General features: G+C 64.1%; 55 protein-coding genes and 1 tRNA gene (1 of these 56 running past the window's edge). 29 read left to right on the top strand and 27 right to left on the bottom strand.

The window, feature by feature from the left end; genetic code table 11:
* From AC0L2D_RS23220 to AC0L2D_RS23210, 3 genes are all read left to right on the top strand, one after another.
* A protein-coding gene (locus AC0L2D_RS23220; protein WP_164753495.1) for an ABC transporter permease crosses the window boundary here: on the top strand, positions 1 to 679 show its 3' portion. Its footprint begins 302 nt before the window's first position; 679 of the gene's 981 nt are visible here — the last part of the coding sequence; its start codon lies off the left edge, out of view; it ends in the stop codon at positions 677 to 679.
* A 3-nt stretch (positions 680 to 682) separates the two neighbouring features.
* Positions 683 to 1,630 (top strand): ABC transporter permease, encoded by a 948-nt coding sequence (locus AC0L2D_RS23215; RefSeq protein WP_013528929.1) that lies wholly within the window; start codon positions 683 to 685, stop codon positions 1,628 to 1,630.
* A gap of 137 nt (positions 1,631 to 1,767) precedes the next feature.
* The gene (locus tag AC0L2D_RS23210; protein WP_473542571.1) at positions 1,768 to 3,834 is read left to right on the top strand and encodes a 3-hydroxyacyl-CoA dehydrogenase NAD-binding domain-containing protein; all 2,067 of its coding nucleotides are present in this window, start codon (positions 1,768 to 1,770) and stop codon (positions 3,832 to 3,834) included.
* Positions 3,835 to 3,839: 5 nt separating this feature from the next.
* Here the strand turns inward: AC0L2D_RS23210 and AC0L2D_RS23205 are convergent, their stop codons facing one another.
* The gene (locus tag AC0L2D_RS23205) at positions 3,840 to 4,646 is read right to left on the bottom strand and encodes a response regulator transcription factor (RefSeq protein ID WP_473542569.1); all 807 of its coding nucleotides are present in this window, start codon (positions 4,644 to 4,646) and stop codon (positions 3,840 to 3,842) included.
* Positions 4,647 to 4,759: 113 nt separating this feature from the next.
* Here AC0L2D_RS23205 and AC0L2D_RS23200 point away from each other — a divergent pair, with 113 nt between their 5' ends.
* From AC0L2D_RS23200 to AC0L2D_RS23175, 6 genes are all read left to right on the top strand, one after another.
* A complete protein-coding gene (locus AC0L2D_RS23200; RefSeq protein ID WP_127367392.1) occupies positions 4,760 to 5,896 on the top strand; it encodes an ABC transporter ATP-binding protein in 1,137 nt (378 codons plus the stop codon).
* Positions 5,877 to 7,040: an ABC transporter substrate-binding protein gene (locus AC0L2D_RS23195; RefSeq protein WP_024504752.1), complete on the top strand. Its 1,164-nt coding sequence runs from the start codon at positions 5,877 to 5,879 to the stop codon at positions 7,038 to 7,040. Before AC0L2D_RS23200 ends, AC0L2D_RS23195 begins: the two co-directional genes overlap by 20 nt.
* Before the next feature lie 75 nt (positions 7,041 to 7,115).
* Positions 7,116 to 7,979: an ABC transporter permease gene (locus AC0L2D_RS23190; RefSeq protein ID WP_064992592.1), complete on the top strand. Its 864-nt coding sequence runs from the start codon at positions 7,116 to 7,118 to the stop codon at positions 7,977 to 7,979.
* Entirely contained in the window at positions 7,979 to 8,791 is an 813-nt protein-coding gene (locus AC0L2D_RS23185; RefSeq protein ID WP_024504751.1) for an ABC transporter permease, read from the top strand. Before AC0L2D_RS23190 ends, AC0L2D_RS23185 begins: the two co-directional genes overlap by 1 nt.
* 10 nt (positions 8,792 to 8,801) lie before the next feature.
* Complete coding sequence (locus AC0L2D_RS23180; protein WP_064992591.1) at positions 8,802 to 9,563, top strand: SDR family NAD(P)-dependent oxidoreductase; 762 nt, start codon at positions 8,802 to 8,804, stop codon at positions 9,561 to 9,563.
* Positions 9,564 to 9,864: 301 nt separating this feature from the next.
* Entirely contained in the window at positions 9,865 to 10,572 is a 708-nt protein-coding gene (locus AC0L2D_RS23175) for a hypothetical protein (protein ID WP_013528937.1), read from the top strand.
* Positions 10,573 to 10,718: 146 nt separating this feature from the next.
* Here AC0L2D_RS23175 and AC0L2D_RS23170 read toward each other — a convergent pair whose 3' ends face one another.
* The 9 genes from AC0L2D_RS23170 to AC0L2D_RS23130 all read right to left on the bottom strand — a co-directional run bounded on the left by AC0L2D_RS23170 (position 10,719) and on the right by AC0L2D_RS23130 (position 18,752).
* The gene (locus AC0L2D_RS23170; RefSeq protein WP_473542565.1) at positions 10,719 to 12,227 is read right to left on the bottom strand and encodes an aldehyde dehydrogenase family protein; all 1,509 of its coding nucleotides are present in this window, start codon (positions 12,225 to 12,227) and stop codon (positions 10,719 to 10,721) included.
* A 160-nt stretch (positions 12,228 to 12,387) separates the two neighbouring features.
* Positions 12,388 to 12,732 carry a cupin domain-containing protein gene (locus AC0L2D_RS23165; protein WP_013528939.1) on the bottom strand — a complete coding sequence of 115 codons (345 nt, stop codon included), beginning with the start codon at positions 12,730 to 12,732 and terminating at the stop codon, positions 12,388 to 12,390.
* A 23-nt stretch (positions 12,733 to 12,755) separates the two neighbouring features.
* Positions 12,756 to 13,097, bottom strand: a complete 342-nt coding sequence (locus AC0L2D_RS23160; RefSeq protein ID WP_127367073.1) for a cupin domain-containing protein — start codon at positions 13,095 to 13,097, stop codon at positions 12,756 to 12,758.
* 17 nt (positions 13,098 to 13,114) lie between these two features.
* Positions 13,115 to 13,465, bottom strand: a complete 351-nt coding sequence (locus tag AC0L2D_RS23155) for a cupin domain-containing protein (protein WP_473542563.1) — start codon at positions 13,463 to 13,465, stop codon at positions 13,115 to 13,117.
* Positions 13,462 to 14,736, bottom strand: coding sequence for a glycosyltransferase (locus AC0L2D_RS23150; protein ID WP_473542561.1), 1,275 nt, complete (start codon positions 14,734 to 14,736; stop codon positions 13,462 to 13,464). Before AC0L2D_RS23150 ends, AC0L2D_RS23155 begins: the two co-directional genes overlap by 4 nt.
* A gap of 13 nt (positions 14,737 to 14,749) precedes the next feature.
* The gene (locus AC0L2D_RS23145; protein ID WP_473542559.1) at positions 14,750 to 15,823 is read right to left on the bottom strand and encodes an ABC transporter ATP-binding protein; all 1,074 of its coding nucleotides are present in this window, start codon (positions 15,821 to 15,823) and stop codon (positions 14,750 to 14,752) included.
* A complete protein-coding gene (locus AC0L2D_RS23140; RefSeq protein WP_063169496.1) occupies positions 15,820 to 16,614 on the bottom strand; it encodes an ABC transporter permease in 795 nt (264 codons plus the stop codon). The genes AC0L2D_RS23145 and AC0L2D_RS23140 overlap by 4 nt, the downstream gene beginning before the upstream one ends.
* Positions 16,607 to 17,449 (bottom strand): ABC transporter permease, encoded by an 843-nt coding sequence (locus AC0L2D_RS23135; protein ID WP_473542652.1) that lies wholly within the window; start codon positions 17,447 to 17,449, stop codon positions 16,607 to 16,609. Before AC0L2D_RS23135 ends, AC0L2D_RS23140 begins: the two co-directional genes overlap by 8 nt.
* Before the next feature lie 238 nt (positions 17,450 to 17,687).
* Complete coding sequence (locus AC0L2D_RS23130) at positions 17,688 to 18,752, bottom strand: polyamine ABC transporter substrate-binding protein (protein ID WP_063169495.1); 1,065 nt, start codon at positions 18,750 to 18,752, stop codon at positions 17,688 to 17,690.
* A 237-nt stretch (positions 18,753 to 18,989) separates the two neighbouring features.
* Between AC0L2D_RS23130 and AC0L2D_RS23125 the strand changes: the two genes are divergently transcribed.
* From AC0L2D_RS23125 to AC0L2D_RS23110, 4 genes are read left to right on the top strand one after another with little or no spacing between them, the layout of a single operon-like run.
* The gene (locus AC0L2D_RS23125; RefSeq protein ID WP_473542556.1) at positions 18,990 to 19,928 is read left to right on the top strand and encodes a GntR family transcriptional regulator; all 939 of its coding nucleotides are present in this window, start codon (positions 18,990 to 18,992) and stop codon (positions 19,926 to 19,928) included.
* A gap of 10 nt (positions 19,929 to 19,938) precedes the next feature.
* Positions 19,939 to 21,222 carry a nucleotide disphospho-sugar-binding domain-containing protein gene (locus tag AC0L2D_RS23120; protein WP_473542554.1) on the top strand — a complete coding sequence of 428 codons (1,284 nt, stop codon included), beginning with the start codon at positions 19,939 to 19,941 and terminating at the stop codon, positions 21,220 to 21,222.
* Positions 21,223 to 21,228: 6 nt separating this feature from the next.
* Entirely contained in the window at positions 21,229 to 22,608 is a 1,380-nt protein-coding gene (locus AC0L2D_RS23115) for a glutamine synthetase family protein (RefSeq protein ID WP_473542552.1), read from the top strand.
* Positions 22,609 to 22,610: 2 nt separating this feature from the next.
* Positions 22,611 to 23,912, top strand: coding sequence for an NAD(P)/FAD-dependent oxidoreductase (locus AC0L2D_RS23110; RefSeq protein ID WP_473542550.1), 1,302 nt, complete (start codon positions 22,611 to 22,613; stop codon positions 23,910 to 23,912).
* 241 nt (positions 23,913 to 24,153) lie between these two features.
* Here the strand turns inward: AC0L2D_RS23110 and AC0L2D_RS23105 are convergent, their stop codons facing one another.
* Positions 24,154 to 24,924: an IclR family transcriptional regulator domain-containing protein gene (locus AC0L2D_RS23105; RefSeq protein WP_473542548.1), complete on the bottom strand. Its 771-nt coding sequence runs from the start codon at positions 24,922 to 24,924 to the stop codon at positions 24,154 to 24,156.
* A gap of 120 nt (positions 24,925 to 25,044) precedes the next feature.
* On the opposite strand from AC0L2D_RS23105, the gene AC0L2D_RS23100 reads away from it, so the two are divergent.
* From AC0L2D_RS23100 to AC0L2D_RS23070, 7 genes are all read left to right on the top strand, one after another.
* Entirely contained in the window at positions 25,045 to 25,902 is an 858-nt protein-coding gene (locus AC0L2D_RS23100) for a CoA transferase subunit A (RefSeq protein ID WP_473542546.1), read from the top strand.
* Positions 25,899 to 26,699 carry a CoA-transferase subunit beta gene (locus AC0L2D_RS23095; protein WP_473542544.1) on the top strand — a complete coding sequence of 267 codons (801 nt, stop codon included), beginning with the start codon at positions 25,899 to 25,901 and terminating at the stop codon, positions 26,697 to 26,699. Before AC0L2D_RS23100 ends, AC0L2D_RS23095 begins: the two co-directional genes overlap by 4 nt.
* 1 nt (position 26,700) lies before the next feature.
* Positions 26,701 to 27,906 carry a 3-oxoadipyl-CoA thiolase gene (gene pcaF / locus AC0L2D_RS23090; protein ID WP_473542542.1) on the top strand — a complete coding sequence of 402 codons (1,206 nt, stop codon included), beginning with the start codon at positions 26,701 to 26,703 and terminating at the stop codon, positions 27,904 to 27,906.
* A 143-nt stretch (positions 27,907 to 28,049) separates the two neighbouring features.
* Positions 28,050 to 29,081 (top strand): BMP family protein, encoded by a 1,032-nt coding sequence (locus tag AC0L2D_RS23085; protein WP_275953468.1) that lies wholly within the window; start codon positions 28,050 to 28,052, stop codon positions 29,079 to 29,081.
* Between the two features lie 237 nt (positions 29,082 to 29,318).
* A complete protein-coding gene (locus AC0L2D_RS23080; protein WP_473542540.1) occupies positions 29,319 to 30,830 on the top strand; it encodes an ABC transporter ATP-binding protein in 1,512 nt (503 codons plus the stop codon).
* Positions 30,830 to 31,885 (top strand): ABC transporter permease, encoded by a 1,056-nt coding sequence (locus tag AC0L2D_RS23075; RefSeq protein ID WP_063169488.1) that lies wholly within the window; start codon positions 30,830 to 30,832, stop codon positions 31,883 to 31,885. The genes AC0L2D_RS23080 and AC0L2D_RS23075 overlap by 1 nt, the downstream gene beginning before the upstream one ends.
* Positions 31,882 to 32,826 (top strand): ABC transporter permease, encoded by a 945-nt coding sequence (locus AC0L2D_RS23070; protein ID WP_473542537.1) that lies wholly within the window; start codon positions 31,882 to 31,884, stop codon positions 32,824 to 32,826. Before AC0L2D_RS23075 ends, AC0L2D_RS23070 begins: the two co-directional genes overlap by 4 nt.
* Positions 32,827 to 32,894: 68 nt before the next feature.
* On the opposite strand, the gene AC0L2D_RS23065 is transcribed toward AC0L2D_RS23070, so the two are convergent.
* Complete coding sequence (locus AC0L2D_RS23065; RefSeq protein WP_024504731.1) at positions 32,895 to 33,662, bottom strand: SDR family NAD(P)-dependent oxidoreductase; 768 nt, start codon at positions 33,660 to 33,662, stop codon at positions 32,895 to 32,897.
* A gap of 289 nt (positions 33,663 to 33,951) precedes the next feature.
* Here AC0L2D_RS23065 and AC0L2D_RS23060 point away from each other — a divergent pair, with 289 nt between their 5' ends.
* Both AC0L2D_RS23060 and AC0L2D_RS23055 read left to right on the top strand, forming a co-directional pair.
* Positions 33,952 to 34,107: a hypothetical protein gene (locus tag AC0L2D_RS23060; RefSeq protein WP_013528960.1), complete on the top strand. Its 156-nt coding sequence runs from the start codon at positions 33,952 to 33,954 to the stop codon at positions 34,105 to 34,107.
* 110 nt (positions 34,108 to 34,217) lie between these two features.
* Positions 34,218 to 35,159 carry an LLM class flavin-dependent oxidoreductase gene (locus AC0L2D_RS23055; RefSeq protein WP_013528961.1) on the top strand — a complete coding sequence of 314 codons (942 nt, stop codon included), beginning with the start codon at positions 34,218 to 34,220 and terminating at the stop codon, positions 35,157 to 35,159.
* 6 nt (positions 35,160 to 35,165) lie between these two features.
* On the opposite strand, the gene AC0L2D_RS23050 is transcribed toward AC0L2D_RS23055, so the two are convergent.
* The 6 genes from AC0L2D_RS23050 to AC0L2D_RS23025 form a co-directional block, all read right to left on the bottom strand.
* Positions 35,166 to 35,852: a cysteine hydrolase family protein gene (locus tag AC0L2D_RS23050; protein ID WP_013528962.1), complete on the bottom strand. Its 687-nt coding sequence runs from the start codon at positions 35,850 to 35,852 to the stop codon at positions 35,166 to 35,168.
* A 35-nt stretch (positions 35,853 to 35,887) separates the two neighbouring features.
* The gene (locus tag AC0L2D_RS23045; protein WP_473542534.1) at positions 35,888 to 37,612 is read right to left on the bottom strand and encodes an ABC transporter ATP-binding protein; all 1,725 of its coding nucleotides are present in this window, start codon (positions 37,610 to 37,612) and stop codon (positions 35,888 to 35,890) included.
* Positions 37,613 to 37,721: 109 nt separating this feature from the next.
* A complete protein-coding gene (gene fhuB / locus AC0L2D_RS23040; RefSeq protein ID WP_473542532.1) occupies positions 37,722 to 39,725 on the bottom strand; it encodes a Fe(3+)-hydroxamate ABC transporter permease FhuB in 2,004 nt (667 codons plus the stop codon).
* Complete coding sequence (locus AC0L2D_RS23035) at positions 39,722 to 40,582, bottom strand: ABC transporter substrate-binding protein (protein WP_473542530.1); 861 nt, start codon at positions 40,580 to 40,582, stop codon at positions 39,722 to 39,724. The genes fhuB and AC0L2D_RS23035 overlap by 4 nt, the downstream gene beginning before the upstream one ends.
* 25 nt (positions 40,583 to 40,607) lie before the next feature.
* Complete coding sequence (locus tag AC0L2D_RS23030) at positions 40,608 to 42,335, bottom strand: TonB-dependent siderophore receptor (protein WP_473542529.1); 1,728 nt, start codon at positions 42,333 to 42,335, stop codon at positions 40,608 to 40,610.
* Positions 42,295 to 42,813, bottom strand: coding sequence for a TonB-dependent receptor plug domain-containing protein (locus AC0L2D_RS23025; RefSeq protein WP_473542527.1), 519 nt, complete (start codon positions 42,811 to 42,813; stop codon positions 42,295 to 42,297). The genes AC0L2D_RS23030 and AC0L2D_RS23025 overlap by 41 nt, the downstream gene beginning before the upstream one ends.
* Positions 42,814 to 43,025: 212 nt before the next feature.
* Between AC0L2D_RS23025 and AC0L2D_RS23020 the strand changes: the two genes are divergently transcribed.
* The 4 genes from AC0L2D_RS23020 to AC0L2D_RS23005 all read left to right on the top strand — a co-directional run bounded on the left by AC0L2D_RS23020 (position 43,026) and on the right by AC0L2D_RS23005 (position 46,267).
* The gene (locus AC0L2D_RS23020) at positions 43,026 to 43,817 is read left to right on the top strand and encodes an ATP-binding cassette domain-containing protein (protein ID WP_164753497.1); all 792 of its coding nucleotides are present in this window, start codon (positions 43,026 to 43,028) and stop codon (positions 43,815 to 43,817) included.
* Positions 43,818 to 43,882: 65 nt separating this feature from the next.
* Positions 43,883 to 44,854, top strand: a complete 972-nt coding sequence (gene exbB / locus AC0L2D_RS23015) for a tonB-system energizer ExbB (RefSeq protein WP_027163014.1) — start codon at positions 43,883 to 43,885, stop codon at positions 44,852 to 44,854.
* 4 nt (positions 44,855 to 44,858) lie between these two features.
* Positions 44,859 to 45,326, top strand: a complete 468-nt coding sequence (gene exbD / locus AC0L2D_RS23010; RefSeq protein ID WP_473542525.1) for a TonB system transport protein ExbD — start codon at positions 44,859 to 44,861, stop codon at positions 45,324 to 45,326.
* Positions 45,323 to 46,267 (top strand): TonB family protein, encoded by a 945-nt coding sequence (locus tag AC0L2D_RS23005; RefSeq protein WP_473542523.1) that lies wholly within the window; start codon positions 45,323 to 45,325, stop codon positions 46,265 to 46,267. Before exbD ends, AC0L2D_RS23005 begins: the two co-directional genes overlap by 4 nt.
* A gap of 25 nt (positions 46,268 to 46,292) precedes the next feature.
* Here AC0L2D_RS23005 and AC0L2D_RS23000 read toward each other — a convergent pair whose 3' ends face one another.
* The 6 genes from AC0L2D_RS23000 to AC0L2D_RS22975 all read right to left on the bottom strand — a co-directional run bounded on the left by AC0L2D_RS23000 (position 46,293) and on the right by AC0L2D_RS22975 (position 49,967).
* Positions 46,293 to 46,613, bottom strand: coding sequence for a hypothetical protein (locus tag AC0L2D_RS23000; protein ID WP_473542521.1), 321 nt, complete (start codon positions 46,611 to 46,613; stop codon positions 46,293 to 46,295).
* Between the two features lie 121 nt (positions 46,614 to 46,734).
* A complete protein-coding gene (locus AC0L2D_RS22995) occupies positions 46,735 to 46,992 on the bottom strand; it encodes a LuxR family transcriptional regulator (protein WP_013528972.1) in 258 nt (85 codons plus the stop codon).
* A gap of 4 nt (positions 46,993 to 46,996) precedes the next feature.
* Complete coding sequence (locus AC0L2D_RS22990; RefSeq protein WP_013528973.1) at positions 46,997 to 47,251, bottom strand: hypothetical protein; 255 nt, start codon at positions 47,249 to 47,251, stop codon at positions 46,997 to 46,999.
* Between the two features lie 66 nt (positions 47,252 to 47,317).
* Entirely contained in the window at positions 47,318 to 48,280 is a 963-nt protein-coding gene (locus tag AC0L2D_RS22985; RefSeq protein WP_245267615.1) for a SagB/ThcOx family dehydrogenase, read from the bottom strand.
* 530 nt (positions 48,281 to 48,810) lie between these two features.
* Positions 48,811 to 49,560: a helix-turn-helix domain-containing protein gene (locus AC0L2D_RS22980; protein WP_013528976.1), complete on the bottom strand. Its 750-nt coding sequence runs from the start codon at positions 49,558 to 49,560 to the stop codon at positions 48,811 to 48,813.
* A 331-nt stretch (positions 49,561 to 49,891) separates the two neighbouring features.
* Positions 49,892 to 49,967: transfer RNA gene (locus AC0L2D_RS22975), tRNA-Ala, on the bottom strand.
* Positions 49,968 to 50,127: 160 nt separating this feature from the next.
* On the opposite strand from AC0L2D_RS22975, the gene AC0L2D_RS22970 reads away from it, so the two are divergent.
* Both AC0L2D_RS22970 and AC0L2D_RS22965 read left to right on the top strand, forming a co-directional pair.
* Positions 50,128 to 50,418 (top strand): YggT family protein, encoded by a 291-nt coding sequence (locus AC0L2D_RS22970; protein WP_013528977.1) that lies wholly within the window; start codon positions 50,128 to 50,130, stop codon positions 50,416 to 50,418.
* 13 nt (positions 50,419 to 50,431) lie between these two features.
* Positions 50,432 to 50,749, top strand: a complete 318-nt coding sequence (locus tag AC0L2D_RS22965; protein WP_473542517.1) for a DUF167 domain-containing protein — start codon at positions 50,432 to 50,434, stop codon at positions 50,747 to 50,749.
* 16 nt (positions 50,750 to 50,765) lie between these two features.
* On the opposite strand, the gene AC0L2D_RS22960 is transcribed toward AC0L2D_RS22965, so the two are convergent.
* From AC0L2D_RS22960 to AC0L2D_RS22950, 3 genes are read right to left on the bottom strand one after another with little or no spacing between them, the layout of a single operon-like run.
* The gene (locus AC0L2D_RS22960; protein ID WP_027163008.1) at positions 50,766 to 51,647 is read right to left on the bottom strand and encodes a MurR/RpiR family transcriptional regulator; all 882 of its coding nucleotides are present in this window, start codon (positions 51,645 to 51,647) and stop codon (positions 50,766 to 50,768) included.
* Positions 51,648 to 51,657: 10 nt separating this feature from the next.
* Entirely contained in the window at positions 51,658 to 52,725 is a 1,068-nt protein-coding gene (locus tag AC0L2D_RS22955; protein ID WP_013528980.1) for an ABC transporter ATP-binding protein, read from the bottom strand.
* A gap of 2 nt (positions 52,726 to 52,727) precedes the next feature.
* The gene (locus AC0L2D_RS22950) at positions 52,728 to 53,516 is read right to left on the bottom strand and encodes an SDR family oxidoreductase (RefSeq protein ID WP_013528981.1); all 789 of its coding nucleotides are present in this window, start codon (positions 53,514 to 53,516) and stop codon (positions 52,728 to 52,730) included.
* Positions 53,517 to 53,699: 183 nt separating this feature from the next.
* On the opposite strand from AC0L2D_RS22950, the gene AC0L2D_RS22945 reads away from it, so the two are divergent.
* Complete coding sequence (locus AC0L2D_RS22945; RefSeq protein ID WP_013528982.1) at positions 53,700 to 54,932, top strand: ABC transporter substrate-binding protein; 1,233 nt, start codon at positions 53,700 to 53,702, stop codon at positions 54,930 to 54,932.
* Positions 54,933 to 55,307: the final 375 nt, after the last annotated feature.

The raw sequence follows: 55,307 nt of genomic DNA, 5'->3' as shown, positions 1-55,307 counted from the left end.
CGCGCCGCTGCTCGGCGCCGCCATCCTGCTCGGATCGATCGGCGTCTATGCGCTGCTCGGCGCACTGATCCATCTGCGCAATTTGCCTTCGATCGTGGTGACGCTCGGCATGAGCTTCGTCTGGCAGGGGCTCGCGATTCTCGTCCTGCCCAAACCGGGCGGCAAGGCGCCGGACTGGCTGCTCGGGCTGATGGCGTTCAAGCCGCCTTTTGTGCCGTTCCCGATCATTGCGGCGCTGCTGATCGGCCTTATCGTCCATTTTGGCCTGATGCGCACCTCCTATGGCGTGATCCTGCGCGGCTCGGGCGGCAATCCGGCGGCACTCGGTCGCGCCGGCTGGTCGCTGCTCCGAACCAAGATCGTGCTGTTTGCGCTCGCCGGCCTGTTCGGCGTGCTGTCCGGCATGGCGCTGATCGGCATCACCACTTCGGCCGATGCCAATATCGGCAATGGCTACACGCTGCTGGCGATCGCCGGCGTCATCCTCGGCGGCGGCGAATTCGTCGGCGGCCGGGTGTCGCCGATCGGTGCGGTGATCGGCGCGCTGACGCTGGCGCTGGCCGCCTCGCCGCTGCTCACCTTCATGCACATCCCGCCGGACTGGCAGGTGGCCGCCAACGGCGCCATCCTGATCATCGTGCTGGCGGCGCGCGTGCTGATCAGCCGCAAGGAGAGGTGAGCGATGACATCGGTGAGATCGCTGCTTACCAAACCCTGGATCTGGTCGTTCATTGGCGCCTTGCTGGTGTGGCTGGCGACGATCGCCTTCACCGGCGGCTATGGCGGGGGTGGCATGGTGACGGCAGCCCTTTCGCTGGCGGTATTCACCGTCATTGTCGGCGTCGGCCAGATGTTCGTCATCACGCTGGGACCAGGCAATGTCGACCTGTCGCTGCCGGCCAATATCGGCCTTGCCAGCGCCGTCGCGATGAAGGTGATGGACGGCAACGATTCCATGATCGCGGTCGGGCTTTTGGCGGCACTTGCCTGCGGGGCGGCGATCGGCGCCGCCAACTACCTGCTGATCTGGGCGCTGCGCATCCCGCCGATCATCGCCACGCTATCGGCCAGCTTCATCATCCAGTCGATCGACATCAGCTATGGCCGCGGGTTGCAGATCAAGCCGCCGCCGGGCTTCGCCGATTTCGCCAACTGGCAGGTGCTGGGCATTCCGGTGCTGGCAATCCTCACGGTATTGTTCACCGTCGGCGCGGCCATCGCGCTGCAGCGTATGATCTATGGCCGCTCGGTGCTGGCGATCGGGCAGAACATCCGCGCCGCCTGGCTCGCCGGCGTCAATGTCGGACGCATTCGCTTCCTCACCTACACTCTGTCGGGCGCGCTCGGCGGCATCGACGGCGCGCTGCTCGCCGGCTATTTCCGCGGCGCCAATGTCGACATCGGCAACGAATACCTGCTGGCCTCGATCGCCGTCGTCGTCATTGGCGGCACGTCGGTCGCCGGCGGCAAGGCCAATGTCCCCGGCGTCTGGGGCGCGGCTTTGTTCCTGGTGCTGCTTTTGACCATGCTCAACACGTTTGGGGTGAGCGCCGGGGTGCGGTTGCTGCTGACGGGGCTGATCATTGTCGGGGTGATCACGGCGGCGGGCGGGCAGAAGGCGCTGCGGTAGTCTCCGCCTTCGTCGTCCCAGACACCTTCAAGGCCTGTAATCATTGTGCCAGGCCGACATCCGGTTCCCTTCGACGTTATGGCGCTGTAAATCCCGTTCGCGTGGCCACGGCCGCTGAATAATGCTGGGAGGTTTGCGTGTCCGATTTTGTGAAGGTCAGCCGCGACGGCGACGTTGCCGTCGTCACCATCGACAATCCGCCGGTCAACGCGCTGAGCTTCCATGTCCGCGAACCGCTGATGCAGGCGCTGGTCGAATTGCGCGACGATGCGTCGGTTGCCGCCATCGTCATTGCATGCGCCGGCCGGACCTTTGTCGCCGGCGCCGACATCACCGAGTTCGGCAAGCCGATGCAGCAGCCCGAACTGCGCGCCATCGTGGCGACGCTGGAAACCATCGCCAAGCCGACGGTCGCAGCCATCCACGGCACCGCGCTCGGCGGCGGGCTGGAGCTGGCGCTGGGCTGCCATTTCCGTGTTGCCGATGCCGGCGCCAAGCTCGGCCTGCCGGAAGTCAAACTCGGCCTGCTGCCCGGTGGCGGTGGCACGGTACGGTTGCCGCGCCTTGTCGGCGCGGTGAAGGCGTTGAAGATGATCGTCTCAGGTGCGCCGATCGGCGCGACCGAGGCGCACGCCGCCGGTCTCGTCGATGCCGTCTTCGAAGGCGATCTGACCACGCATGCCGTGAACTTCGCTGGGGAAATCGCCCGCAAGGGTGGTCCCTTCACGCCGGTGTGCGATCGCAATGATGGTCTCAAGCAGACCGATCTCGCGGCGTTCGACGCCGAGGCTGCGGATCTTGCCAAGAAAGCGCGCGGGCTCGAGGCGCCGATCGCTTGCGCGCAGTCGGTGCGCAATGCCGTCACGCTGCCCTTCGATGCGGCGCTGGCGGCAGAGCGTGCGCTGTTCGTCAAACTGGTCGCCAGCGACCAGTCGCGGGCGCAGCGGCATCTGTTCTTCGCCGAACGTGAGGCGGCAAAGCTTCCGAGCAAGGACATCGTCAAGCGGAGGATCGCCCGCGTCGGCGTCATCGGCGCCGGTACGATGGGGGGCGGCATTGCCATGGCCTTCGCCAATGGCGGCTATTCCGTGATTTTGCTGGAAACCAGCCACGAGGCCCTGCAACGCGGCTTGGCGACCATCGACAGGAACTACTCGGTGTCCGTCAGGCGCGGTTCGCTCGGCGAGGACGCCAAGCAACAGCGGCTCGCCCAGTTCAAGGGCTCCACCGACTATGCCGATCTCGCCGATTGCGACCTGATCGTCGAGGCGGTGTTCGAAGACATGGCGGTCAAGAAGGAGGTTTTCGGCAAGCTCGAAGCCGTGGCCAAGCCCGGCGCGATCCTCGCCACCAACACCTCCTATCTCGACATCAACGAAATCGCTGCCTCGACCTCGCGGCCGCAGGATGTGCTCGGCCTGCATTTCTTTTCGCCGGCCAATGTCATGAAGCTCTTGGAGATCGTGCGCGCCGAGAAGACCGCGCCCGATGCGCTGGCGACATCAGTCGACCTGGCGAGGCGGATCGGCAAGGTGGCCGTCGTGGTCGGCATCTGCCACGGCTTCGTCGGCAACCGCATGCTTGCCGCGCGGGGCTCGGAATCGGAAGCGCTTCTTCTGGAAGGCGCAACGCCCAGCCAGATCGACCAGGTGTTCACCGATTTCGGCTGGCCGATGGGGCCATTCCAGATGGGCGATCTCGCCGGCCTCGACATTGGCTGGCGCAACCGCAAGGCACGCGGCCAGAAAGCCGTGATCGCCGACACGCTGTGCGAACAAGGACGCTTCGGCCAGAAGACCGGCCGGGGTTTTTATCTCTATGAGGCTGGCGCGCGCACGCCAGTGCCGGATCCCGAGGTTGAAGCGCTGATCCGCGACAAGGCCGCCGAGAACGGTATCGCACCGCGTGCGATCAGTGCGGAGGAAATCGTAGAGCGCACGCTTTACCCCCTGATCAACGAGGGCGCCAAGATCCTGGAGGAAGGCATAGCGGCCCGTGCGTCCGACATCGATGTCGTCTGGGTCAATGGCTACGGCTTTCCCATCGGCAAGGGCGGACCGATGTTCTGGGTTGGCCTTGAAGGTCCGGCCAGGATCATCGAGCGGCTCGAATACTGGCATCAACGGACGGGCAAGGATGTGTTCAAGCCGGCGCCGTTGCTGAAGCGGATGGCCGAGACCGGGTCGTGGGAAGCCGGCGGTTAGAGAGCCTACCGGATCCGTGCATCGATGATCTCGACGAAGCGCGCGAACAGGCCGGCCTGCGAATTGATCTTGAGCTTGCGGTAGATGTTGCGGCGATGGACCTTCACGGTTCCCGGCACGATGCGCATGGCGCGGGCGATCGACTCCGTCGAATGCCCCTGCAACACCAGGTCGACGACATGCTTTTCGCGCGGCGTCAGCGACAGGCTCTGCCAGATATGGGCGCGGTCGAACTCGTTGACCATAGCGGCCGTCTCGTCCTGCTTCGCTTCCGCCGTTTCGTCGGCCGGAAGAGCAGGCCAGCGCAACCTGATGAAGCTGATCACCGCGGGAGCCATGTCGCGCAGCAATCTGGCATCGGCGGTGCCGAAAGGGCCTGAAGCGCGCAGCCGCATCAGCGACAACACCAGCGCATCCTTGCCCGGCAGCGGCACGAAGAAGCCGACCTCCTCGGCCAGCCTGGTCTGGCTGTAATAGGAGCGGAAATACTCGCTGGCATAGAAACGGTCCGGCGCCAGCTCGCGCATGCGCCAGAACCCTTCCTTGCGCTCGACCGCAGCGTGATGGAACGGATCGAGCAGATACGGCCCTTCCTGATAGAGCGCGACGAACACATGGCTCTCGGTGGGCGAGAAGGTCTCGAACAGCAGCGGCGGGCGCGAGGCGCCGCGATAGCCGAAGATCACGCAGTGATCGAATCTAACGTGCTGCCGCAGCCACTCGACCAGCGCCTGGCCAAAGAGATCGCCGCTGGTCTCCCGCGTCGTCGCGACGAGCGTGGCGAGCCGGCTGTATTCGTCGCTGCGGGACAATGCTACCCCCTTAAACGAGAAAATAGACCAGATATACCACCTGAGAGGTATATACTAGCCGCCATTGGCTCTGGTAGCGTTCCGATATTGCCCTGTTGCTGGAGCCATCAGCCTTGACCGCAGTGCCCGACATCGAGTTTCGCGGCGTCACCAAGCGCTATGGCGCGGTGACCGCGGTCAGCGGCATCGATCTCGCTGTCCCGCCCTCCGCCTTTGTCGCGCTGCTCGGTCCCTCCGGCTGCGGCAAGACCACCTGCCTGCGCATGATCGGCGGCTTCGAACAGCCGAGCGAAGGCCAGGTGTTCATTCGCGGCCAGGACATGGCCGGCACGCCGCCCTACCGGCGGCCGGTCAACATGGTGTTCCAGCAATACGCGCTGTTTCCGCATCTCGATGTCGAGGACAATGTCGCTTACGGGCTGCGCCAGGCGCGGCCAAGGCTGTCTTCGCGCGAGATCGCCTCAAGGGCGGGCGAGGCGCTCGAAATGGTGCGGCTCGCCGGCTATGGCCGCCGCAAGATCCACGAACTGTCGGGCGGCCAGCAGCAGCGTGTGGCGCTTGCCCGCGCCCTGGTCAACAAGCCGGCGGTGCTCTTGCTCGATGAGCCGCTGGCGGCGCTCGACAAGAAGCTGCGCACCGACATGCAGATCGAGCTGCAGAACCTGCAGCGCGAGATCGGCATCACCTTCGTGCTGGTCACGCACGACCAGGAGGAAGCGCTGTCGATGAGCGATTTCGTCTGCGTCATGAATGGCGGCCGCATCGTCCAGCTCGGGCAGCCGAGCGAGATCTATGACGAACCGGCCGACTTGTTTGTTGCCGATTTCGTCGGCAAGACCAATCTTTTGAGCGGTACCGTCGCCGGGCATACCGGCGATCTGGTGGAAGTGGCGCTTGCCGACGGCACCGTCATTGCGGCGCGCAAACGGACCGCCTTGCAGCAGGGCGAGGTCGTTTCGGTCAGCCTGCGTCCTGAATCGCTCAGTCTCGGCGCCCAGGCAAGCGGCCCATTCAAGGGCATCGTCCGCAACCGGATATTCCTGGGCTCGACGGCGGAATACGCGATCGAGGTCAAGGGCATCGGAACGCTGCTGGCCAAAGCCGATCACCTGATCGGTCACGGCAATCTCTTCAAGCCGGGTGAACCCGTCGCCATCGGCTTTGCCTCCGGAACGCCGCTGGCGTTTGCGGAGACCAAGAACAACGGGGCCAACCAGAGGGTAGATAAACATGTCGAAATCATATCGTGACGGACTGCCGATAAGCCCCGAGAATTTCGTCGACCAGCTGATGCGTTTGAAGCGCGGCTCGATCGGCCGCCGCGACTTTCTCGGTCTCACCGGCCTTGGCATTGCCACTGCGGTGATGGCGCGCGAGATCGGCATCATGCCGACACCGGCCTTTGCCGCGGAAAGCCTTGGCGATCGCATGTCGATCGCCACCTGGCCGAACTATCATGACCCGGCGACCTTCGAGAACTTCAAGAAGGACACCGGCGTCGCCGTCGAGGTCAACGTGTTCGGCTCCAATGAGGAGATGCTGGCCAAGCTGCAGGCCGGGGCCTCGGGCTGGAGCCTGTTCGTGCCGACCAATTACACGATCTCGACCTACAAGAAGCTCGGCATCATCGAGCCGCTGGAGATGGCGAAGCTGCCGAATTTCGACGGCTCGCAAGAGGATCCGCGCTTCACCTCGGAGGGCACGATCGATGGGACGATCTACGCCGTGCCGAAGAACTGGGGCACCACCGGCTTTGCCGTCAACACCAAGAAGCTGACCAAGCCGATGACCAGCTGGAAGGAGTTCTGGGACACCGCCATGGCGGAAGGCGACAGCCGTACCATGGTGCATGACTACCAGCTGACCACGATCGGCAATGCGCTGAAATATTACGGCTACTCGTTCAATTCGCTCAAGCAGGACGAACTGGCCAAGGCGGAGGAGCTGCTGCTGAAGGTCAAGCCGCATCTGTTCGCGGTCTCCTCCGACTACCAGCCGGGGATGCGCGCCGGCGACGCGTGGATGACCATGTGCTGGACGAATGACGGCGCGCAGCTGCATCGCGACATTCCCGAGATCGCCTATGTGCTGGGCAAGGAAGGCGGCGAGATCTGGACCGATTTCTATGCCATTCCGAAAGACGCGCCGAACAAGCCCGCCGGTTACGCGCTGCTCAACTACCTAATGAATCCGCAGGTGGCGGTGAAGGAGCATTTGGCCAATGGTGCGCCGTCGACCGATGCGCGCGTCAACAAGCTGCTGCCCAAGGAGGTGCTCGACAACCCGATCCTCTATCCGGCAGCCGACCTGTTGACGCCGCTGGAATTCGGCGCGGCGGCAACGTTGACCGACCCCGGCCGTGCCGAACTGATGGCGCGCTTCAAGTCGGCCTGAGCCAGGCGGCCTCAAATTCGACTCAGATAATTTGACCGGCGGGTTTATGCCCGCCGGCACCGGGGCAATCTTTCCATGCACGGCAGCCGTCTTCGTAGGAATTTTCTGACCGCCATGCTGCTCGGTCCGGCGACAGCGTGGCTGGTGGTGTTCCTGGTGCTGCCGTTCATCGCCATCGCCGTGTTCAGCGTCGGCGAACGCGCACCGGAAGGCGGCTATCAGGCCGCCTTTACGCTGGCGCAATATGCCAATCTTCCGGCGCGGGCGACCGCCTTCTGGAACACGATGGTGCTGGCGCCGGTGGGAGCGCTCGCCTGCCTTCTCGTCGCTTATCCCGTTGCCTACTATCTCGCCTTGCGCGCGCCGCAGCGCTGGCGGCTGATCCTGCTCGCGCTGGTCGTCATTCCGTTCTGGACCAGCCTGCTGATGCGGACCTATGCCTGGATGTACATTCTGGGCGGGCGCGGCATTCCGGCGCTGCTCGCCTTTGTCGGCATCGAGGATGTCAGGCTGATCAACACGCCGGGCGCGGTGCTGCTCGGCATCGTCTATGGCTACCTGCCGCTGATGATCCTGCCGGTCTATGTCAGCCTCGAACGGCTTGACCGCAGGCTGCTGGAGGCCTCCGCCGATCTCGGCGCGACACCGCTTTCGACCTTCCTCGGCGTGACACTGAAACTGTCGCTGCCGGGCGTCATGACCGGCTTCTCGCTGGTGATGATCCTGCTGCTCGGCGAATATCTGATCCCGACGCTGCTTGGCGGCGGCAAGGTGTTCTTCATCGGCAATGCGCTGGTCGATCTGTTCCTGCAATCGCGCAACTGGCCGTTCGGATCGGCCATCGCCATCACGCTGGTGCTGGTCTCGGTGGTGGTGCTGATTGCCGCAAACCGCATTTCGACCCGAGTTTCGGGCGCGCGCCGGGTGGATCTGATCTGATGCGGGCTTTCGTCATTGCGGTGTTCGCTTTCCTCTATCTGCCGATCGCGCTGGTGGTGCTGTTTTCTTTCAACGCCGGCCACCATGCCAGCGAGTTCACCGGCTTTTCGGTGCAATGGTACGGCAAGGCATTGGCGAACCCGTTCCTGGTCGAAGCGCTGAAGAACAGCCTGTTCATCGCCACCACCAGCGCCTTGCTGGCGGCGCTGTGCGGCACCGCGGCGGCACTCGGCCTGGCGCGCGTCGGCGTGCGGACCCGCGCGGTCTTCGACGCACTTCTGGGCGCCGCGATCGTCGTTCCGGGCGTCGTCATCGGCATTTCGACTCTGGTCGCGCTCGTCCAATTGTTCACCGTCGTCAATCCGTTCCTCGCCTCGATCTGGCCCGACGACCAGCCGCCGCGGCTGGCGCTCGGCTACGGTTCGATCATCGCGGCGCACGGGCTGTTCTCGATGGCGCTGGTGACGATGATCGTCGGCACGCGGCTCGGCAGCCTCGACCGCAATCTGGTCGAGGCGTCGAGCGATCTCTACGCGACGCCGTTGACGACGTTCCGCTCGATCGTGCTGCCGCAGATCATGCCGGCGGTCGTTGCCGGCTTCCTGCTCGCCTTCACCTTCTCCTTCGACGATTTCATCATCGCCTTCTTCGTCGCCGGCGCGCAGACGACGCTGCCGATCTATGTCTTCGCGTCGATCCGGCGCGGCGTGACGCCGGAGATCAACGCCATCGCGACGATCGTGCTCGTCGCTTCCGTGCTGCTTGTGGTGCTTGCCCAATGGCAGTTGCGCCAGCGCAAGCCGTCGAACTGAAAGCCGCATCATGATCCTCAAAGACCGCATCGCCGTGGTGACAGGCGCCGGCTCCGGCATCGGGCGCGCCGGCGCCATGATCATGGGCAGGGAAGGCGCGGTGGTCGTCATCGCCGACAGGGATCAGGCCGCCGGGGAAGCAACGGCTTCGGACATCCGCGCGATCGGTGGCCAAGCCGAGGCGATCACGACCGATGTCGCTGATGATGCGGCGGTCGAACAGCTCATTGCCGGCACGCTCGACAGGCATGGGCGCATCGACATCCTGCACAATCACGCCGGCATCCAGATCGGCGGCACGCTGACCGAAGTGGAGGTCGGCGGCATGGATGCCTCGTGGCGGGTCAATGTGCGGGCGCAGTTCCTGGCGGCGAGACAGGTCATGCCCTCGATGATCGCGCAGGGCGGCGGGGTCATCCTCAACACCGCCTCCAATTCGGGCGTGTTCTACGACCGCGAGATGATTGCCTACGCAACTTCCAAACATGCGGTGGTGGCAATGACACGGCAGATGTCGCTCGACTATGCCCGGCACAATGTGCGCGTCAACGCGCTCTGCCCGGGATGGGTCGACACGCCGTTCAACGAACCGTTCATCGCCCAGATGGGCGGACGCGGGGCGATCGAAACCTATGTCCGCACCAAGATCCCGATGGGCCGCTGGGCCAGCGCCGATGAGATCGCCGAAGCGATCCTGTTCCTTGTCTCCGACCGTTCATCCTTCATGACCGGCCAGGCGCTGGTAATCGACGGCGGTGAAAGTATCGGCTGAGCCTTTTGCTTTCGCTATCAACTCCCCTGTTTTCAAAGCTTGTCCGATATACCACGCAAAGACTTTCACCCATGCCGCTGCATGCCGGCAGGACTATAGTCCTGCCGGCATGGGACTTCAGTGCCATGGCCGTCCAAGAGCGTGAATTTGTGTTTGATATCAGTCGGTTAAGTTTCTGGCCGGGTGCCAGATCGCGTATTGAGACAGCATTTGTCTAAAGTTTACTCTGCACTATTAGCAATTCCTCATAGGACGGTCGCTTAGCGGTCGGGCCAGGGCGACGATTCCCGAGGAGATTACCATGACAAACCGGAAAACTCTGCTGGCGGCGCTTGCTGCATTGGCGCTCCTGGCATCTCCGGCGCTCGCCGGCAATGGGCACGGCGGTGGCGGTGGCAATGCCGGAGGCAACGGGCACGGCAACGGCGGTAGCAATGGCAACGGCGGCAATGGCAAGAGCGGCGCTTCGCACGGCAAGTCGTCGTCGGCCCCCGGCCAGGTGGCCAAAGCGGACGACACCACGGTCGACAAGACCACCAAGGTCTCGTCCGTGCCCAAAGGCAAGAACATCCACGCCAAGCTTGGCCGGGTGAGCTCGCTGAAGCGCAACATCAATGCCTATATGAACTCGAAGAGCAAGAAATTCGCCGCCCTTCAGGCATTCGTGACGCAGTCCGCCAAAGCCAAGGTCGCTCAGGCCGCCGCCGACGCAGCACAGGCTAAGCTGGATGCGCTGACGTCCCTGACACCCGATCAGATTGCCGCGATGTCGCCCGAAGATCAGGCGGCCCTGCCTGGGAAGATAGCTGCTCTGCAGGCCGAGGTCGCTGCCGACAACGCTGCTGCTGCTGCGGCCGCGGTCGGCACCGATGATGCATCGCTCGACGCGGCATTGGCGGATATGGCCAACAAGCCCGTCGACGCTGCGGTCACGTCCTGGGCTCAAGACGTCCTTGCCGGCAAGATCGACCAGACGGCTGCCGCGATGCAGACGGAAACGACGCCGTAACGAACCGCCGCCGAAACGGTAGTGGTCAGTCAAAGGCAATGCCGCGGGTTTCACTCGGCGGCATTGCCTTTTCCCGCTCATGGTCGGGCTGGCTATCCAGGGATAGCCACCGAGCTGGCGTCCAGGGATAGCCAGGCTCGAAACACTCAGACATGCTTGCGGCCGCCGGTCTCGCGAAACCAGCTGTCGGGGTAGGGGTACCACCAGTCCTGGATCGCAGGCTTGTGGTCAATGATCACCATCTTGGAGCGGCGGAAAGCGTCGAGGCCCTGGCGTCCGAGTTCGCGGCCGAGGCCGGAGGCCTTCCAGCCGCCGAACGGCAGGGCGTCATTGTCGATCAGCGGGTTGTTGACCCAGACCATGCCGGCTTCGAGCCGTTCCGCCGCCTCGTGGGCTTCGGCCAGATCCGATGTGAACACCGAAGCGCCGAGCCCGAACGGGCTGTCATTGGCAAGCCGGATCGCCTCGTCGAAATCCCTGACCCGGCAGATGGCGGCGACGGGTCCAAAACACTCTTCGCGCACGATCGCCATATCAGGGGTGACGCCGGTCAGGATCGTCGGTTCGTAGAACCAGCCGACATTGTACGCAGGCGGGATACGCCCGCCGGTGACTGCGACGGCGCCATGAGCGATCGCATCGTCGACAAGGCGCATGACTTTGGTCCGCGCGCTTTCGCTGACCAGCGGGCCGATCTCGGTCTTGTCCATGCCGTTGCCGATGCGCAGCGCCCGCGTCCTTTCGGCGAACAGCGCGACGAAGCGGTCATGCACGGAATCGACGACGAAGAAGCGCTCGGCCGAAGTGCAGACCTGGCCGGTGAGGTGGAAGGCGGCGGTGACGCTGCCGGCCGCCGCGATCTCGAGCGGCGCGTGCTCGCTGATGATCAGCGGGTCACTGCCGCCGGCCTCGATGACGCACGGCTTCATGCGTTCGGCGCAGGCCACCGCCACCGCCTTGCCTGCGGCGACCGAGCCGGTGAAGGCAACGGCATGGGTGCGGTCGGAGGCGATCAGCGCCTGTGCTGTGGCCGCTCCGCCGGGCAGGCAGGAGACCAGCCCCTCTGGCAGCGAGCGGAACACGGTCATGTAGTCCAGCGTCGAGAGCGTCGTCGCCTCGGCCGGCTTGATGATGCAGGCATTGCCGGCGGCGAGCGATGCGGCGACCGTCCAGCACATCAGCAGGATCGGGAAATTGTAGGGCATGATGTGTACGGAGACGCCGTAAGGTTCGTAGCGCACATACTGGAACGAACCGGCCTGCGTCGTGCCGGCGATCTTGCCGGCATCGTCGCGCGCCATCTCGGCATAGTAGCGGAAGATCGGCGCGCAATTGGCGATCTCGCCGATCGCTTCGGGGTAGGGTTTGCCCATCTCGCGCACCATCAGCTCGGCGCAACGCGTGAAGTCCGCCGCCTCGATGGCGTTGGCGACGGCATGCAGTTGCTTGGCCCGGCTCTTGGCGTCGAGCTTCTTCCAGGCGGCCTGCGCCCTGGTTGCCGCCGTGAGCACAGCGTCGATCTCGCCGTCGCTGGCGGCGGCAATGGCGCCGACGGTTTCCAGCGTCGCCGGATCGATCACCGGTTTTGCCGCGCCGGTCATCGGCCGGTAGTCCGGATTGACGAAGAAGGTAGGCCGGTCAGGAGAGAAATCCATTTTGTCCTTCTCCATTTATGGAGCCTTTTTGAGAATTCGTCCTGCCGAGGCAGATGGCGTGGCTTTCGAGAACCGGAGCGCAGCGGACATTTAGTCCGTGAGCACCGGAAGCGCAGAAAGCCGCGTCAGGTGTCCGGCAGGGCAGAATTATCGAGAAGGCTCAGCGGATCATGTAGACCTTCTTGATTGTCTCATGGACGGTGCAGACGCCCTTCCAGTCCTGCGGGAAGAACGCTGCCGTATCCGGCTCGATCTCGATGACCTCGCCGGATTCATGCACATAGGTGCAGCGCCCTTCGAGGAAATGGCAGAACTCGTCGCGGGTGACATGGCAGTGCCATTTGCCCGGAGTGCAGACCCAAAGCCCGCATTCGGAGCGGCCTTCCGGCCCCTTGTACAGCAGCTTGCCCGAGGTATGGGATTGGCCCTCGATCATGGTCGGGATGACGCCCCAGTCGACGAGGTCGGTAATGGTAAGCGGGGATTTCATGATGGGGGTTGTCATATCGATTCCTTGGAAATGAGTGCTCAGCGGCACATGAAGGCCTTGGTCAGCGTTTGCGTGATGATGGAGATGCCGGTCCAGCCGGCGGGGAAGAATACCAGCGTGCCGGCCTCGACCGCGATCTCCTCGCCGTCGTCATGGACATAGCTGCCGCGTCCCGACAGGAAGTGGCAGAATTCGTCGGCGCCAAAGGTGACCTTGCGCGTGCCCGGCGTGCACGTCCACAGGCCGCATTCGCTCGATCCGTCCGGGTTCTGCGCCAGGATCTTGCCCGAAGCGCGCGGCGAACCGGCGAGCGTGTTGCTGCCCGCGCCCCAGTCTTCCAATTCCACGGCCGAAGCCTTCGGCCAGTGCGGTGTCGACATGTCATCAAGCTCCGTGGTCACGCCAGCATGTAGACGTTGCGCATCGTCTCATGCACGGTGCATTCGCCTCTCCAGCCGGCAGGGAACATGACCACGGTGCCGGTGGAGACTTCTATCACCTCACCGACATCCGACCGGTAGGTCGCGCGGCCGGCGACGAAATGGCACAATTCGTCGCGCGGCATACTGAGGCGCCAGCGGCCTGGCGTGCAGACCCAAATGCCGGATTCCGGCTGGTTGTTTGGCCCTTTGTGCACGAGCCTGCCGGTGGAGCGCGAAGCTCCTTCCAATGCGTCGGGTTGGACGCCCCAGTCGACGAGGTCGGTTCGGGTGGTGGCCTGGTGGAGGTGTGGGGCGGAGGAGGTCACAGCAGCGTCTCCAGCAACCCGGCCGCTTTCTCCGGCCCATTCTGCGCGTGCATCTGCGCCGATGTCTTCGCCAGCTTGGCTTTCATCTTCGGGTCGGTCAGGCAGGTCTCGATCCTGGCAACCAGCTCGGCATCGGTCCAGTCGTAGCGCGGCATGCCGAAACCGTGGCCGGTTTCCTCGACGCGGGTGGCGTTGTCGTGGCCGTCCCAGACATAGGGCATGATGATGGCCGGTTTGCCGAAATAGAGGCACTCGGTGAACGAGTTGTTGCCGCCATGGTGGATGACGGCGTCGACCTGCGGGATGACCGAGGGCTGCGGAAACCAGCTGTCGACAATGACGTTGCCGGGCACGTCCGTGTACTGGTCCTTGTAGCCGCCGACATTGACCAGAGCCCTGTAGCGCGTCTTGCCCAATGTCGCGATGATGCGCTTCAGCAGCTCGACATCGCCGGCGCCGAGGCTGCCGAAGGAGACGTAGAGCAGCGGCCCATCATTGTTTTTGGCGAAGGTCGGCACCGCATAGGGCTTTTCCTGCCGCACGCAGCCTTCGAGATACTGGAATTTTGCCGGGTCGAGCGGATGGCGGCGCTTGAATTTTGCCGCTTCCGGGTAGAGCAGCAGGTTCAAATAGGGCGAGGCTTCGAAGAACTGGCCGATCGGATAGGGCGCCTCGTGGTTGGCGGTGAGGAAGGCGTTGAAGTCGTCATGGATCGGCTTGATCACCGCATTGAAGTGGTCGCGGTAGCGCTGGTGGCCGGCATGGTCGTTCTCGCCGCAGCCGGAGAGATGGGGCGGGATGTCCTCGTCCTCGATCTCGTTTTCCGAACACGAGATGACGCGCACCCACGGCTTGCCGTACTGCTTGATGGCCGGGAACAGGATGACGTTGTCGACGCAGATCACATCCGGCTTGATGGCTGAGAGAACGCGCGGCAGATCTTTCTGCGCCCATTTGGCGCTGTCGACGATCGCCGTCCAGCAATCCTTGACGTAGTTGTCGACCTGGTCGTAGGGCGATTTGCGGAAGTTCGGGATATGGCCGTTGATGAAATCCTCCCAGAATTTCGCCATCTGCTCGGGCGGCATCGGCTCCGACAGGTTCACCGGATGCGCCTCGAAGCCGTAGCCCTTGTAGACATCGACGAAGCCTGGGTCGGACAGGAACACCGCCTTGTGGCCGCGCGCTTCGACTGCCTGGGCGATGCCGACGGAATTGAGCGCCGGGCCGTAGGCGGCTTCTGGAAAAAACGCGATCGTCTTCTGCGCCATCAGGCTTCTCCTGTCATTCTGCGAAAATTCTGACATCGGCGGCATCCCAGCCGAGTTCGACCTGGTCGCCCGACGAGACCGGCCGGCGGTCGGCGGCATCTGCGGTGACGCGCACCAGGAACGGCTTTGGCGACAGGGGCGTGCGGACATGCAGCTGCAGGTCAAGCCCCTGATAGGCCAGCGCCTCGACCGTGCCGGTGATGCGGTTGGCGGTTTCCGCCGATGGGAATAGCCGGATGCGCTCAGGGCGCACCGAAGCGACAGCGGATGTGCCGGGCGAGAGCGTCGCCGGAACCTTGCCTGATATGCGTGCGCCATTCGTGGCCACAACGCCATCGGCGGCGGCTTGGCCCGGCACGAAATTCATCACGCCGATGAAGTCGGCGACGAAGCGATCGGCGGGGTGTTCGTAGATCGCGTGCGGCGTGTCGCATTGCAGCAATCTGCCGTCTTTCAGCACCGCCATGCGGTCGGCCATGACGAGCGATTCCTCCTGGTCATGGGTGACGATGACGAAGGTGATGCCGACCTCGTGCTGCAGGCGCTTCAATTCCAGCTGCATGGCGCCGCGCAGTTTCTTGTCGAGCGCGCCGAGCGGCTCGTCGAGCAGCAGCAGCCGGGGCCGCTTGACCAGCGCGCGGGCGAGCGCGACGCGCTGCTTCTGGCCGCCCGACAATTGCTCCGGCTTGCGGTCGGCGAAGGGGACGAGCTCGGTCGTCGCCAGGATGGCATCGACGCGGGAGCGGATTTCGGCCACCGGCAAACGTTCCATCTCCAGGCCGTAGGAGACATTGGCGCGAACGCTCATATGTGGAAACAGCGCATAGGATTGGAACATGAGATTGACCGGCCGCTTGTTGGGCGGGGTTTTGGCGATGTCACGTCCGTCGAGCAGGATGCGCCCGTCATTGGGCGTCTCGAAACCGGCCAGCATGCGCAAGAGCGTGGTCTTGCCGCAGCCGGACGGGCCGAGCAAAGCGAAGAACTCGTTCTCGCGGATGTCGAGCGAGATGCCGTCGACAGCCGTCACCGTGCCGAAATTCTTCGACACATGATCGATGGCCAGCAGCGTGCGGGGTTCGCTCATTGGCCGATGATCCCACGGTTGAGCCGCTGCGACAGGGTCAGCGCGGTGATCGAGACCGCCATGACGATGGTCGCCAGCGCGTTGATCTCCGGCGTGATGCCGAAGCGGATCATGGCGTAGATCTGCATCGGCAGCGTCGTCGAGGCGCGGCCGGCGCCAGCGGTGAAGAAGGCGATGATGAACTCGTCGACCGAGAGCGTGAAGGCGAGCAGCGCCCCTGCAATCACCGCCGGCGCGATGACCGGCAATGTCACCCGCCGGAAGGTGGTGAGCGCGGAGGCGCCGAGATCGGCGGAGGCCTCGACGATCGACCAGTCGAAACTCTTCAGCCGCGCGCGCACCACCGAGCAGACGAAGGCGAGGTTGAAGACGACATGGGCGAGGATGATGGTGTGCAGGCCCATTGTCAGGTTGAGCATGGAGAAGAACGAGAGCAGCGCGATCGCCAGCACGATGTCGGGAATGATCATCGGTGCGAAAATCAGCGCTTCGAGGGCCTTGCCGTATTGCCGGCGCATCTCGATGCCGATCGCCAGCAGCGTGCCGAGCAGAGTGGCGATCGCGGTCGAGACCAGCGCCACGATCAGCGTGTTGAGGGCCGCGGAGAGGATGGCGCTGTTCGAGGCCAGCGAGACATACCATTTCAGGGAGAATCCCGACCATGCCGTCGGCAACCCGCCTTCGTTGAAGGACAGCGCCACCAGCACGGCGATCGGGATGTAGAGGAAAGCGAAGACCAGGCTAAGCACGAGCCAGAGCGTGCGCCGCGTGGCAGGGGAGCGCTCAGCCATCGGTGTCTCCGCCGGCTTGCGTGACGTGACCCGAGGCGCGATTGGCGGCCAGCGCTTGCGCCATCAGTACCAGAAGCATGATGGCAATCAGCGCCATCGCCAGTGCCGCCCCGAAAGGCCAGTCGTTGGCGGTCAGGAACTGGTCGTAGACGAGGTTGCCGATCATCTGGAAGCGGCCGCCGCCGAGCAGCGCGGGCGTGACGAAATTACCGATCGACAGCACGAAGACGAAGACCGCGCCGGCGGCGATGCCCGGTACGGTCAGCGGCAGGATGACACGACGGAACGTGGTGGCTGCCGAAGCGCCGAGATCACGCGAGGCCTCGGCGAGTTCCGGGTTGAGCCGCGACAGCGGCGCGTAGCAGGCGAGGATGACGAAGGGCAGGTAGTTATAGACCAGGCCGGCGATGACGGCGCCTTCGGTGTAGAGCATCGACGGCGGCTCGCCGGTGTAGCCGAACCAGCGCAGCAGCTGGGTAATCAGGCCTTCGCGGTTGAGCAGCACGATCCAGGCATAGGTGCGGATCAGATAGTTGGACCAGAACGGCAGCACGGCGAAGAACAGGAACACTGGCTGCCACCGGCGCGGTGCCGCCGATATCGCGTAGGCGGCAGCATAGCCGATCACCACCGCGATCAGGGTCGCGGTGCTGGCGATGCGCGCCGAATTGAGGAAGATGCCGGCATAGAGCGGGTCGAAGACCAGGCCGAAATTCTCCAGCGTGAAGGTGTATTCGATGCCGCCATAGATGCCACGCCGGAAGAAGGCGAGCGCCAGTACCAGCGCGCACGGCACCACCATCAAGGCCGCGAGCCAGGCCAGCGCCGGGGCCATCAGGAGGGACGAGCGGGAGGGTTGGTGCTTCACGAAGTACCCCCCTCTGCCCTGCCGGGCATCTCCCCCTCAAGGGGGGAGATCAGCAGCTCCAATGTCTCGCCTGCCCTCAAAAGTCGAAGATTGGCGAAAGCGATGCCACAGCCAATCTCCCCCCTTGAGGGGGAGATGGCCGGCAGGCCAGAGGGGGGCGACACGGAACGCAAGCTTGCTTCCAGGATGCTGTTGGAGCTTCCGCTTACTGCGCAGCCTTGATCTCGCTGACGATCTTCGAATAGTCGCGCTGGGCGTCGCCGACGTCACGCAACTGCTCGAATTTGACGAGATCGGCCACCGGCATCGCCATGTTGGGGAATTTTGCCAGAAAATCGGCCGGCAGGCTCTCCATGGCCGGCTTGTTCGGCACCTTGTAGTCGATGTTCTGCGCCGCCCAGGCGTGGTTCTTGGCGTCGAGCATGAAGTTGATGAACTGGAAGGCGGCGTCCTTGTTGGCGGAGGCCTTCATCACCACCATCGTGTCGACCCAGAGGTCCGAACCTTCCTTGGGAATGACGTATTTGATCTCCGGCTTTTCGGCGATGCCGTAATTGCACCAGCCGTCCCAGGCCTGCACCATCAGTGCCTCGCCGGACACCAGCTTGGAATAGAAGGTGGTGTCGTCATAGGCGAGCAGGGTCTTCTTGGCCGAGATCAGCAGATCCTTGACCTCGGCCATCTTGGCCGGATCGGTTTCGTTGACCGAATAGCCCTTGTCGAGCTGGCCGGCGGCCAGCAGCCAGCGGTCGGTCGCCAGCATGGTGGTCTTGCCCTTCAATTCGTCGGAGGGCGCGAGCAGGTCGCTCCAGCTGGCCGGTGCGACCTTCATCAGATCCGAGCGATAGCAGAGGCCGGTGGTGCCCCAGGTGTAGGGCACCGAGAAGGCATTGCCGACATCGTGCGGCAGCTTGGCTGCTTCCGGATAGAGGTTGGCGAGGTTGGGGATCTTGGCGTGGTCGATCGGCTCGGTCAGGCCGAGCTTGTTCAGCACCTCGGCGAAGGGTGAGGAGACAAAGACCACGTCATAGCCCTTGCCGCCGGCGGCGATCAGCTTGCCCATGATCTCTTCATTGGTGGCATGCACCACCACTTCGCCCGAAACGCCGGTTGCGGTCTTGAAGGCGGCCATGGCGTCGGGTGCCATGTAGCCGTCCCAGTTGGAAATGACGAGGTCGGCAGCCGTCGCCGGCGCGGACAGCGCCAAGGCCAGGCCAAGTGCGATCGAAGATGTTTTCAGCGCACGGCGCCGCAGGCTGGTAGCGGTCATGACAGACTCCCATTCGGTTGATCGTCGAATTTCATTCGCCGGACCAACGCTTGCGACCCTTGCCGCTGCCTCGATCCTGTTCCCTCGGTCTTTTCTCGCCGATTGTGTTGACAGTACTATTGCAGAAAAAAGTACGTCAATCCATAATTTGTCAAACGACCGAGGAAACTGGCCGATTGCGTCCGTTCGGGCGATCGGTCAAAGCAATGCGGTCATCCGTTTTCCGCTGGACCAGCCATGCAAGCCGCAGCCAGACGACCCCGCACCAACCATCTTGATCTGGCGCAGCGCATCCTGGATGTGGCGCGCCAGCGCGGCTTCGCGCCCGGCGCACGCTTGCCCGAGCAGCAGATCGCGTCGCTGTGCAATGTCTCGCGCACGCCGGTGCGGGCGGCACTCGGCCTGCTCGCGGAACGGGGCGTCGTGCGCTGGGAGGCTGACACCGGTTATCATCTGGCCATCGACCTCACCGCGCAGGCTTCGGTCGCCACGGAATTGCCCGCTGCCGAGGAGGACGAGTTGGCCGAGGCGATCCTGCGCGACCGCTCGGCGCGGCGACTGGACCAGACGGTGACCGTCGCGGGATTGATGCGGCGCTACAGTGCCGAGCGCAAGACGGTATTAAAAGCGTTGAACAAACTGACCGAAGAGAATCTGCTGGATCGTGCGCCTGGCCAGTCCTGGCTGTTTCGGCGCACGCCCGACGATCCGGAAGCGCAAGGCGACAGCTACGAGTTCCGCTTGCTGCTCGAGCCCGCGGCCATCCTGACGCCCGGCTTCAGGCTGGACGGCGCGCGGGCGGCGACGTTGCGCCAGGCTATGGAAGCGCTGGTGACGTTGCCGGACGCCGCCTTCGACACACGCGAGTTCCAGCGATTGGACATCGATTTTCACGGCATGCTCGCCGAGGGCAGCGCCAACCGCTTCATCGCCGACGCGCTCGCCGATCACCTCAGGCTGCGCCGGCTGCCGGGCATCTATGCCGGCGTCAACGTCTTCCGATTGCGGCAATCGCTGCGCGAACACCTTGTCATACTCGACCATCTTGAAAGCCTGCAGTATGAGGTGGCTGCCGATCTGCTTCGCATTCATCTGCGGCTCTCCCGCAACCAGCGACCGCAAGCGGCCAGCCGCGGGGCTCCCGCGCTGTTCGGCACGATCAGCCGGCCGGAATGACGAGGATTAATTGACGCGTAAAGCCAGCCCGACCATCGCGCTGTTTCCCGAAGCAAGCTTCGGCGCGGCGTTGAATTGCGTCGGCATCGCGCAGGCTCTGCGTGCGAAAGGCGCCCGGCCCGTCTTCATCTGCCATGCCGGTTTCTCCGGCGTCTTTGCCGACTATGGTTTCCAGGAATACCAGCTGCCAACCGACGAGCCGCTGAGCGAGAGCCAACGCCAGAGCTACTGGCAGGCTTTCGTGCGCCGGCACCTGCCGCATTTCAGGCTGAGCCCGATCGACCAGCTCGAGACCTATGTCGCTCCGACCTGGCAGGCCATCGTCGACACCGCGGTCAATGCCGAGGCGCCGCTGCGCCAATTGCTGGCACGGCTCAAGCCGGATGCCGTGGTGCTCGACAATGTCATCATGTTCCCGGCGATCGCCGCAGCCGGCTGTCCGTGGGTGCGCGTCGTCTCCTGCGCCGAGACCGAGCTGCCGGACGCCAATGTGCCGCCCTATCTGTCGGGGCTTGGCGTGGACGACCCGCAACGCGCGGCGTTCGAGGCCAGGTATCTGGCGGCTTGCGCGCCGGCGCATGACCGCTTCAACCGCTTCCGGGCGGATGCCGGACTGGGGCCGCTGCCGAAGGGTCAGTTCCTCGAGACGTCGCCCGATCTCAACCTGCTGCTGACGCCGACGATCGTGCGCCGCGAGCGTGCCGAGCCGCTCGACCCCGCGCGCTTCGTCTATCTCGAGGGCTGCGTGCGTTCGGAAGGGCCGTTCGAGGTGCCGGTGTTCCCGCGCAATGGCGGGCCGCTGGTCTATGTCAGCTTCGGCAGCCTGGGCGCCATGGATGTCGGCCTGATCGAGCGCATGCTGGTGGTGTTCGACAGGCTGCCGGCCCGCTTTATCGTCAATGCCGGCGGCCTGCGCGACGCCTATCGCGCAGTGCCCGACAATGTCTATCTCGACGCCTGGTTTCCGCAGCCCTCGGTGGTGGCGAAGTCGGACCTGTTCATCCATCACGGTGGCAACAACAGCTTTTGCGAAGCGCTGCGCTTCGGCGTGCCGTCGCTGATCATGCCCTATTGCTGGGACGGTCACGACAATGCGCGCCGTGCCGAAGAGACCGGCACCGGCGACCATATCGGCCGTGACGGCTGGACCGAAGGAGTGTTGGAGAGAGCCATTCTCGGCCTGCTGGCCGACGATGCCATGCGCGCCCGCCTCAAGGACAATGCAGCCCAAATGGCGCTGAAGCCCGGAACGGATGCGGCCGCGCAAGCCATACTCTCTCTGATACGGGTTTGAACGAAAATGCCTGACAACAACACGAACATCTCACTCTCCAGCGGCAACGATGCCAAGGCCTGGCTGGCCCGGCACGGCATCAACGAAGTCGAGTGCCTGGTGCCCGACATGAACGGCGTCCTGCGCGGCAAGGCCTTGCCGACGGCCAAATTCCTCCAGGCGCTTGAAGACCGCGCGCTCTATCTGCCGAGCAGCGCTTTCCTGGTCAGCATCGACGGCCGCTATTCCGGCTCGATCGACGAGGGTTTTGCCTATTCGGATCCGGACATGCGCATGGTGCCCGATGTATCGACGCTCTGCCTGGCGCCGGGTGCCGCTCCCGGCAAGGCCTATGTCTTTGCCGATGCCTTCCATATGGACGACCGGCCCTGGATGGCCTCGCCGCGCCATGTGCTGCGCGCCGTGCTCGATCTCTACGCCAAGCGCGGCTGGCGGGCGGTGGTGGCGCCCGAGGTGGAATTCTATCTCACCGCGCCCAATCCGGATCCGGACCGTCCGCTGACCGCCCCGGTCGGCGCCAATGGCCGCGCCGAGACCGTGCAGCATCCCTACGATATGGCCGGGCTCGAGGAGTTCGAGCCGGTGATCCGCCGCATTTACGATTATGCGGCGGCGGCCGGCCTGCCGCTCGACACGTTGATCCATGAGTCGGGAACCGCGCAGTTGGAGATCAACTTCCTGCATGGCGATGCGCTGCCGCTGGCCGACAAGGTGCTGCTGTTCAAGCGGCTGACGCGCCAGGCCGCGCAGCAAAGCGGCATGCACGCCACCTTCATGGCCAAGCCGATCGCCGCACAGGCCGGCAGCTCGATGCATCTGCACATGTCGGTCATCGACGAGGCCGGCAGGACTTTGTTTGCCGGCAGCGACGATGCCGACACCGCAATGTTTGGCCACTTCATCGGCGGCCTGCAGAAATATGTCCCCGAAATCATGCCGCTGTTCGCGCCCAACGTGAACTCGTTCCGCCGCATCAGGCCGAACCACAGCGCGCCGGCCAACATCGAATGGTCGCATGACAACCGCTCCTGCGGCCTGCGCGTGCCGGCCGGCGGCCGCGCCGCGCGGCGGGTGGAGAACCGGCTTCCGGGCGCGGATTCCAATCCTTACCTGGCGATTGCCGGCTCGCTGCTTGCCGGCTATCTCGGCGTGGAGCAGAAACTGGCGCGCTCGCCCGAGGCGTCGGGCAATGCCTACAAGATCAAGAGCACGCTGCCGAAAACAATGGAGGAGGCGCTCGATCGTTTCGAGGCATGCGAGCCGGTGCGGGAACTGCTTGGCGAGGATTTCTTCCAGACCTATCTGCGCGTCAAGAGTGTCGAGCTCGACCTGTTCCAGGGCGTGGTGACGAGCTGGGAACGCGACCACCTTCTGCTGAAGGTGTGATCATGGCTTCCAGTTCAACGGGCTTCAATTCGGGCCTCGATATCGGCAAATCCTATTATGTCGCCACCGCCAATCCGGCGCCGGACCATCCGGCGCTGGTCGGCGATGTCGACACCGACCTGGTGGTCGTCGGCGGCGGCTGCACCGGCCTGTCGGCCGCCCTTCACGCCGCCGAGCGCGGGCTGAAGGTGGTGCTGCTCGAAGGCGGCAAGATCGGCTGGGGCGCGTCGGGCCGCAATGGCGGCCAGATGATCCCCGGCCTGCGCAAGGGCGCCAAGGGCCTGGTCAAGCTCTACGGGCCGGAGCGGGCAAAGGTGCTGTTCGATCTTGCGTTCGAGGCGCGCGGGCTGGTGCTCGACATCATCGAGCGCCATGCCATCGATTGCGATCTCAAGCTGACCGGTCATCTGGTCGGCGCGGTCAACGGTTCCGACCTCAAGGATCTCGAGGAAGAGGCCAAGTGCCTTGAAAGCGTGATGAAATTCCGCGATGTCGAGATCCTGTCGGCGGCGCAGGCCCGAGCCAAGGTCGACACATTATATCATGGCGCGATGTATGAGCCGCTCGGCGGCCACATGCATCCGCTGAACTACACGCTCGGCCTTGCCCGCGCGGCGATTGCTGCCGGCGTCGTCATCCATGAGAATTCGGTGGCGGTGAAGCTGGAGCGTGAGCCTTCGATCCGGATCTCGACGGCAAAGGGATCGGTGCGTGCCAAACATGTCGTGCTGGCCGGTGACGCTCTGCTCGATGGGCTGGAGCCGCGCGTCAACAGCCGCATCATGCCGGTCGGCAACTACATCGTCGCCACCGAGCCGCTGGAGGGCAAGCGCAATGTCATCCCGGCCAATGTCGCGGTGTCCGACACACGCTTCGTCGTCAACTATTACCGGATGTCGGCGGACGGCCGGCTGCTGTTCGGCGGCGGCGAGCGCTACACGCCGTCACCGCCGGCCGATATCGCCGGCTTCGTGCGGCCGCATATGGAGGCCACCTTTCCGCAACTTCAGGGCTGCCGCATCGATCATGCCTGGGGCGGGCTGGTGTCGGTGACGACATCCAGGCTGCCGCATGTCGGGCACTATGGCGAGGTCTATTTCGCGCATGGCTATTCCGGCAAGGGCGTCATCCTGTCGACGCTGTCGGGCAAGCTCCTGGCCGAGGCGATCGCCGGCGACGCCTCGCGGCTCGATCTGTTCTCGACGCTCACCCCGATGCCATTCCCCGGCGGCACGGCGCTGCGCGGTCCGCTCTATGTGCTGGGCATGCTGTGGTATGCCATGCGGGATCGCATCAAGCATTGAGGGTCGGCGGGGCGGCGGCGAATTGCAAAACGCCGCGATCCTTCGCGCCCCCCTCAGTCCTGCCGGACATCTCCCCCTCAAGGGGGGAGATTGGCAGATTGGTGGCTTCGCCCATTCCTGCGTCGTTGGAGATTGGCGAAAGCCGGCGTGACGTCCGATCTCCCCCCAAGAGGGGGAGATGCCCGGCAGGGCAGAGGGGGGCGCTGTCCCGCCGACGGTGAAGGTTGTTGGAGAAGGCCTCTTAAACCACAAAAAAATCTTCAATCCGCTGCCTGGCCTCCAGCAGCGCCGGCAGAATCTCCCGTTCCATCTCCGCGACCGAAAACCGCGCCGACTGCGTCGAGACGTTGATGGCCGCGACCGTGCGCTCTGCCCGGTCGCGGATCGGCACGGCGATCGAGCGCAGGCCGAGTTCCAGTTCCTCGTCGACGATGGCAAAGCCGTCCGCTTTCGCCTTGCCGATGGCGTTGGCTAACAAACGCCTGTCGGTGATCGTCTTCGGCGTCCGTCTCTCGATCGTCGCCTGGCCGAGGAATGCGTCCAATTCCTGAGGCGTCAGACCGGCAAGCAGGATGCGTCCCATCGAGGTGCAATAGGCCGGCAGCCTGGTGCCGACATCGAGCGACACGCTGAGGATGCGGCGGCCGGGAATACGGGCGACATAGACGACATCGGCACCCGACAGGATCGCCGCCGAACAGGCCTCGTTCAGCTGTGCGGCGACAGCGCGCATGATGGGTGCGGCGAAGGTCCAGAGCGAGGCGCCGCCGAGCCAGGTGCGGGCGATCGTCAGCAAGCGTGGCGACAGCGAGAACACGCGGCCGGCTTGCGTTGCATAGCCGGTGGCGGTGAGCGTCAGCAGAAAGCGGCGGGCGCCGGCGCGGGTCAGGCCCGCTTCCTCGGCCATTTCGGTCAGCGTCATGCCCGAGGGATGCCGAGCCAGGATCTCCATGACGGCAAGGCCGCGCTCGAGCGAGCCGACATGATCACGGGAAGCGGCTTCTTCGTCCATCTCAACTCCGCGGAACGACATCGACGCCAGGATTGACTCCGCGCCCTCGCCCAGCGTAGAGAGTATCGCATACAAAACATATGTTCGCAATACGAACTTTTTGAACCCGGAGTCGATGCGATGATCAAGTTCCTGCCGCTCAAACAGGCCGTTGCGGAGAATTTGAACGATGATGACACGGTCGCCTTCGAGGGTTTCACCCATCTGATCCCGACGGCGGCGGCGCATGAGGCGATCCGTCAGGGTTTTCGCGACCTGACCCTGGTCCGCATGACGCCGGACCTGATCTACGACCAGATGATCGGTATGGGCATGGCGAAGAAAATCGTCTTCTCCTATGTCGGCAATCCCGGCGTCGGCCTGCTGCGGCGCGCCCGCGACGCCATCGAGAACGGTTTCCCCAGATCGATCGAGATCGAGGAGCACAGCCATGCCGGCATGGCCAATGCCTATGAGGCGGGCGCGGCCGGTCTGCCCTGCGCGGTGTTTCGCGGCTATCGCGGTGCTGGCCTCGCGGCGGTCAATCCGAACATCAAGTCTGTCACCTGTCCGTTCACCGGCGAGGTGCTGGCGGCTGTTCCTTCGATCAGGCCTGACGTCACCTTCATCCATGCGCAGAAGGCCGACAGACAAGGCAATGTGCTGGTCGAAGGCATCATCGGCATCCAGAAGGAAGCGGTGCTGGCGGCCAAGCGAGCGGTGGTGACGGTGGAGGAAGTGGTCGATAATTTCGACGATCTGCACCCCAATCTGACCGTGCTGCCGCGCTGGACGATCGCGGCGATATCCGTCGTGCCAGGCGGCTCGCACCCGTCCTACGCACATGGCTATTATGCGCGTGACAATGCCGCCTATCTCGAATGGGACGAGATCGCTGCCGACCGTGAAAAATTCCAGGCGTGGATGCAGGCCAATGTCTTGGAGAAGAGCGCCGGCGATTTCGCGGCCCGGGTCGAGCATTTGAGGAAAGCGGCATGAGCGACAATCCATTGGGTTTCACCCCCAACGAGATGATGACGATCGCCGCCAGCAGGGCGCTCAGGAATGACGATGTCTGCTTCGTCGGCATCGGCGCGCCATCCGCCGCCTGCAATGTGGCGCGGCTGACACATGCGCCTGACATCACGCTGATCTACGAGAGCGGCACGATCGGCACCGCGCCCGACGTGCTGCCGCTGTCGATCGGCGACGGCGAATTGTGCGAGACCGCCGTCACCACCGTCGCGGTGCCGGAGATGTTCCGCTACTGGCTGCAGGGCGGCCGCATCTCGATCGGTTTTTTGGGGGCGGCGCAGCTCGACAAGTTCGGCAACATCAACACCACGGTCATCGGCGACTATTTCCATCCCAAGACCAGGCTGCCCGGCGGCGGCGGCGCGCCGGAGATCGCGACCTCGTCGAAGCAGATCTACATCACAATGGCGCAGACCACGCGCGGCATGGTCGAGAAGATCGACTTCTTCACCTCCTTCGGCCATGGCGAGGGTGGCGATCATCGCAAGCGGCTTGGCATCGACACATCAGGTCCGACCTTGCTGATCACCGATCTCGCCATCTGGAAGCCGGATCCCGTGACCAAGGAATTCACCGTCGTGTCGTTGCATCCGGGCGTCACCCGCCAGCAGGTGCAGGAGAGCTGTGGCTGGGTGGTAAAGTTCGCGGAGGCGCTTGACGAAACACCGGCGCCAAGCGAACTCGAATTGAAGACATTGCGCGACCTGCAGGCCCGCACCAAGGCGGCGCATGAGGGAACCGGAAAAGCAAAGGCTGCATGACATGGCCGAGGCCTATATCTGCGACTACATCCGCACGCCGATCGGCCGCTTCGGTGGCTCGCTGTCTTCGGTGCGATCGGACGATCTTGGCGCGATACCGCTGAGGGCGCTGGCCGAGCGCAATCCGGGCATCGACTGGCAGGCGATCGACGATGTCGTCTATGGCTGCGCCAACCAGGCCGGCGAGGACAATCGCAACGTAGCGCGCATGGCGCTGCTGCTGGCAGGGCTGCCAAAGGAGGTCCCGGGCTCGACCGTCAATCGCCTGTGCGGCTCCGGCATGGATGCGCTGACCATTGCCGCCCGAGCCATCAAGGCCGGCGAGGCGGAGCTGATGATCGCGGGCGGCGTCGAATCGATGAGCCGGGCACCCTTCGTCATGCCCAAGGCCGACACGGCGTTCTCGCGCAATGCCGAGATTTACGACACCACCATCGGCTGGCGCTTCGTCAACCCGCTGATGAAGAAGCAGTATGGCGTCGATTCCATGCCGGAAACCGGCGAGAACGTCGCCGAGGATTTTTCGGTGTCGCGGGCCGACCAGGACGCCTTCGCAGTGCGCAGCCAGAACAAGGCCGTCGCCGCACAAGCCAATGGAAGATTGGCAAAGGAGATCACCCCAGTGACCATCCTGCAGCGCAAGGGCGATGCGCTCATTGTCAGCAAGGATGAACACCCCCGCGCGGGCTCAACGGTCGAGGCGCTGGCCAAGCTGCCGACGCCGTTCCGGCAGGGCGGCACGGTGACGGCCGGCAACGCCTCCGGCGTCAATGACGGCGCGGCGGTGCTGATCGTTGCCTCCGAGGCGGCGGTGAAAAAGTATGGGCTGACGCCGATCGCCCGCATCCTCGGCGGGGCTGCCGCCGGCGTGGCGCCGCGCATCATGGGCATCGGCCCGGTGCCGGCGACGCAAAAACTCTGCGCGCGGCTTGGCCTGACGCCAAAACAGTTCGACGTCATCGAGCTCAACGAAGCCTTTGCCTCGCAAGGCATCGCCGTGCTGCGCCAGCTCGGCATTGCCGAGGACGCCGAACACGTCAACCCGAATGGCGGCGCCATCGCGCTTGGCCATCCCCTGGGCATGTCGGGCGCCCGCATATCCGGCACGGCGGCACTGGAGCTTCGCGAGCGCGGCGGCCGGTATGCGCTTGCCACCATGTGCATCGGCGTCGGCCAGGGCATCGCGATCGCACTGGAACGGGTCTGATCGGCAAGTCTCTCCGGCTGACTTCGAGAATCCGGTGCGGTCAAATTTGACCACGTGGACAAAAGTCCGGACCCGTTCCATAGTTCCTCGTCTGATTTTTAGAACAGCCGGCTCGACACGGCTGTCGAACAGAGGGGAATGCAATGGAAAACCGAAAGAACAGATTTCAATCCGCACGCGAAGGGCTTTCGCGACGCAATGTGCTGGAGTTGGGCGCGCTTGGCCTGGCTGCGGCAGTGCTGCCGGGTGCAGCCTTCGGCAAGGACAAGAAACTGAAGGTGGCGGCGATCTTTGCCACGCCGATCGAGGAGCCATGGGACAACCAGATCCATGTCGCCCTGCAGAAAGCCGAGAAGGAACTCGGCATCGAATACAAATGGTCGGAGAAGGTGCAGACCGCCGATTTCAGCCGCGTCATGCGCGAATACGCGCAAGGCGGCTACCAGCTGGTGCTGGGTGATGCCTTCGCCGCCGAGCGTGAATCGCGCCGCACCGCCAAGCAGTTCCCGAAGACCGCCTGGCTGTTCGGCTCCGGTGCTGGGCCCGCAGAACCGAATTTCGGCGTGTTCGACAACTGGATCCACGAGCCCGCCTATCTCTCCGGCATGATCGCCGGCAAGATGTCGAAGTCGGGCACGATCGGCGCCGTCGCGGCGATGGGCATTCCGGAAGTGAACCGGCTGGTCAACGCCTTCTTCGCCGGCGCCAAGGAGGTCAACCCGAACATCAAGAAGAAGGTCGCCTTCATCGGCTCGTTCTTCGATCCGCCCAAGGCCAAGGAAGCGGCGGTCGCGCAGATCGACGCCGGCGTCGACGTCATCTATGCCGAGCGCTTCGGTGTCATCGAAGCGGCGGTCGACAAGAAGATCCTTGCCATCTCCAACATGTCCGACCAGTCGAGTCTCGGCCCGGATACGGTCATCACCGGCCCGGTCTGGGACATGTATCCGACGGTCGAACAGGCGATCAAGCTGGTCAAGGCCGGCGTCTTCACCGCGCAGGACTATGGCGACTTCTCGCGCATGGCCAAGGGCGGCTCGCATCTGGCGCCTTACCACAAGTTCGACAAGACGCTGCCGGCTGATGTGAAGGAGCTGGTCGAAAAGAAGAAAGCCGAGATCCTCGAAGGCAATTTCCGCGTCGACGTGGACGAGAACACGCCGGTTTCGGATTGAGTTCTGGTTTGAGGGGCTGGTGCTAGGCGCCCCCCTCTGTCCTGCCGGACATCTCCCCCTCAAGGGGGGAGATTGGCAGCTTCGTCGGCGGCACTGTTCGACGTAGAAAATTGGCGAAAGCCGATATGACATCCAATCTCCCCCTTGAGGGGGAGATGGCCGGCAGGCCAGAGGGGGGTGCAGCGCATTCCTCTCAATCAAAGCTGAATCGCAAAGCCCGTACGTTCAGGAGCCCCCTTGTCCGCCCCCCTCATCGAAATGCGCGGCATCACCAAGAGCTTCGGCGCCGTCAAGGCGAACGAGGCTGTCGACCTTAGCGTCGCGCCGGGCGAGATCCTCGGGCTGCTGGGCGAGAACGGCGCCGGCAAGACGACGCTGATGAACGTGCTGTTCGGCGCCTATGCGCCCGACGCCGGCGAGATTCTCATCCAGGGCAGGCCGGTGCGGATCACAAGTTCCGCCGATGCGCTAGCCGCCGGCATCGGCATGGTGCACCAGCATTTTCATCTGGCGCCAAGGCTGACGGTGCTGGAGAACCTGCTGATAGGCATTCCCGGCAAGACAGGGCGGATCGACCGCGCCGGCGGGCTGGCGCGGCTGGCCGAGATCGGCCGCCAGCATGGGCTGACGCTTGATCCCGATCTTCCGGTCTCGGCGCTGTCGGTCGGCGAGCAGCAGCGGCTCGAAATCGTCAAGGCACTGTTTCGCGGCGCCAGGCTCTTGATCCTCGACGAGCCGACGGCGGTGCTGGCGCCGAGCGAGGTCGACGGGCTGTTTTCGGCGTTGCGGTCGATGGCGGCGCAAGGGCTCGGCATCATCTTCATCTCGCACAAGCTCAACGAGGTGCGGGCACTGACGCATCGCTGCACAGTGCTGCGGCATGGGCGCGTCGCCGGCCGCGTCGACGATCCCGCCAACACGACATCGTCCGCAATGGCGCAACTGATGTGCGGCCATGAGATCGTGCCGCCGGCGCGGGGACCATCGACGCCGGGTGCTGCGGTGCTGACCCTCGACGGCATTTCCACCTCGCGTCATTCGGGTACGGCGCTGCGCGACGTGTCGCTTGCCGTGCGTGCAGGCGAAATCCTCGGCATTGCCGGCGTGTCGGGCAATGGCCAGCGCGCGCTGGCGGAGGTCATCTCCGGCGTGCGCGTACCTGACGCCGGCCGGATGACGATCGCCGGCCAGAAAGTCTCACGCTTTTCGCCCCGCGAGGTGCAGGCGCTCGGTCTCGGCCGTATCCCGGAAGACCGTATGACGACGGGGCTGGTTACCAACCTGCCGCTCGCGGATTCGATGGTGTTGCCGCGCATCGGCACCGCCGCGTTCAGCAGCAAGGGCCTGCTCAAGCCGGATACGATCCGCGCCTTCGCGGAAGAGCAGATCAAGGCCTATGATATCAGGTGCCCTGGGCCTATGACCCGCGCGGGAGCGCTGTCCGGCGGCAATCTGCAGAAGGCCCTTCTGGCGCGCGAACTCGCTTTCGACCCGAAGGTTCTGATCGTCTCGCAACCGACGCGCGGGCTCGATATCGGCGCGGCGCGTTTCATCCACGAAAAGTTCCTCGACATGCGGGCCAAGGGCTGCGGCATCATCGTCATCGGCGAGGATCTGGAAGAGCTGCTGGTGCTCTGCGATCGCATCGCGGTGATGTATGAGGGCCGCATTGTCGGCACGCTCGACAGCGCCGATGCAACGATCGCACAGCTCGGCCTGATGATGACCGGGGCGGAGGGGCACAGCTGATGTTTCGCCTGGAAGTCCGCACCTCTACGCCGGCCTGGTTCAACCTCGCTTTGCCGCTGCTGGCTATCGGCGCTACGCTTGTCCTGTGCAGCGGCCTGATCGCGCTGGCCGGCGCCGGCGTGCTCGATGCGTATGGCGTGATGTTCACGGCCTCGCTGGGCGACAGCTATGCGATCACCGAAACGATGGTGCGCGCCGCGCCGATGATCTTCACCGGACTGGCGGTGGCGGTCGCCTTCCGGGCAAAATTCTGGAACATCGGCGCCGAGGGTCAATTGCTGGCCGGCGCGGTGGCCAGCTGCTTTGTCGGCGCCATCCCGATGCCGGGACCGCTCGCCATGGTGTTGATGGCGGTCGCAGGCGCTGCGGCCGGGGCCGCGGTCGCGCTGGTGCCGGCGACCCTCAGGGTAAAATTCAAGGTCGACGATGTCGTCAGTTCGCTGCTGCTCAACTCGGTCATCTACTACGCGCTGATGGCGCTGATCGAAGGACCGTGGAAGGACTCCTTCAGCGGCTATCCGATCTCGCCGCCGATAGAGGATTCGGCCAATTTCCCTGTGCTGATCGAAGGTACAAGGCTGCATCTCGGCGTTATCGTGGCGCTGCTGGCGGCACCGCTGATCTGGTTCCTGATCGTGCGCACCACGCTCGGCTTCAGGATAAGGGTCACCGGCGAAAACCCGGAAGCGGCCAGATATGGCGGCATCCATGTCGAGCGCGTGCTGATCTCGACAGCGCTGCTGTCCGGCGCGCTGGCCGGACTGGCCGGCGTCGGCGAGGTCGGCGGCGTGCATTTCCAGGTGATGAGCGACATCTCGCCGGGCTACGGCTATTCCGGCATCGTCGTGGCCATGCTGGCGCGGCTCAACCCGCTTGGCGTCGTGCCGGCGGCGATCTTCCTTGCCGCCGTGATGACCGGCGCCGAGGCGATGTCGCGGGCGACCGGCGTGCCGGCCTTCCTCAGCGATGTCATCCAGGGCACTGCACTGCTCGCCATGCTGGTGGCGCTGCTGTTCACCGCCTATCGCATCCGCCGCGTCGGGGTTGCCCGATGAGCGCGGTGTTCGAACAGATCTTCCAGGTCGGTTTTCTGGCCGCGATCATTCGTATCGCCACGCCGCTGGCTTTTGCAACGCTGGGCGAAATGTTCTCGGAACGGGCCGGCGTGCTCAATCTCGGCATCGAAGGCATCATGCTTTTGTCGGCGATGACAGGCTTCACCGCTGCCAGCCTCAGCGGCAGCCTGTGGCTCGGCGTGCTGGCGGCGGTGCTGACCGGCATGCTGATGGGCGCGCTGCATGCGTTGTTCACGGTGGTGCTCGGCCTCAGCCAGCATGTCTGCGGCATCGGCGTGACGCTGTTCTCGTCGGGCCTTGCCTATTTCCTCTACCGGCTGATCTTCGGCCAGCAGTCTGTGCCGCCCAACATCAATGGTTTTCAGACGCTGCCGATCCCGATCCTGTCCGACATTCCGGTGCTCGGGCCGGCGGTGTTCAACCAGTTCGCGCTGGTCTACATGGCGATCCTGGCCATTCCGTTGGCCGCTGTCATACTCTACCGCACGCCATGGGGCCTGTCGGTGCGCATGGTCGGTGAAAATCCGCGTGCTGCCGATTCGGCCGGTGTCAGCGTCATCGCCACGCGCTTTCAGGCGGTTGTCCTCGGCGGCGCGCTGATGGGGCTGGCCGGCGCCTTCCTGTCGATGGCGCAGTTCAACGCCTTCACCTTCGGCGTGGTGTCGGGGCGCGGCTGGGTGGCGATCGCGCTGGTCGTCTTCGGCCGCTGGGATCCATGGCGCTCGGCGGGTGCGGCACTTCTGTTCGCCTTCGTCGATGCCTTGCAGCTGCGCATGCAGGCGAGCGGGCTCGGACACATCCCCTACGAGGCGTTCCTGATGCTGCCGTTCATCTTCACCATCGTCGCCATGGCTGTGATGTCGCGCAACGCGGTGGCACCGTCGGCGCTGCTCAAGCCATTTCGCAGGGAGGAGCGTTAGCAAGCAGGGCTTGGTGCCATTTCCTCTCCCCCGATCGACGGGGGAGAGGAAGGGCGCCAGGCGTCGCCTCACATCGCGGTAAAACCGTTGTCGACGAACAGATGCGTGCCGTTGACGAAGCTCGACTCGTCGCTGGCCAGGTAAAGCGCCGCCCTCGCCACCTCTTCCGGCTCGCCGATGCGGCCCTGCTGCGCGGCCAGCGCTGCGTCCGAGACATCGACGCCGAGCCTGCCGAGGTCGGCAACCTCGCGCAGGCCGTGCGGCGTGCGGATGAAGCCCGGGCAGACGGCGTTGCAGCGGATGTTGCGGTCGCGGAACTCGACGGCGATGGCGCGGGCGAACATGTGGCAAGCGCCCTTGGTGGTGTCATAGAGCACTTCGTTGGGAGTAGCCGCCACCGCCGAGATCGACGAGGTGCAGACGATCGAGCCGCCGCCCGCCGCAATCATGCCGGGCAAAACGGCGCGCGTCATCAGGAACATCGAGCGCACATTGACGGCATGCAGCCAATCCCATTCCTGCACCGTGGTCTCCAGGAAGGGCTTTATCACGATGGTGCCGGCGTGGTTGAACAGCACGGTGATGGGCCCGAGTTTTTCGATAGCACCCTTCACGGCGGCTTCGACCTGTGCCTCGTCGGAGACGTCGGCGACAAAATGCTCGGCGACATGGCCGCGTGCCCTGATTGTCGCTGCGGTTGCGGCGGCCGCCTCGCCGTTGCGGTCGATGATCGCCACCTTGGCGCCTTCGGCGGCGAACAGCTCCGAGGCTGCTCCACCCATTCCCGTCGCGCCGCCCGAAATGATGGCGACCTTGCCGGCCAGTCTTGTGCCCATTTTTTCTGCCCCTATGTGACGATTTCGCTTTGCTGGTTGGGCGATGCTACCGCGCCGGCGACGGGCGGCCAATCCACGAATTGAATGCCGCGAGGGCAAGGCCATAGGTCCATTCGGACGCAGACCCGAAAACGGACGCGCCATACGGATCGGCCGCCCGAGTGCCCCTGTAAGCAAGTGGCTACCAACTTCCCATCACCTAAGAGAAAATTATTCTAGATTTGACCGAAAAATAGCAATCGACAAAGTCTACAAGTTTTATAGATTAACCGACGAGACGGAGGTCGATATGTCCTATATCCAGAACGCCCAGACGGATCGCAGTGGTCAGCGGGCGGCCAATGCCCAGACCTTCCGCCCGGCCTATGCCGGGGCTTTCGCCTATCTCGTCTTTGCCCTTGCGTTCGTGTTCACCGGGGCCGTTGTTCTGGGTCTTATTCCCTGAGTCGTCAGATCGACCGGGGTTAGCTGCCCCACCACTTACAGGCAATTGGAGTTGAATGAACCGAATCCTCGGCGTGCTTTCGCGCGCCCGACACCACGGAGGACATGGCAATGCCGATCGAGTTCACGCATATTCCCGGCAAGACCGCCGATGCCGCGGTTCCCTTTTTCTACGACTTTGCCGAGACCGCGACCAAGCTCGGGCTGATCGAGGACGGCGGCTTCCGCAAGATCGTCGTCGACGATTCGGCCGGACTGCTGACCAACATGGATCTTGCGGCCCAGGTGCTCGATCGCACCTCGTCGCTGGAAGTCGTGCTCACCCATTGGGCGGGCGTGGTCGAACCGACCGTGGCGGCCCGCCAACTGGCGTCGATCGACAGGCAAAGCGGCGGACGCCTGGCGCTGAGAATGATCAGCGAGCCGCTGAGCGATGCCGACGCCGAAACACGGCCGGTCGGGCACACCGTCATCTGGCAGCGAATAGACGAATATCTGGTGCTGCTGAAGCGGCTGTGGTCGAACGACCGGCCCTTCGACCACGAAGGAACGTTCTACAGCATCAAGGGCGGCTACGTGCCGCGCAAGGGACCGCACGGCGCCGACCTGGTCATCCGCATGGGCGGGCAGTCCGGAACGGCGCTCAAGGTGGCCGGCCGACATGCCGATGTCTTTGAACTGGCGCCGGGCTCGATCGACGAGATCCGGCAATTGATGGAGCGGGTGCGCCGCTCCGCCGCCGAACATGGCCGGGCCGGCAAGCTGCGCTTCGCGCTTCCGGTCGGGATTCACCAAGGTGCTTCCGCCTCCGGTCACAAGGCGGTCGATGTTGCCGGGCCGCCAGCCCAGGCCGCCCTGTCGCTGCTTGCCTATGCAGCCCTCGGGATCGATGAATTCATGATTGTCGGTGTCGACACGCCACGCGAGATCGCAACGCTCGGCCGGGAAACGATCGCCCTGCTGCGCAATTCGCTGGCGCGTCGCGAACACGAGGCATTCCAGCCTGGGGCATATGCGTCTCGTGCAGGATTGGAGACGCGCGCAACGGGCTGAAGTCCTTCAGCCTTTTGTTGCCTCTGGCCTGTCGCCAAGCCGCGACAGGCCTTCAATGACAGCGCCCGAATCCGCCAGCGCGCCGAAGACGCCATCTTCGACCGTCACCATATGAAGCGCGGCCTCGTGGGCTTGTTTGTCGCCGCTGGCGCAGGCGTCGGAAATCGTCAGGCATTGAAAGTTGCGGTCGCAGGCTTCGCGCAGCGTGGTGTGGACGCAGACATCCGTCGTGCATCCGGAAAACATGAGATGCGTGATGCCTTGCGCGCGGAGCACAAGCTCGAAATCCGTATAAATGAAGGCGCTGTTGCAGGTCTTGTCGACGATGATGTCGTGCGGTGCCACGTCGATCTCCGGAACGATCTGGAACCCCGTGCCCGAGCGCAGCAGGATATCGGTGCCGTCGAGACCGGAGCGCTTGCGGCGCCATTTTTCGTAAGGCGTCATATCGGCCATGTCGGCCCTATAGCCCTGCCTGGTATGGATGACCCTGACGCCGGCCTTGCGCGCGGCCGCGATCAGCCGGCTCACCGTCGGCAGGATCGCTCTCAGAGGCGACGGATCATAGCCCTGCCTGGCGAAGTAGCCCGTCGTCGACAGGAAATCCTGCTGCAGGTCGATGACGATCAGCGCGGTGTTTTCGGCCACCAGCCTGCCGTCAAAGGGAAAGTCGAAGGGCGTTGCCTTGATCATCCGGGGGCTCCCTGCTTGGCCGCTACCATAGTGGATCAACGCGATGACACCAGATGCTGGGCGTCGTGCAGGCGTCGATAGATGCCGCCGGCACGGATCAGTTCGCTGTGCGACCCCTGCTCGACGACGCCCGACTCCGAGACGACGACGATGCGGTCGGCGCCGCGGATCGTGGCCAGCCGGTGTGCGATGACCAGCGTGGTTCGGCCTTCGGCAAGTTCGGCCAGCGATTTCTGGATTTCGCGCTCGGTCTCGGTGTCGAGCGCCGACGTCGCCTCGTCGAGGATCAGGATCGGCGGGTTCTTCAAGAACATACGGGCAATCGCCAGCCGCTGCTTTTGGCCGCCGGACAGTTTTACGCCGCGCTCGCCGATGATCGTGTCATAACCGGCCGGCAGGCCTGATATCATGCCGTCGAGCTGCGCCCGCCGCGCGGCATCGGCGATGGCGTCGTCGGAGGCGCCTAGACGGCCATAGGCGATGTTTTCGCGGATTGAGCCGCCGAACAGGAAGACATCCTGCTGGACGATGCCGATCTGGCCGCGCAGCGAAGCGAGCGTCATGTCCCTGATATCGATGCCGTCGATGCTGATCCGCCCGGCGCTGACTTCGTAGAACCGCGGCAGCAGCGAGCATATGGTGGTCTTGCCGGCACCCGACGGCCCGACGAAGGCGATGGTTTCGCCGGCGCCGATGGTGAGATCGATATCCCTGAGCACCGGCTTGCCGTCGCCGTAGCCGAAGCTCACACCGCGATATTCGATGGAGCCCTTGAGGCCGCTGGCGGTAACGGCACCGGCCCGGTCGGCGATGTCGGGTTCGGTGTCGAGCAACTCTGTGTAGCGGCGGAAGCCGGCAATGCCTTTTGGATAGGTCTCGATCACCGAATTGATCTTCTCGATCGGCCGCACGAAGACGCCGACCAAAAGCAGGAAGCCGACGAAGCCGCCATTGCTCAGGCCTCCCGTGATGACGAGGTAGCTGCCGGCAATCATGACCACGAGCTGGATCAGCCTTATGCCCATGTAGTTCAGCGAATTGCTGGCCGACATGATGCGGTAGGCGTCGAGCTTGGTCTGGCGGTAGCGCTGGTTGTCATGCGCGAACAGCGTGCGCTCATGCTCCTCGTTGGCGAAGGCCTGGACGACGCGCATGCCGCCGACATTCTCCTCGATGCGGACGTTGAAATCGCCGACACGCCGGTAGAGCGCCTGCCAGTTGCGCTCCATGCGGTCGCCGTAGCGCATCGTCACCCAGGCGATCAGAGGCACGATCACCGCCGTGATCAGCGCCAGATGCATGTTGACCGTGAACATCAGCACGAAGGCGCCGGCGAACGTCATGATGGCGATGAACAGGTCCTCGGGGCCATGATGCGCGATCTCGCCGATCTCCTCGAGATCCTTGGTGACGCGACCGACGAGATGGCCGGTCTTGTGGTTGTCGTAGAAGCGGAACGACAGTTTCTGCAGATGATCGAAGCTCTTGCGCCGCATCTCGGTCTCGATGTTGATGCCAAGCATGTGGCCCCAATAGGTGACGACCGCCATCAGCACCGTGTTGAGCAGATAGATTACCAGCAGCCCAGCCGAGGCGATGATGATCAGCGTCCAGTCCTGCCGTGGCAGGAGCTGGTCGACGAAGGTGCGGACCGCCATGGGAAAGCCGAGTTCGAGCAGGCCGGCCAGCACCGCGCAGGAGAAGTCGAGCGCGAACAGCCCCTTCCAGGGCGCGTAATAGGACAGGAAACGTCTGATCATCGAGGTGAACCGCAAGCTGTCTTGATGGACGCGGCGAGGGCACCGGCCGCCATCGATGGGCGCTGCTTACAATCGGCAGGGCAGGGCCGGCAATATGCCAGGGCCGACTTCATTGCCTGCCTTGCCACATCAGCGCCATGAAATAGGGGCCGCCGACGAAGGCGGCGATGAGCCCGGCCGGCACTTGCCAGGGAAAGATCAGCGTCCGGCCTGCCCAGTCGGCGGCAACGAGGATCAGCCCGCCTGTCATGGCCGAGGCCAGAAGCTGCGGCACGGCACGGCGGAAGCCGAGCATGCGCGCGAGATGCGGCGCCATCAGGCCGACGAAGCTCAGCGGGCCGATGACCAATGTCGCGGTTGCGGTGGCCAGCGCGGTAAGTGCCAGCAGAATGGCGCGAACCCGTCCAAGCCGCAGGCCAAGGCCACGCGCGGCAGTTTCGCCGAGCGGCACTATATCGAGCCAGCGCGCCGTCAGCGGCGCCAGCGCGAGGACGGCGACCGCGACCGCAGCGGCAGTGAAGGCATCATTGGGCGTTGCGCGATAGGTCGATCCCGATAGCCAGGCGAGCAGGAAGCCCGTGCGCGGATCGCCGCTGGCCAGAAGCAGCGCGGCGAAGGCCGACGCGACCGTCGCCACGGCGACGCCGGCAAGCAGCAGCCGCGCCGGCGACAGTGCATTGCGCCGCCCGACCAGCACGACGATCGTCAGCGCCAGCAAGGCGCCCGCGAGTGCGGCGCCGAGCATTGCCGCGCGGTCGAAGCCGTCGCTGAGCAACAGCAGCGCCAGCACGCCGAAAGAGGCGCCGCCGGAAATGCCGAGCACTTCGGGTGCGGCCATCGGGTTGCCGGTCATGCGCTGCATCAGCGTGCCAGCGACCGCGAGCAGGACGCCCGCCGACAGGGCGACGACGACGCGAGGCGCGCGCAGGGCAAGCAGCTCGGTCAAATCCTCGGATGCGATCCAGTGCCAACCGCCTGCGCCACGGCCAAAGCCCATTGCGACGACAACCGCGAGGATGAGCGCCAGCAGGCCGGCGATCAACGGCAGGCCGTTTGTCGGCAGGCGTACGGACGACATCATATCGGCCTGCCTTTCGGGGGTGGTTCGCATTCGCGGCAACAGGAACAGCAGCAGCGGCGCGCCGAGCAAAGCGGTCGCGGTGCCGGCGGGGATTTCGCCGGCGAACGGCAGATGCTGCACCAGACGGTCGGTGAGCCAGAGCAGGGCGCCGCCGACCAGCGGCGACCAGACCAGGCGGCGGCCAAGCGTGCGCGCTCCGGCCAGCCGCGCCAGCGCCGGGGCAGCGAGCGCCACGAACCCGATGACGCCGACCTCGGCGATGACCAACGCGCCAAGCGAGACGGCGACAGCCATGCCGGCAAGGCGGATGACGGCCGGGCGGGTGCCGAGCGATGCCGCGCCGTCGTCGCTGAGATCGAGCAGGCGTAGCGGTCGCCAGAGCAGGAACGCGGCGAAGATGCCGGCCAGCAGCCACGGTGCCAGAGCAACGACGGCCGCATCGCCATTCTGCACCAGCGAGCCGCTCTGCCAGATGAACAGCTCCTCGGTGTATTCGCGGTTGAGCGCCATCAGCAGCGCGCCGGCCGAACCGAAACTGAGGCTGACGACGAGGCCGGCGATGATGATCGACACTGGCGAAAAGCTGCGCCCGCGCGCCAGTGCGAAAACGGCTGATGTGGCGAGAGCGCCGCCAGCCAGCGCCACCCCTTCACGGCCGCCTTCCAGCAGCCATGGTGCGTAGAGGGTGGCGGCCGCCAAAGCGAGGCTTGCTCCGGCATTGGTGCCGATCGTGGTCGGCTCGGCCAGCGGGTTGCGCAGCACATGCTGCATGACGACACCGGCGAGACCGAGCGCCGCGCCGGCCAGCACGCTGACGGCGACACGTGGCAGGAAAGCATAGCGATACAGCAACTGCACTGGATCGGATGTGTCGGGGGCGGTGAGCGCCTGCCACCACAGGTGCGCCGGCAGAAGGTGGATGAGATCGATGACGCTCAGCACCAGCGCCAGACCCGCGGGCACGGCAACTAGCAGGATGAGCGCGCCGATGCCGTCGCGCTGTCGCGGCAGGGACATTGCCTGAGTGATCATGCCGCTGCCACGAATTCGGCGAAACGCGCGGCGGCAGTGAGACCGCCGAACGGCCAGACCGGCGGAATGGTCCGCACCTGGCCGTTCCGGACGCAGGGCAGATTGGCCCAGAGCGAGTTGCGGGCGATCCTGATCCTGACGTGCGGCGGGATCGGATCGAGCGAGATCAGTTGCGCCTCGCCGACGGCGACCAGTTCCTCGATGCCGACCGTCGAAAAACCCCATTCATCGGTGGCGCCGGTCCAGGCATTGACGAGGCCGAGCCGGTCGAGGACGTCCTGCAGCAGGCTGCCGGCGCCGTAGACGCGGACATGGCGATCGTCGAACATGCTGACGACGCAGACCGGTTTTTGCACCGCCCGCTCCAGCCTGGCACGCGCTTGGGCGATCGAGGCTTCGGTGCGCCCGACAAGGTTTTCTGCTTCCGTCCCACGGCCAAGCATGTTGCCAAGTTGCAGCGTCACCTGCTGCGCCTGCGCGTAAGGTGGAGCCTTGCCGCTGTAGAACGGCACATTGAAGGTCGGCGCCAATCTGGTGAAGCTGTTCTCGTCCAAGCCATAGCCATAGGCGCCGACGATCAGGTCGGGCCGCAATTCCCGAAGCAGTTCGAGATTGGGCTCGCTGCGCGACCCCAGGTCGATGGTGGCCTGCGGCAGCGCCGGGCCCTGGACCCAGTCGCCATAACCCCTGGTGTCGCCGACGGCGAGCGGCGACACGCCGAGCGAGACCACCATTTCGGCCGATGTCCATTCCAGGCAGACGACGCGGGCAGGTGCCGCGCGTGCCGTGCCGCCCGGCAAAGCGAGACCGGTCGCGGCGAGGCCGGCAAGATACTGGCGCCGTGTCAGCGCCGCCATTTTGGGCCGGCCCGCCACATTGCTTCTACCATGTGTATTTCACCGAACCGTTGATCCTGCGGCCCTCGCCGTAGAAGCAGCCGAAGCCCGAGGAGAAGCAGGAGGCGACGTAGCGTTTGTCGAACAGATTGCTGGCATTGAGGCTGAGCGTGGCGTTCTGCCAGGCGTAATGCACCGCCGCGTCGGCGAGCACGACCGACGGAACCTTGAAGCTGTTGGCGTCGTCGCCATAGGTCGAGCCGACATAGCGGACACCGGCGCCCAGGCCGAGACCTTCGAGCTTGCCGCTCATGAAGGTGTAATTGGCCCAAAGCGATGCGGAATGGGCCGGCACGCCGAAGGGCGTGTTGCCCTCGTTGCTGACCCAGACGCCGTTGACGTCTTCGACAGCGGTCGCCCTGGTGATCTTCGTGTCGAGGTAGGTGTAGGCCGCTCTCAGATCGAGGCCCGCATCCAGGCTCGCCACGGCTTCCAGTTCCACGCCGCGCGAACGGATCTCACCGGTCTGGAACAGATCGTTGGGTGAGCCCTCATTACCGGAACGCACGACATTCTGTCGGGTCAGGTCGAAAACCGATGCCGTAATGAAGGAATTCCAGCCAGTCGGCTGGTACTTCAGGCCGATCTCGTACTGCCTGCCGGTCTCGGGCACGAACAGATTGCCGTCGCTATCGGCGCCGGCCACCGGCTGGAACGACTCGGAATAGCTGACATAGGGTGCCAGGCCGTTGTCTGCGAGATAGACCAGGCCGGCGCGGCTGGTGAAGGCGTTGTCCTTCTGCTCGGGAATGTAGCCGCCGGCCAGATTGTCGTAGACCTTGGCATCCGACCAATCCTGGCGGCCGCCAAGGGTCAGCCGCCAGTTGCCGAACTTGACCTGGTCCTGGGCATAGAGACCGACCTGCTGCTGGGTGGTGTCGGTATCGGTGTAGGGCGTCAGATCGGTGATCGGGTACCCGTAAACCGGATCGAAGATGTTGAAACCGTCCTCGACGGTCCCTTCCGAGGCATAGTCGCGGTAAGTGTAGCGTTTGTAGTCGAGGCCGACGAGCAGCGTGTGGGCAAGCGGCCCGGTGTCGAAATCGGCTTGTGCCTGGTTGTCGATGGTGACGCCGCTGAGTTTGGTGCCGCCGGCATCTGCGTAACGGTAGTAGTCGCCGCTTGAAGGTTCCAGGCCGTTCGAGTCCGTCAGTCCGCCACCAAAGACGCCCTCCTCGGTGTGAGTGAGGTGGACGTAGCGGGCATGCTGTCGCACCTGCCAGGTTTCGTTGAAACGGTGATCGAATTCGTAGCCGATCGAGGCCTGGTCGTTGTTGTAGGAGTCGAAGCCGGGTTCGCCGACGAACATGCTGTTCGGCAGGTACTTGCCGTCCTTGCCCGGTACGACCGTGCCGTAAGCAGGCAGGTACTGCATCGCCCATCCCGAGCGGTCGCGCTGATAGTTGGCGAGGATGGTCAGGCTGGTGTCGGCATCGGGCTGCCAGGTGATCGCCGGGGCGATGAAGATGCGGTCGTCCTTGACGAAATCGGTCTGCGTGTCGCCCATGTGAGCGGCACCGGTGAGGCGAAACAGCAGCGACTTGTCGGCGTTCACGGCACCGCTGAAATCGAACTTGCCTTCATAGCGATTGAAGCTGCCGCCACCGAGTTCGATCTCGCGCAGGTTTTCCTCGGTCGGCCGCTTGCTGACATAGTTGATGATGCCGCCGGGGCTAGCCTGGCCGTAGAGCACCGACGCTGGTCCGCGCAGCACCTCGTAGCGTTCCGCGCAGCACCTCGTAGCGTTCCGCGCCATAGGAATCGAGTGCGGTGAACAGGGTGAAATTGCTCTCCTTGAGCTGTAGCCCGTCCCTGTAGAAGACGCCGTTGGCGTTCGAAATGCCGCGCAACTGCAGGCCGAGGCCGCGATTGTCGGTGCCGTAGAGATCGCCGGTGGCGCCGGGCGTGTAGCGCAGAACGCCGCCGAGGTTGTCGATCGCCTGTGCTTCCATCTGGTCCTTGGTGATCACCGATATCGACTGGGGCGTCTCGATCAGCGGCGTGTCGGTCTTGGTGCCGGTGGAGCCCTTGGTGGCCACGTAGCCCTTGACCGGCCCGAAGGCGCTTTCGACACGTTCCTGGACGTTGATCGGGTCCAGGGTGGTGGTGACCGTCTCCTGGGCCAGGGCATGGCCGCAGCCAAGCAGGGCCGGCACCGACACCGCTGCGATCAGCAGGCGCTTTCGCGCCATCCGGTCCTGCCAAATCAGTCCACGTCCCGAGATCATCCTGCGCCCCCTTTTCCAAATTTCATGTCGATATTGCCGGTCGCGACGATTTGTTGATCGTTGCAGTCATCTTCAATGTTGACTAGTAAGGTCATGTTTCATAGTCAACCGGGCATGAGCCGTCGAAAGCCGGAATCTGGAAATGCGGGCGGCCGCACTGGAGAAAAGCCATGAGCATGGCTGGAATTGATGCCCAGACTGCCTTCCATATCGACGCGGTGCGCTTTGCCGTCGGCGAGCGGACGCTGCTCGGTCCGGTCTCGCTCGAACTGGAGCGCTCGCGCGTCTATGGGCTGATCGGCCACAATGGTTCGGGCAAGTCGACGCTGATCAAGCTCATGGCGCGCCAGCAGCCGGCGAGTTCAGGCGCCATCACTTTCGCCAAGCGTCCGCTGCCGCAATGGGGCGCCCGCGAATTTGCCCGCGCGCTTGCCTATCTGCCGCAGACGACACCGGCGGCGACTGGCCTGACCGTGCGCGAACTGGCGACGTTGGGACGCTATCCCTGGCACGGCGCGCTTGGCCGTTTCCGCGCGCAGGACAGGCAGCATGTCGAGGAGGCGCTGGCCCTGACCGACATGGAAGGTTTTGCCGACCGGCTGGTGGACGAATTGTCGGGCGGCGAGCGCCAGCGCGCCTGGCTCGCCATGCTGGTGGCGCAGAACGCCGGCGTCATGCTGCTCGACGAGCCGATCTCAGCACTCGACATCGCCCATCAGGTCGAGGTGCTCGGGCTGGTCAAGGAGCTCAGCCGCAAACGCGACCTGTGCGTCGTCGTCGTGCTGCACGATCCCAACATGGCGGCGCGCTACTGCGACGAGCTGATCGCGCTCAAGGACGGCAAGCTGCTGACGCGCGGCACGCCCGGCGAAATCATGCGCAGCGATGTGCTGAAAGGCATTTTCGGCGTGGAGATGGGCGTGTTCGCGCACCCCGTCACCGGTCAGCCTGTCGGCTATGTGCAGTGACGAGATCTGATGCGGCGGCGGGAAATAGAAGGCGGCTGGCCGCTGTGAGAACAAGGAAGAAGCTGTTGTCGAGAACTGGTTTGTTGGCGGCGTTGGTCGCATCCGTCATCCTGTCGGCCGGCAGCGCGATGGCCCAGGAGCAACCGGCCGGTGCCGCGCCGGCGATTGATGCCCCCACCCCGGCTGCTCCCACGGCCCCAGCGCCGATTGCGCCGGCGCCCGCCGCACCGGCAGTCGCTCCGCCGGCCACGATGGCGCCTTCGCAGCCGGGCACCCAGCCGAACACGGCCGCGCCAGCCGAGGCCGGACCTTCGACGGCGATGGAATTGACCTTGCCGCATGACCTGTCGCCATGGGGCATGTTCATGGCGGCCGATATCGTCGTCAAGGCGGTGATGATCGGGCTGGCCTTTGCCTCCCTCGTCACCTGGACGATATGGCTGGCCAAGTCGCTGGAGCTTTTCGGCGGCAAGCTGCGCATCCGTCGCGCCGTGCGGGCGATCGGCAAGGCCGCCACGCTGAAGCAGGCCAGCAGTACCCTCGACCGCAGCGGCGGCCCGGGCGCGCTGCTGGTGCGGGCGGCCGAGGAGGAGACCGCACTCTCAGCCGGCGCCCTCGATCATGTCTCAGGCGATGGCCTCAAGGAACGGGTTACGTCGCGCCTGTCGCGCATCGAGGCGGCGGCGGCGCGGCGCATGTCACGCGGCACCGGCGTGCTGGCGACGATCGGCTCGACCGCGCCCTTCGTCGGCCTGTTCGGCACGGTCTGGGGCATCATGAACGCCTTCATCGGCATCTCGCAGGCGCAGACCACCAATCTCGCCGTGGTCGCGCCGGGCATCGCCGAAGCGCTGCTGGCCACCGCGATGGGCCTGGTCGCGGCCATACCGGCCGTCGTCATCTACAACGTCTTCGCCCGCTCGATAGCCGGCTATCGGCAGATCCTCGCCGATGCCTCGGCAGGGGTCGAACGACTGGTCAGCCGCGACCTAGACTTCCGCACCGTCGCGCCGGCCGCGCCACTGGCGGCGGAGTAGCGCCATGGGAAGCAGAATCCGACAGACCATGGATGACGATCTCGAGGAAAGCCACGAGATCAACGTCACCCCGTTCATCGATGTCATCCTGGTGCTGTTGATCATCTTCATGGTCGCGGCACCGCTGGCCACGGTGGATGTCAATGTCGACCTGCCGGGTTCGACCACAACGCCCGCGCCGAGGCCCGAGACACCGCTGTTCCTGACGCTGAAGGACGATCTGACGCTGGCGATCGGCAATGACGGCGTGCCACGCCCGGCTTTCGCCGCGACGCTGGACGCCAAGACCAAGGGTGACAAGCAGACGCGCATCTTCCTGCGCGCCGACAAGGCGGTCGCCTATGGCGACCTGATGGAGGCGATGAACCTGTTGCGCGGCGCCGGCTATCTGAAGATCGCGCTGGTCGGCCTGGAGACGGCTCCCGCGTCCAATGCCCCCGCGCCCACAGCCACCGGTGCGGCGGCGCCATGACGCAAGCGGTCGCCGTGCCCTCGGTCCAGATGTCGCGCTTCGGCTGGCGCGACCTTGGCTTGTGGGCCGGTGCTGCCGCGCTGGTCCTCGGAGCCCATGTCGCGGTCGCCTATGCAGTGCAGAATCTCACCATGGTCACCGAAGCGGACGGCGGTCCGCCACCGGCCCAGGTGATCGAGATGGCGCCGACGGTGGTGATGCCGGCCGTACAAGAACAGGTCGCCGCGCTGGACGCGGTGACGCCAGATCAGACCGAACCGACACCGACGACCGAGCCGACACCTGAAGAACCGGTCGAAAAGGCGGAGCCGGTTGTCGAGCCGCCGGAAGCGGTCGCGCCCGACGAGGCCGAACCCAACCGGACCGAAACGGCTGAACAGGCCGATCAGCCGCCGCCGGATGAGGTCATCCCGGATGTTGTCGAGGCTGTCACGCCAGACGTCGTCATTCCCTTGCCGCAGCCGAAACCGGTCGAAATTGTCAAAGACAAGAAACCGGTCGAGGCCAAGGCGAAAAAACCTGTCGAGAAGCCCAAGCCGCGGCTTAAGAAGGAGAAGGCGGCTCCGCCGAAGACGGCAACCGTCGCCAGCGCCGACGCACGGCCCGCGGCCAGGACCGCCGCGCCGAAGGCAGCGGAATCGACGTCGCGCTCCGGCGACTCCAGCAAATGGGACTCCCGTCTGGGTGCCTGGATCAAGCGGCACACGCGCTATCCCAGTTCTGCCAAGGCCCGAGGCGTGGAAGGCAGGCCGTATGTCGCCTTCACGGTCGACTCGTCCGGCCGGGTCCTGTCTGCCAGGCTCTCTCGTTCCTCCGGGGATGCGGATCTGGACCGTGCGGCGCTCGCCGTGCTGCAAGGCGCCACGGTGCCGGCACCGCCGCCGGAACTCGGTTCGCGTCTGAGCCGTACAGCGCCGTTCGTGTTCAGCCTGCGCAACTAGGATCGAATTTGATCGAAGCGGCCTGTCAGTAGGCCAGCGACAGGCTCAGGGCCTCGACCTGTTCGAGATAGAAACGGCATTTCGTGCGCAACAGCTCGAGGCCCGGGGCATCGGCGCCGTTGATTTCGATGGTCTGCATCATGAAGTCGAAATGGGCGTAGAAGGCGTCCACTGTACCCCAGAGACTGTCGGCCTGGCAGCTGTCGGCAATCGCCATCGAGACGAGTTGGCGGGCCTTGATCCGCGCGGCGTCAGGCGATGGCGGCCGCCTGACGATCAAGACGTCGAGCCGGCTGAAAATGCTTTCCCTGGCATCGACGCTTCTGATGTTGGCTATCATGTTCATGTGCAGGTCCCCCTTGGCATTCCAGACGCGCAATAGGTTCCGGTCTGAAATTGAAAAACTGGTGAGCAGAGCATTTTCAGCGGCGCCAATGAGCGCGTGGCGTTTTGGCGGGCGACATGCATCAAGCTAGCGCGACCGGATGCCGGTCCTGCGGGCAGGATGCAATCAGGGCCGGGATTGCGGTTGCATCGGAGGGGTGGCCCCTGATGATGTTGGCGACCTCGGCATCTGCCTGCTCGAACCAGTAGACCATGTCGGCGCGGCGCAGGTCCGTCGCGGCTTTCTTCAGCAGCGGCAGCAGGCTTTGCAGTGCGCACAGCGTCTCCCAGCGGTTTGGCCGCGAGGTCGAGCCGGCCACCGCGCATGCTGACGATTGCATCTCGTTAGGCTCTCCGTGGCTGGGCGGCGCGATTGTCTTTTGCCTGCGCCTTGGGGTGCAGCGGGTTGCCGCTGAGCTGCGCGTGTCTGGCTGGCCGTGCGCCGCGAAGAACGTCGAAGGCCTCTGCATAGGCCATGCCCAGCAGATAGGAGATCATCGGAAAACGGCTTGCTTCGGCCATTTGCACGAGCTCATTGGTCATCGACGAAATATATTGAAGACTATCGATTTCCGACTGGCGTAAGGATTGATTTGGCACGTGCTGCTCCTGTCTCTGGTTATACCCTGGGAACGCGTTACTGGCCGAATACACATTGTTGGTCGACTAATTGATGGATTGGCCCGCGGTGGAGGGATCTCTTTCCGGGGTCGAGAGGGTCAAGGCATAGATCGGTGCGTCGGTGAGGCTGTCGAGACCAAGCAGCCGCTTGATCGCGGAATGACTGAGCGCGGCCGTCGGGCACGCCGACAGGCCATGATTAGTCGCCGCCAGCATGATGTTCTGGCCGATATGGCCGGCCTCGATCAGCACCACACGATAGGCGTTGGCGTCCTCATATTTCCACATCGTGCGGTCGAGCCTGGCGCAAAGCAGGATCAGGCACGGCATGGCGTCAGCCCACTCCTGTCCGCCGACCAGTTCGGAGATCTTCGGCAGATGGTTCGCGGAAATCCTGCCAAGGTCGTGGTCGGCGGCGGAATAGTGATAGACACCGGGTTCGAGGCCATCGACGCCGAGCGCGACCACATAGGCCTCATAGGGATTTCGCGCGCCGCCGGAAGGGGTCATGCCAAGCGGCAGGGTGCCGACGCAATTGGCGGTCTCACCGATGATGCCGAGCCCTGCGAACAGGCAATCGGAAAGCTGTTTGGCCGTGATGGTGGGCTGAGCCGCCGTGCGGTTGGTGCGGCGCCGCGCCATCAAGCCAAGAAGTTCGTTGTCTTCCAGTGCATTCGGCAGCTGGATGGCGCCGGCGGAATTCTTGAGCAGGAGGTCCGGCTGCGGCGTATGGCCGGCGCGTTCTATCTGCCGCTCTTCCGCTTGCTCGATGGTCATGTATTCGCTGTCCTGGACGCAGAAATGCATCAGCGCCGTCGGAAGCCCCCAACTCCATTGTCCCGAAAACTGTTCCTCCTGCTCGGCGAGAGGCGATCCGGCGGTGACCAGGGCGGAAAAATCGAGCAACCGGGGAACGACAGCTTTCAGCTCGGACTTCGACCAGCCATGGGCGCGGGCAATGTCCGCCGTCGATGCCCATTTGTCCCACGATGCGAGAAGGCCGACCATATCAGGGCTGCATTCAAATACGCTTCTGGTCAGGAAGTTGCATGCCGTGACCTTGTTCGGGCCAGGGTAGAAAACAAGCGTTTTCGAAGAGCGCATTTTCATGAAGCTGGATGCCATCTGCGGAGCCGAGGCGCCGACAAGCGAACCGCTCGTCGGCGCAGAACGGCTTCAGCGCTTGTTGTAGTGCATGCCCTGCGAAAAGAAGACGGTCTGCGTGCCGGCGGCAATCGTCAGCTTCGGAGTATTGGTCACTTTCTTGGCCATTTTTATCCCTTTCCTGACCCCAATCTGGGATCCGTTGAAGGACCCCCGGAACGGGATCCGCGCGAAGAAAGGTAAGGTCGGAAGAGTTAATGGTTTGTTAAAATTATAGTAAAACCACGAGTCGAAGGCGGATGCGTGGATTATCTTTCTTGGTACCAAAGTGTAAAATATCGATTTTATTCAGATACAGAGTAGACAATCGTTGGCGTACGCTTTATCGGCGTACGCTTATTCTTAATTGGCGTAAGACACGGCGATCCGAGGGATTAGCCCAACCCGTCCCGGGTGAGGCTGACAACCAGTTGGTCGACGCCCGGATCGTCGAGACTGATGACATGCGCCATGCTGATGGCATCCCTTGCGTGGATGTTGGCAATGTCGCGCCGCATGATGACGGACACGAATGCCGGGCCGGCCTCCGTCAGAAGCATGGCCTTGCCCATCAGCACCGGTTCGGAGATGGGAGCCCATTGCACGGAGATCAGCGACGGCTCTCCGGTCTGGCGGCGATTGATGCCGCTGAAATAAATCCAGTTCAGCCGCGAGATCGCCACGCCATAGTGATTGCCGCGCGCTCGTGCCCAGGTCGATCCCCGGCGCTCCGACCACCCGGTGACCCGTCGAAAGGTGACCAGTTCGGCTTCGCGCCGCACGAAGGTAACCGAGCGCACCAGGAGGTCGAGGCGGCCCGGGATCGAGAAATAGGTGAAATAGGTGCCGCCCGCGATCGAAGGGCTGGGAGGGCGGATCATCTGGTTGAACAGGCTCTCGGACACCGGCGGCAGGCCGCGCATCACTGGCTCGGGTGTGCCGGGATCCTGGTACAGTTCCGCCTCGTCGATGCGAAAGTAGTCGCATATCAGCTTGGCTGTGGCCTTGTTGGGAACGGTCTGCCCTTGCAGGTAGCGTTCGAACTGGGTGCGATTGATGTGCAGCTCACGGCATACCGCGCTTACGGAGGCATGGTCCTTGCACAGCCGTCTAAGGTTTGCAGCGAGATTCTCGCGAATTGACACGTCTTTGCTTCCGCAGGCGGATTTTTCATTTCGACTCGAAATCCATATAGCGTCTCCGGTCGCCCCCGCCGAAACGCCTTGGCCACAACGCACAGAAAAAACTGATTTGGTAACGTCAATTTAGTGGGGCGGTTTGCAAAAAAAACGGAAACAATCGACGAGCGCTTCCGCCATAAGTCCAATTGACAAAAGTCTTGCCGGAGATTGCGAAAACAGACGGCGCGGCGCGCGGCCTTTTAGGCGCGCCGGCACGGCAAATGCCAGCCGTGGAGGCAAGCCCGGACGAGCGTCGCGGAGTGCATATGGCGCGGAGAGCGAGGAATTAATCCGCTGGTGGAGCTGAGGAGGATCGAACTCCTGACCTCGTCATTGCGAACGACGCGCTCTCCCAGCTGAGCTACAGCCCCGTCCAGCGGATGGGCGCATTTATCGGGCGCCGCGGTTTCCTGTCAAGGCGGAGGTTTGCCGAAATCCAGTGGCCTGGCAGCCGTACCGGCGCACCGTGGCAGGCGGCCCTTGCCGGTTTCGCGTGCAATGGCTACATGTCGGCAACAATTGGAGACCGGCATGCTCGCCCTCATTCAGACAATCGTCATGGCGCTCGACCTCTACTGGTGGATCATCATCGCATCGGCGATCTTTTCCTGGCTTTACGCCTTCAACGTCGTCAACTCGCGCAATCAGTTCGTCGGTTCCATCGGCAACATGCTCTATCGGCTGACCGAACCGGCGTTGCGGCCGATCCGCCGTTTCATGCCGGACCTTGGCGGCATCGACATCTCGCCGATCATCCTGCTTCTGATCCTGTTCTTCCTGCGGCAGTTCATATTGACCAGTGTGGCGCCTCTGGTCCTGTGAGGCCGATGATCGTATGAGCGCGCCGTTTCGCCTGGGCGATGATGGCGTCGAGCTGTTTGTCCGGCTGACGCCGAAGGCTGCGCTGGACAGGCTCGAAGGTTTCGAGACCACGGCGGACGAGCGAAGCCATCTGAAAGCGCGCGTCCGCGCCGTGCCGGAAAACGGCGCCGCCAATCATGCGCTCGAAAAGCTGATTGCCAAGGCGATTGGCGTGCCGGGGTCCGCCGTCTCGGTTGTCGCCGGCGGCACGGCGCGGCTGAAGACCGTGCGCATTGAAGGCGATCCGGAGACGCTGGCGAAAAGCATCGAGGCGCTCGGCCATCAGGCCTGATGTCCTTGCCGGAGGGTCAATCCCCCAGCGGCAAACGCGGATCGTCAACTTTCAACGTGTTGACGCTCTGCTTGATGCGGCGCAGATTTTCCAGAACCCTTGGTCCGCGCGTCTCGGCGACCGAGGTGACGATCATGTCGACGATCGACAGCAGCGCATAGCGCGACGATGTCGGCTTGTAGATATTGCCGTCTTCCAGCGACTGGAAATGGATAACCGTGTCGGCGACCTTGGCGAGCGCGGAGTCCGGCGGGGTGATGGCGATCGTCGTGGCGCCATATTGCTGGGCGACCTGCACCGCATCGATGACCGATCGTGCATAGCCGGAGACGGAGAAGGCGATCAGCGTGGTGTCGGGGGTGGCGACGGCGGCGTACATGCGCTGCAACTGTCCGTCGATCTGCGCCAGCACCGACACGCCAAGCCTGAACAGCCGGTTCTGCATTTCGGTCGCCATCATCGACGAAATGCCACCGGAGCCGATGCACAGCACATTGCCGGAAACCGCGATGCGTGCGGCGACGGCGACCAGCGTCGTCATGTCGAGGTTTTCGCTGGCGCGCTGGATGGCCGATATCGCCGCTTCGGTGATGGCGGAAGCGATGCGCTGTTCGCGGGCATCGCGGCTCAACGGCTCCGGCGACAGATACTGGCCGCCGATGGCGATGGCTTGCGCCAGATAGAATTTGAAGTCGCGCAGGCCCTCGCAGCCGAGGTTGCGGCAGAACCGCGTCACCGTCGGCTCGCTGATACCGACGCGCGCGGCAATTTCCGAAATCGCCGCCTTGGAAACGAAGTCGAGGTCTGCCAGCACGAAGCCGGCCAGCTTGCGATCCGACTTCGTTCCGTCCTGCGACATCAGCTGCAGGCGCGTGATGATGTCGGCCGGCGTCTTCATGCTGATATTTTCATAGAGGCAGGCCCGTCGCCTTGTCGAACAGATGGATGTTGCCGGGATCGACCGAGACCGGCAGCAGGTCTCCCGGCCTGACCGGCACCCTGTCACGGAATACGGCGCGTACCGTATCAGCACCGATAGCGCCATAGACATGTGTTTCGGAGCCGGTGGGCTCGACGACATCCACCCTGATCGCCATCGCGTCGACAGCCTCGCCGATGACAAAATGCTCGGGCCGGATGCCGGCCTCCACCGCGCTGTCCGCCGGCACCTGTTTGCCGGCAAGCGCCAGCCGCCCGCCGCCGGCCGATTCGAACCAGGTTTTCTCAAGCGTCGTCTTGAGCGAACCCGAGACGAAACTCATCGACGGCGAGCCGAGGAAGGAGGCGACGAACTTGTTGGCCGGCCTGTCATAGAGCTCCAGCGGCGCCCCGACCTGCTGGATCCTGCCGCGATCCATCACGACGATGCGGTCGGCCATGGTCATAGCCTCGATCTGGTCGTGGGTGACGTAGACGATCGTCGACTTCAGCCGCTGGTGCAGCGCCTTGATCTCGACTCGCATCTGCACGCGCAATTGTGCGTCGAGATTGGACAGCGGTTCGTCGAACAGGAACACAGACGGTTCGCGCACGATGGCGCGGCCCATGGCGACGCGCTGGCGCTGGCCGCCCGACAGCTGGCGGGGATAGCGGTCGAGATAGGAGAAGAGATTGAGGACCCCGGACGCCTTCTTAACCTTCTCATCGATTACCGTGCGCGTCTCGCCGCGTATCTTCGGGCCGAAACCGATATTGTCCGATGCCTTCAGATGCGGAAACAGCGCATAGGACTGGAACACCATGGCGATGTTGCGCTGCTGCGGCGGCAGCGCGTTGGCGCGCACGCCGCCGATCAACAGATCGCCGGAAGTGATCGTCTCCAGGCCGGCGAGCATGCGCAGCAAGGTCGACTTGCCGCAGCCGGACGGCCCGACCAGGACGACGAACTCGCCGCTCTTGATATCGAGGCTGATGTTCTCGAGGATCTTGTGCTGCCCGAAGGATTTCGACAGGTCGCGGAACTCGACGTCGGTCATGCTCACGCTCCCAATATGTCGTCGATGAAGGGCAGGCAACCGGCGGTCAGTCCCGCGTCCACGGGCATCACCACGCCTGTTACTCCCGATGCGCGATCGGACGCAAGGAAAGCGACGGCTTCCGCCACTTCCGCAGCGTTGACGATGCGACCGAGCGGATAGAGCCGCTGCAATTTGCCGAGGATTTCGGGATCCTTGGCAAGGCGGTGGTCCCAGGCGGCGGTGCGGATCGATCCGGGGCAGACGACATTGGCGCGCAGGCCGCTGCGGCCGAGCTCGACGGCGATCGCCTTGGCATAGGCGTTGATGCCGGCCTTGGCCGCGGCATAGGCGGGATTGCCGAAATGCGCGATGGCGTTGACCGAGGAGATGAAGACGACGCTGCCAGAGCCACGGCTGGCCATCGCCTTGACCAGCGGATCGGCGAAATTCATCACGCCGGTCAGGTTGAGGTCGAGTTCCTGCTCAATCCTGTCGGGGTTGAGCGCGGGGAGCGTCTCGGCGCGCGTCCAGCCGGCATTGTTGATGAGAATGTCGGGCACACCGTCCCGGTCGAGGATGGCGGCGATCGCCGTGGCTATCGACGCCTTGTCGAGAAGATCGAAGACGTGGCGGGCGGCAAAATGCGGGCTCTTCAACGCCTCGCTCGACTGGTCGCAGCCTACGACCCTGGCGCCCCTTTGCGCCATCAGCGCCACGATGGCCGTGCCGAGGCCGCCGCCCGCACCCGTCACAACGACAGTCTTGCCCTCGAATTCGGCCCTGCCTTCGAGTTCCGTTTGCGAAACCACCGTGCGTCATCCTCCGGGATCTTCGACAGGTCGGATCAGGCCTAGTCCACAAAATGTAATTAAGCAACAGAATAATCTGCTTGCAAGCCTTCAAATCCTCGATAATGTAGGAAAGTCACATAAATCTTCTGCTTGGGTAACGAAGAGGCGCGCAGGCGCAAAAATCAAAATGGGAGAGTTCAAATGAGTCTTGCAAAATGGACTGTCGGCCTGATGGCCGGAATGAGCATGCTGGCAATTGCGGCGCAGGCGGATGCGGGCGAGGTGCGGGTCACCGTGGCCGAGTACAGCGCCAAGACTGGCCCATATTTCGACAGCGTCAAGAAGGAATTCGAGGCGGCGAACCCCGGCATCACGGTCAAGTTCGAAGTGGTGCCGTGGGATGTGCTGCTGCAGAAGCTGACCACCGACATCACCGCCGGCACCAATGCCGATCTGTCGATCATCGGCACGCGCTGGCTGATCGACTTCGTCCAGCAGGATGTCGCCGAGCCGCTCGACGGCTACATCAAGCCCGACTTCAAGGACCGCTTCATCGACACCTTCCTGTCGCCCTCGATCATGGATGGCAAGACCTACGGCCTGCCGATCGCTGCCTCGGCGCGCGCCATGTACTACAACAAGGAGCTGTTCGAGAAGGCCGGCATCGCCAAGCCACCGGCAAACTGGACCGAGTTGCAGGAAGATGCGCGCAAGATCAAGGCTCTGGGGTCCGGCACGTTCGGCTTCGGCCTGCAGGGCAAGGAGATCGAGACCGACGTCTATTACTACTATGCGATGTGGTCCTACGGCACGGAAATCCTCAACAAGGACGGCACTTCGGGCCTGAGCACGCCCGGCGCGCTTGAAGCCGCCAAACTCTACAAGTCGATGATCGACGAAGGCCTGACCGAACCCGGCGTCACCTCCAACAACCGCGAGGACGTGCAGAACCTATTCAAGCAGGGCAAGGTCGGCATGATGATCACCGCACCCTTCCTGTCCAACCAGATCAAGGACGAGGCGCCGAACCTGAAATACGGCGTTGCGGCCATTCCCGCTGGACCGACCGGCGCGCGCGGCACCTATGGCGTCACCGATTCCATCATCATGTTCAAGAACTCCAAGAACAAGGACGAGGCCTGGAAGCTGCTCGATTTCCTGTTCACCACGGAGCAGCGTGCCAAGTTCACACAGGGCGAAGGCTTCCTGCCGGTGAACAAGGAAGAGGCCAAGATGGACTACTACGTCAACAATGCCGATCTGGCCGCGTTCACCGCTCTGCTGCCCGACGCCCGCTTCGCGCCGGTCATCCCGGGCTGGGAAGAGGTCGCCCAGATCACGTCGGACGCCATGCAGAAGATCTATCTCGGCGGCGACCCCGAGGCCGGTTTGAAAGACGCAGCCGCCAAGGCCAATGCGGTGCTGAAGAAGTAGGGGCAGTGCTGAAGGAATAGGGCGTATCTCCCTGCGCCCGTGGCGCGCCCCAGATTCAGGCGGGGCGCGCCACATCTTGCAGCCTCGAGCAGAAAGATAGTTCGTCGATGTCAACGCCGCCCAGCCAGGCTCCTTTCCTCTCCCATCGGAGGGGGGGAGAGGTGGCTCGGCGAAGCCGAGACGGAGTGGGGGAACCACCTGGCAATCACCGCGAACGGATATAGGAAGAGCACCAGGCGCAAGCCTCGCCTTGCGCCCAAGGGGTCGACCCCCACTCCGTCGAGCTTCGCTCGACACCTTGTATCTACACGAGAGAGATTTCGTGGGATTAGAGCGATTGAGCCAAGGTCCGGGTGGCCGCCCGGACCTTGGCTT

Source organism: Mesorhizobium sp. WSM4833 (genome assembly GCF_055811095.1).
This window is presented reverse-complemented; position numbering and strand designations above follow the sequence as displayed.

Bases quoted from the DNA above. Each gene is read 5' to 3' on its own strand.
- AC0L2D_RS23055 (WP_013528961.1), top strand. From the start codon at position 34,218: ATGCCGATCGAGTTCACGCATATTCCCGGCAAGACCGCCGATGCCGCG.
- AC0L2D_RS23070 (WP_473542537.1), top strand. From the start codon at position 31,882: ATGAGCGCGGTGTTCGAACAGATCTTCCAGGTCGGTTTTCTGGCCGCG.
- AC0L2D_RS23020 (WP_164753497.1), top strand. From the start codon at position 43,026: ATGGCTGGAATTGATGCCCAGACTGCCTTCCATATCGACGCGGTGCGC.
- AC0L2D_RS22945 (WP_013528982.1), top strand. From the start codon at position 53,700: ATGAGTCTTGCAAAATGGACTGTCGGCCTGATGGCCGGAATGAGCATG.
- AC0L2D_RS23035 (WP_473542530.1), bottom strand. From the start codon at position 40,582: ATGGCGGCGCTGACACGGCGCCAGTATCTTGCCGGCCTCGCCGCGACC.
- AC0L2D_RS23100 (WP_473542546.1), top strand. From the start codon at position 25,045: ATGATCAAGTTCCTGCCGCTCAAACAGGCCGTTGCGGAGAATTTGAAC.
- AC0L2D_RS23065 (WP_024504731.1), bottom strand. From the start codon at position 33,662: ATGGGCACAAGACTGGCCGGCAAGGTCGCCATCATTTCGGGCGGCGCG.
- AC0L2D_RS22970 (WP_013528977.1), top strand. From the start codon at position 50,128: ATGCTCGCCCTCATTCAGACAATCGTCATGGCGCTCGACCTCTACTGG.
- AC0L2D_RS23180 (WP_064992591.1), top strand. From the start codon at position 8,802: ATGATCCTCAAAGACCGCATCGCCGTGGTGACAGGCGCCGGCTCCGGC.
- AC0L2D_RS23135 (WP_473542652.1), bottom strand. From the start codon at position 17,449: ATGGCCCCGGCGCTGGCCTGGCTCGCGGCCTTGATGGTGGTGCCGTGC.
- AC0L2D_RS23075 (WP_063169488.1), top strand. From the start codon at position 30,830: ATGTTTCGCCTGGAAGTCCGCACCTCTACGCCGGCCTGGTTCAACCTC.
- AC0L2D_RS23115 (WP_473542552.1), top strand. From the start codon at position 21,229: ATGCCTGACAACAACACGAACATCTCACTCTCCAGCGGCAACGATGCC.
- AC0L2D_RS22995 (WP_013528972.1), bottom strand. From the start codon at position 46,992: ATGCAATCGTCAGCATGCGCGGTGGCCGGCTCGACCTCGCGGCCAAAC.
- AC0L2D_RS23105 (WP_473542548.1), bottom strand. From the start codon at position 24,924: ATGGACGAAGAAGCCGCTTCCCGTGATCATGTCGGCTCGCTCGAGCGC.
- AC0L2D_RS23125 (WP_473542556.1), top strand. From the start codon at position 18,990: ATGCAAGCCGCAGCCAGACGACCCCGCACCAACCATCTTGATCTGGCG.
- AC0L2D_RS23025 (WP_473542527.1), bottom strand. From the start codon at position 42,813: ATGGCGCGAAAGCGCCTGCTGATCGCAGCGGTGTCGGTGCCGGCCCTG.
- AC0L2D_RS23175 (WP_013528937.1), top strand. From the start codon at position 9,865: ATGACAAACCGGAAAACTCTGCTGGCGGCGCTTGCTGCATTGGCGCTC.
- AC0L2D_RS23050 (WP_013528962.1), bottom strand. From the start codon at position 35,852: ATGATCAAGGCAACGCCCTTCGACTTTCCCTTTGACGGCAGGCTGGTG.
- AC0L2D_RS23150 (WP_473542561.1), bottom strand. From the start codon at position 14,736: ATGGCGCAGAAGACGATCGCGTTTTTTCCAGAAGCCGCCTACGGCCCG.
- AC0L2D_RS23160 (WP_127367073.1), bottom strand. From the start codon at position 13,097: ATGTCGACACCGCACTGGCCGAAGGCTTCGGCCGTGGAATTGGAAGAC.
- AC0L2D_RS23185 (WP_024504751.1), top strand. From the start codon at position 7,979: ATGCGGGCTTTCGTCATTGCGGTGTTCGCTTTCCTCTATCTGCCGATC.
- AC0L2D_RS23060 (WP_013528960.1), top strand. From the start codon at position 33,952: ATGTCCTATATCCAGAACGCCCAGACGGATCGCAGTGGTCAGCGGGCG.
- AC0L2D_RS23095 (WP_473542544.1), top strand. From the start codon at position 25,899: ATGAGCGACAATCCATTGGGTTTCACCCCCAACGAGATGATGACGATC.
- AC0L2D_RS22955 (WP_013528980.1), bottom strand. From the start codon at position 52,725: ATGACCGACGTCGAGTTCCGCGACCTGTCGAAATCCTTCGGGCAGCAC.
- AC0L2D_RS23170 (WP_473542565.1), bottom strand. From the start codon at position 12,227: ATGGATTTCTCTCCTGACCGGCCTACCTTCTTCGTCAATCCGGACTAC.
- AC0L2D_RS23145 (WP_473542559.1), bottom strand. From the start codon at position 15,823: ATGAGCGAACCCCGCACGCTGCTGGCCATCGATCATGTGTCGAAGAAT.
- AC0L2D_RS23165 (WP_013528939.1), bottom strand. From the start codon at position 12,732: ATGACAACCCCCATCATGAAATCCCCGCTTACCATTACCGACCTCGTC.
- exbD (WP_473542525.1), top strand. From the start codon at position 44,859: ATGGGAAGCAGAATCCGACAGACCATGGATGACGATCTCGAGGAAAGC.
- AC0L2D_RS22985 (WP_245267615.1), bottom strand. From the start codon at position 48,280: ATGGTCGGCCTTCTCGCATCGTGGGACAAATGGGCATCGACGGCGGAC.
- AC0L2D_RS23140 (WP_063169496.1), bottom strand. From the start codon at position 16,614: ATGGCTGAGCGCTCCCCTGCCACGCGGCGCACGCTCTGGCTCGTGCTT.
- AC0L2D_RS22965 (WP_473542517.1), top strand. From the start codon at position 50,432: ATGAGCGCGCCGTTTCGCCTGGGCGATGATGGCGTCGAGCTGTTTGTC.
- AC0L2D_RS23110 (WP_473542550.1), top strand. From the start codon at position 22,611: ATGGCTTCCAGTTCAACGGGCTTCAATTCGGGCCTCGATATCGGCAAA.
- AC0L2D_RS23085 (WP_275953468.1), top strand. From the start codon at position 28,050: ATGGAAAACCGAAAGAACAGATTTCAATCCGCACGCGAAGGGCTTTCG.
- AC0L2D_RS23190 (WP_064992592.1), top strand. From the start codon at position 7,116: ATGCACGGCAGCCGTCTTCGTAGGAATTTTCTGACCGCCATGCTGCTC.
- AC0L2D_RS23005 (WP_473542523.1), top strand. From the start codon at position 45,323: ATGACGCAAGCGGTCGCCGTGCCCTCGGTCCAGATGTCGCGCTTCGGC.
- AC0L2D_RS23130 (WP_063169495.1), bottom strand. From the start codon at position 18,752: ATGACCGCTACCAGCCTGCGGCGCCGTGCGCTGAAAACATCTTCGATC.
- AC0L2D_RS23000 (WP_473542521.1), bottom strand. From the start codon at position 46,613: ATGAACATGATAGCCAACATCAGAAGCGTCGATGCCAGGGAAAGCATT.
- pcaF (WP_473542542.1), top strand. From the start codon at position 26,701: ATGGCCGAGGCCTATATCTGCGACTACATCCGCACGCCGATCGGCCGC.
- AC0L2D_RS22960 (WP_027163008.1), bottom strand. From the start codon at position 51,647: ATGAAGACGCCGGCCGACATCATCACGCGCCTGCAGCTGATGTCGCAG.
- AC0L2D_RS23215 (WP_013528929.1), top strand. From the start codon at position 683: ATGACATCGGTGAGATCGCTGCTTACCAAACCCTGGATCTGGTCGTTC.
- AC0L2D_RS23195 (WP_024504752.1), top strand. From the start codon at position 5,877: ATGTCGAAATCATATCGTGACGGACTGCCGATAAGCCCCGAGAATTTC.
- AC0L2D_RS23045 (WP_473542534.1), bottom strand. From the start codon at position 37,612: ATGATCAGACGTTTCCTGTCCTATTACGCGCCCTGGAAGGGGCTGTTC.
- fhuB (WP_473542532.1), bottom strand. From the start codon at position 39,725: ATGATCACTCAGGCAATGTCCCTGCCGCGACAGCGCGACGGCATCGGC.